Genomic DNA, 48241 nt, shown 5'->3' on the forward strand with positions numbered 1-48241 from the left:
ATCCACAACGGCAAGCCCTTCGACTCCAATTACTTGGTGAAAGGGCTTGCTATTCAAGACGGTATCTGACCCCGGAGTTGCAGCCAAAAAAAAGCCCGCTTGGTAGCGGGCAAAGTCCAAAACTAGGGATCTCCTCCAGAGGAGACAGTTCAAGAATACCCGCCCCCGCCTCCTTGCTCTGTGCGCCAATTCACATAGCGGACATATTTCGTTATCCCCATACCGGTTCGGTGTTCTTCCAGACGTCGAGCTGCCGCACACGCTCGTACCACGCCATGATGTGGGGATACTGCTTGACCGGCAACCGGGCCTGCTCGGTGTACATCAGCGCCGGCGCGACCGCGAAATCAGCCAGGCTGAGCTTGTCGCCGACCAGCCATTCGCGCCCCGCCAGATGGCCGTCCAGCACCTGCGCGAACTGCGCCAGCTGGATCTCGGCGCGGGCGACGACGTCCGCGTCCGGCCCGCCCTGGCCGATCAAGCCCTTCCATATCCGCTCGAACGTCAGGTAGCCGATCGCCGGCGCCCAGTGCTGGCAGGACCACAGCATCCAGCGGTTGATGTCGGCCCGCACCAGGATGTTGTCGGGATACAGCGTCTGGCCCAGGGTGCGGTCGGCCAGGTATTGCATGATGGCGCACGATTCCCACAGGGTGAAGTCGCCGTCCTGCAGGACCGGCAGCTTGCAATTGGGATTGAGCTCGGTCAGCAGGCGCCGGTCGTCCGGGTTCATCAGGTTGACCTCGGTCAGGTCCAGCGGCGTGCCCATGGTCTCGGCGGCCAGCATCACGCGGCGCGAGTTGGAGGAGATCGGGTGGTGGTAGAGTCGCATGGCATGCTCCGATGAGTGGGTGGGTGAGGACTTCATCGTACGGCCACCGCGCGACAGTTTTTGTCAGGAGTCTTCGGGGATCGCGTGTTCCTTGCGCCACGAACGCAACAGGTCGTGGCGGCGCGCGGGGTAGCGCTCGCCCGTGGTGTGCACCTCGGCGATGCGGTCGATGCGGAAGTGGCGGAACGCCATGCGCAGTTCGCACCACGCGGCCAGCATGCGGCTGCCCTCGAAGAACGCCAGCGCGAACGGCCACACCATGCGCTCCGACGCCGCGCCCTTTTCGTCGCGGTAGCCCAGCCGCAGCCGGTGCTGGTAGCGGATCGCTTCGCGCACCGGCCGCACGTGGACGTCGGCGGCCTGGTCGCAGTTCACCCCCATCGGTACCCACAGGCTGGTTTCGGCCATGTCGTCGCGCAAGTCCTTGGGCGTGGCGGTGGCGATCTTGGCCAGCGCGCTGGTGGCGGCGGCGGCCAGTCCCTCGTCGCCCTGGCGGCGCACCCAGCGCGCGCCCAGCACCAGCGCCTCGAGCTCGTCGGGGCCGAACATCAGCGGCGGCAGGAAGCTGCCGGCTTTCAGCATGTAACCGACGCCGGCCTCGCCCTGCAGCGGCGCGCCCAGGCTGGACAGGGTCTGGATGTCGCGGTAGATGGTGCGTTCGGAAACGCCCAGCTGTTCGGCCAGGCGCGCGGCGGTGACGGGACGGCGGTAGCCGCGCATCGCGTCCATCAACAGGAAAAGTCGGCCGGATCGGCTCATGTTGTTAGTCGTGGTCGAGCAGGAAGTTGCGCCGGGGCGCGTCCAGTGCGTGGTTGTCGGTGGCCGTTTCATCCTTGAGCGCGACGCCGGACAATTGCCGTTTGCGCGCTTCGGACAACAGATAGTGAAGCTTGAACGCTGCGTCGTCGTAGGTCAAGCCCGCCGGACGCACATTCGAGATGCAATTGCGGCTGGCGTCGGTCAAGCCGGCCTTCGGCGCCCACGTCAGGTACAGGCCCATGCTGTCCGGCGAGCTCAGGCCGGGCCGTTCGCCGATCAGCACCACCACCGCGCGCGCGCCGAGCAGCTCGCCCACCTCGTCGCCGACCGCCACCCGGCCCTGGCCGACGATGGCCGGCGGCGCCAGCGACCAGCCGTCCTCCGCCAGCCGCGTCATCAGCGTCTTGATGAACGGGACGGCGTTTTGTTCGATGGCCAGCGCCGACAGGCCGTCGGCGATGACGATGGCAAGGTCGTAGTCGCCGGGCTCGGCCGCCCGGCGCCGCAGCAGGACATCGCGCGAGGCGTCGTCGAGCCGGCGGCCCAGGTCGGGCCGTTGCAGATAGATGTCGCGGCCGGCCGCCGCGCTGTGCAGCGGCAGGCAGCGCAGGCCGCAGGCGGCCAGCAGCGCCTCGCCCAGCGCGGCGGGGTCCAGCGCCAGGTGGACGGCGTCGCGGGCGCGCGCGTGCGCCAGCTGGAACGCCAGTTGCGGCGCGGTCGGCTGGCTGACGCCGCTGCGGCCCAGCGCGATGCGCGCAGCCGTGAAGCGCCGCAGCGACTGCCAGGGGTTGGCGGTCACCACGCCGTCGGCGCCGCTTTCCGGTTCCGGCGTCGGCGCCGGCTGGCCGACAATGATGTTGCTCTCGGCATCGTCCATAGTATTCCTGTGCTTGCTTACGTCAAACTGGCCAGCGCGCGCTGGAACGCCACCGGCATGCCGTTGCCCAGGGTGGCGCGTTCATCGTCGGTGAAAATGTGCATCGCCTTCAGCCACGCGTCGAACTCCGGCGCCGTCTTCAAGCCCAGCACGCGGCGAGCGTACAGGGCGTCGTGGAAGGACGTGGTCTGGTAGTTGAGCATGATGTCGTCCGAGCCCGGGATGCCCATGACGAAGGTGCAGCCGGCCGCGCCGAGCAGGGTCAACAGCATGTCCATATCGTCCTGGTCGGCCTCGGCGTGGTTGGTGTAGCAGACGTCGCAGCCCATCGGCAGGCCCAGCAGCTTGGCGCAGAAGTGGTCCTCGAGGCCGGCGCGGATGATCTGCTTGCCGTCGTACAGGTATTCGGGGCCGATGAAGCCGACCACCGAGTTCACCAGCAGCGGCTGGAACTTGCGGGCGACCGCATAGGCGCGCGTTTCGCAGGTTTGCTGGTCGACGCCGTGGTGGGCGTTGGCCGACAGCGCACTGCCCTGCCCCGTTTCGAAATACATGACGTTATTGCCGACCGTGCCGCGTTGCAGCGACAGCGCGGCCTGGCGCGCCTCGGCGAGCAGCGAGATGTCGATGCCGAAGCTGGCATTGGCCGCCTCGGTGCCGGCGATCGACTGGAACACCAGGTCGACCGGCGCGCCGCGCTCGATGGCGGCGATGGTGTTGGTGACGTGGGTGAGCACGCACGATTGGGTCGGGATGCCGTAGCGGGCGATGATCTCGTCGAGCATGGTGACGATCTTGATCACCTGCGGCACGTTGTCGGTGGCCGGGTTGATGCCGATGACGGCGTCGCCGCTGCCGTACAGCAGGCCGTCGAGCACGCTGGCGGCGATGCCGGTGGCGTCGTCGGTCGGGTGGTTGGGCTGCAGGCGCGTGGCCATGCGCCCTTCCAGGCCGATGGTGTTGCGGAAGCGGGTGACGACGCGGCATTTCTTCGCCACCAGGATCAGGTCCTGGACGCGCATGATCTTGCAGACCGCCGCCGCCATCTCCGGCGTGATGCCGGGGGAGACGGCGGCCAGGGCCGCCTCGTCGGCGGCGTCGCCGAGCAGCCAGTTGCGGAAGTCGCCCACGGTCAGGTGGGCGATGCGGGTGAAGGCGGCTTTGTCGTGCTCGTCGATGATCAGGCGCGTGACTTCGTCCTGTTCGTAGGGGATGACCAGTTCGTTCAGGAACAGCGTCAGCGGCAGGTCGGCCAGCGCCATTTGCGCGGCGACGCGCTCTTCGGCGCTGGCGGCGGCCAGCCCGGCGAGGTAGTCGCCGGAGCGGGCCGGCGTGGCTTTCGCCATCAGGTCCTTGAGGTCGCGGAACTGGTAGGTTTTGCTGCCTACCGTGTGCGAGAAGCTGCTCATTCGTGTCTCCGATGCTAATGCCGTTTCTGGCGGCTCGCGCATGGCGGATTACGCTGCGCTAATCCGCCCTACGTGTCTCCGCGTTGGGCTTACTTTACTGTCCTGGTTCCGCGCCAACACGCAATGCATGGCTCCGGATGGGCTTGCGTTACTGTACTCGTTCCACGCAAACACGTAGGGCGGATTAGGCGGAATGCCGTAATCCGCCAATGCATGCGCCGTCGAGACGCAGACTTTCTAGAACGTGCGCGTGGCCGTTACCAGCAACCGCTTTTGCACCACGTTCTTGCCGCTGCCGTCGGCATTGAAGAAGGTCCACAGCGGCGTGCCGTTCTTGCTGGCGTCGCCACTGTTGTACACCGCCGCCGCCGAGAACGCCCATTTGTCCATCGTCTTCGTTACGCCCGCCTTTACGTCATAAAAATTGAACTCGCTCATGTGGCGCACGTTCTGCTTGCCCGCGTGCAGGTTCAACACCAGGCCCGGCGCCAGTTCCGGATTCCAGTTCACTTCGCCATACAGGGTGCCGCGCGTGTCGACCAGCTCGCCCGTGGTGGGCTGGATCGTGAAGCCGAACCAGCGCTTGTTCAGCGACACCCAGCCGTAGGCGTTGAAGGCGCCGATGTTCACGCCCAGCTTGGCCTCCTGCGTATGGTACTTGATGTCCTGGCCGCCCGTCGCGTAATGCGCGCCCGGGAACCAGTACGTGACCAGGCCGGCGTCGATGACGGTGTCGGCGTTCAGGCTGTGGCGGTAGCCGCCGTAGACGTCGATCTCCGATCCGGCGCCGTTGTTATAGGCCGCGTGCGAGACGCCCGAGCCGAACAGGCCGAGGTAGAAGCCGCTCGAGTGCGTGAAGTCCAGCGTGGCCTGGATGGTCGGCTTGGCCTGCGTCTGCGAGATGCCCCTGAACAGGTAGTCGGAGACGACGGTGACGTTGCCGCTCTCGGTCCAGTCGGGCGCGGGGGCTGGCGCCGCCGGCGCCGGATCGGCGGCCATCGCGGCACCGGAGAACAAAGCGATACAACCCAGCGTGATGATAGTTTTAGACATTAAAGTATGCTCCAGAATAAATAAGTTAAACGGGGTCCAGGGCGGCGTGCTGCCGGCGGCTGTCCTTGGTGAGCAGGAAGAACACATAGCCGGCGGCAAGGAAGCCGACGAACAGCGCGAAGATCAGCGGGTTGTAATAGATCATCGTGCCCATGCAGACCAGCGCGCCGGCCAGCGCGATGGCCGGGAACAGCGGGTAGAGCGGCGCGCGGAACGGACGCGTCATGTGCGGCTCGGCGCGGCGCAGCTTGAACAGGCTCAGCATGCTGATGATGTACATCGTGATGGCGCCGAACACCGACATGGTGACGATGTTGGCGGTCAGGGTCAGCCCGCCGATCTTGATCAGCTCGTCGCTGTAGATGGCGGCGATGCCGACCACGCCGCCGGCCAGCACGGCGCGGTGCGGCGTCTTGAAGCGCGGGTGGATCTTGGCGAAGTAATGCGGCAGGTAGGCCTCGCGCGCCAGCGCGTAGATCTGGCGCGAGTAGCCCAGGATGATGCCGTGGAAGGAGGCGATCAGGCCGAACAAGCCAAGCCACACCAGCATGTGCAGCCAGCCGCTGTTTTCGCCGACGATCAGCTTCATCGCCTGCGGCAGCGGGTCGTTGATGTTGGCCAGCTTGGTCCAGTCGCCGGCGCCGCCGGCGAACACCATCACGCCGACCGCCAGCAGCACCAGGGTGATGATGCCGGTGATGTAGGCGATGGGAATCGAGCGCTTGGGGTCCTTGGCCTCCTCGGCCGCCATCGCCACGCCCTCGATCGCCAGGAAGAACCAGATGGCGAACGGGATCGCCGCGAACATGCCCGGCACCGAGGCCAGGCTGAAGCTGTCCGAGCCCGACCAGCCGCCCTTGGTGAAGTTGGCCATCGAGAAGCCCGGCGCGACCACGCCCATGAACACCAGCAGCTCGAAGATCGCCAGCAGGGCCATCAGCAGCTCGAAGGTGGCGGCCACCTGCACGCCGACGATGTTGAGCGTCATGAAAATCAGGTAGGCGCCCACGGCCGCCAGCTTGGGGTCGATCTGCGGATACTGCACGTTGAGGTAGGCGCCGATCGCCAGCGCGATGGCCGGCGGGGCGAACACGAACTCGATCAGGGTGGCGGCGCCGGCCAGGTAGCCGCCGGTGGGGCCGAAGGCGCGCTTGCTGTAGGCGAAGGGGCCGCCCGCGTGCGGGATCGAGGTGGTCAGCTCGGTGAAGCTGAAGATGAAGGTGGTGTACATGGCCGCGACGAACAGCGCGGTGATGGTGAAACCCAGGGTGCCGGCCGAGGCCCAGCCATAGCTCCAGCCGAAGTATTCGCCGGAGATGACCAGCCCGACGGCAATGCCCCATAGCTGGAAGGTGCTCAGCGTCTGCTGCAGCGCGGGCTTGCCGGCCGCTTGTTTTGCGTTCATATTTTTTCCCCTAATTTAGCCGCGTCTGAGCCCGGATGGACGCCTGGTCCGGGCGGGTATGGAAGTTGCTGCGGATTTCAGTATAGAAGCGGGGCCAGGCCCGCCGTTATCGAAAATCGGCAAACTTGAGGCCGCCCTGCCCGGCGGCGACGGGAAATACAACAAGCGACAACAGCGGGGGAAGGGATATGCACCAGACTGCAACACAGTTGTTGCACCATGCGCGCGAGGTACGCACGGTGCTGGCGCACGACGCCGACGCGTTGGCAAGCGAGCTGACCAACTGGCAGCAGCGCTACGACCAGATCAGCTCCGGCCTGTTTCGCGGTGCCCTGACGGAACGTCAGTTACCCCAGCTACAAGTATTCCGCGAACGCCTGAGCCAGTCGGTGCGGCAGTCGTGCCGCGTGTGGCCGGACGCGATCTGGTTCGGCCTGCCCGACCACGCGGCGGCCACGCGCATCAACGGCCGCCAGACCGAAGCCGATTCAATCATGGTGCAGCCGGGCAATGTTGAGTTTGAGTTGGTCACGCCGAGTGACTACAGTATCTACGGCATCGTCGCCAGCCGGCAGTTGCTGACCGATACCGCGCGCGCGCACGGCTGCGAGATCGATTGGCAGCGCGTGCAGTCGGCCGATCTGCTGCAGGTCGACGCCGGCGGTCGCGCGGCGTTCCTGCGCACGCTGGCGCGGCTGCTGCCGGATGAGACGCAACCGGCCGGCGGCGAAGCGGAGCCGCAGTGGCAGCAAGGCGTTCTGCTGGCGTTATTGGATATGCTGGACCACCGCTGCGTGGAACCGGAGGTCGCCGCCAGCCTGCAACGGCGGCGGCGCGTGGTGGCGCTGGCGCGCGAGTATATCCACGCGCACCGCAGCGAGGCGATCACCGTGCCGGAGCTGTGCGAGCAGGTGCACGTGAGCCGCCGCACCTTGCAATACTGTTTCGAGGATGTGCTGGGCATGAGTCCCATGCTGTACCTGCGCATGATGCGGCTGAACGGCGTGCGCCGCCAGTTGAACGACGGCGCGCCGGGCGAGGTGGCGATAGGCGATGTGGCCGACGCCTGGGGGCTGAGTAATTTCAGCCAGTTCTCCAGCGACTACCGCAAGCTGTTCGGACTATGCCCGTCGGCGAGCCTCCGGGCGCGCACCCAGTAAATTTTTCGTAGGCCGGATTAGCGCAGCGTAATCGGCCAATGCGTGCGTTTCGACGGCGAATCGATTGGCCGATTACGGCGTGCCGCCTAATCCGCCCTACGAAGACCGCTTAACTTTTGCATTGGTTCAGATGATACGCAGCGCGCCGGCGGCCGCGCCAAGCGCGATCAGCACCACCGGATTGAGTTTGGTGCGCAGCAGGATCAGCGCCGACAACAAGGTGACGACATCGGCGCGCCAGTCGGTGTTCGATATGCCGGTGAACAGCCACGCGGTGGCGGCCATCAGGCCGATCGACATCGGGCCGAACGCTTCGCCCAGCGCGCGCGACAAGCGCCCGCCCGCGCGGCCGGCGTGCCAGCGGATCGCCGTCAAGGTCAACAAGGTGGACGGCACGATCACCGCGATGGTGGTCATGATGGCGCCGGACCAGCCGCCGATCAGCCATCCCACCAGGGAGATGAACAGCAGGTTGGGACCAGGCGCCGCCTGGGCGATGGCGTAGGCGGCGGAGAACTGCTCGTTGGTCAGCCAGTGCCGGCCTTCGACCACATACTGCCCCACCTGCGGCGCCAGCAGCACCACGCCGCCGCCTACGGCCATCAGCGACATCAGCGCGATATGCAGCGACAGCTCGGCGACCGGCGATGGCTCATTCATGGTTGTCTCCCAGCAGATAGGCGGCGGCGGTGCCCAACGGCGCCAGCACGCAGAACACCAGCGCCAGCTGCCACTTCAACAGCCCAAGGGCGATAAAGGCCAGCACCATCATCAGCAGCTTCAGTTGATCGTGCTTGCGCCGCCAGTGCGCTTTGGCGAACATCGCCAGCGCCATCTTCGCCGCCGTCGCCAGGATCAGGCCCGCCGCGACGGCGGCCATGCCACCGATCGCGCGCCGGATGATCTCCAGATCGCCGAACTGCTGATACACGACACCCAGCCCGATGACGATGAAGAACGGACCGAGTATCAAGCCGCCCACCGCCGCCAGCGCGCCGGCGATGCCTGCATAGCGGTTGCCGACCATCAGGCCGACGTTGCAGACCGTCGGTCCGGGCAGCATCTGGCTCATCGCCATGCACTTGGCGAATTCCTCGGCCGTCAGCCACTTGTGCTGCTCGACCAGGGCGCGGTAGGCGAACGGCATCACGCCGCCGAAGCCCATCAGCGCCAGCCTGGAGAACACGAGGAAAATCGTTGAGGGTGACAATTGGTCTGTGCGCTCGGTCAGCGCGCCTGCCTGGGTGTGCATGGTGTGTACTCCTGGACTCGATGGCGGAATTTTCCTCCTCCGGCAAATATAAGTACAATGAATTTATTTAGACCATTCATTCAATAAATTTATGAAAGCCTTCGATGAAGATTGATATTCTCGGCGTGCAGGCGTTTGTCGCGATCGCGGACTTTGGCGGCTTTCAGAAAGCGGCGGACACGCTGCACGTGACGCAGACGGCGGTGACGCAGCGGCTGCGCAATCTGGAGGATTTCCTCGGCGTGATGCTGGTCGAGCGCACCACGCGCACCATCGCGCTGACCGGCATCGGCAAGGATTTCCTGCCGCAGGCGCGCCGGCTGCTGCTGGAGCTGTCGTCCACGCTGACCGAAATCCGCGAGACCGGCAAGGCGCAGCGCGGCGACATCACGATCGCCAGCGTGCCGACGGCCGGCATCCAATTCCTGCCCGAGATCATCCGCGAGTACTCGGCGCGCTTTCCCGCGAACCGGGTCAAGATACTCGATCACGCATCGGCGCGCGTGGCCGAGGCGGTGCTGAGCCGCGAGGCGGAATTCGGCATCAACCTGTCCGGCAGCACACACCCCGATTTGGTTTCGGTGCCGGTGGTGCAGGACGACTTCGTGCTGCTGTGCCGCGACGACCACGCGCTGGCGAAACGGCGCTCGCTGACGTGGGTGCAGATCCAGCCCTACCCGCTGATCTTCTCCGGCGACGTCAACGGCAACCGCGCGCTGCTGGACAGCTACCTTGGCGACAAGAGCATGAATCTGAGCCTGCAATTCCAGTACGAGGTGCAGCGCAGCTCCACCGCCATCGGGCTGGTGGCGGCCGGCGTGGCGGCCGCCATCGTGCCCAACCTGGCGATCCAGAAAGGCACGTATCCGCGCCTGCGCATCATCAAGCTGAAGGAGCCGACCATCTCACGCCAGCTGGCCCTGATCACCCGTAAGGCCGGTCACCTGTCGCCGGCCGCGCGGGCGTTATACGACATGCTCAAGTCCGCATAGCCAGCGGGTGGGGCGGAGCTGCGCGCTCCACAGGGAGTGGAATACGCTCACCGCCCCGCCGTACCCGGCTTTCCAGCGGCGCTTGCCGCCGCCGGCATAGCCGATTATGATATAAAAATATCAACCCCTGATTGCGCCAACAATGACGACACTGCATGCCGCCGGTTTCCTGCTTCGCCCCTTCACCGCTGCCGATGCCCCTGCCTTCGCCGCCGCCGTCCGGGAATCCTTCTCGACGGTCGGTAAATGGATGCCATGGGCGACCGCCGGCTACACCGAGGAAGAAGCGCTGGCATGGTTCGCGCATTGCGCCGCCTCCCGCGACAACGGCAGCGCACATGAATTCGGCATCTTCCAGGCCGATGGCGTGAGCTTTGTCGGTGGCGCCGGTCTGAATGGCTTCAACACCGTCCACAACTTCTGCAATCTTGGTTACTGGGTACGCGAGTCCGCGCAGCGGCAAGGCGCGGCACTGGCCGCCACCGTCGCCTTGGCCGAACACGCCTTCGGACCGCTGGCACAGTCGCGGGTCGAGATCGTCGTCGCGGCGGAGAACACCGCCAGTTTCGCCCTCGCGCTCAAGGCCAACGCCTTGCATGAAGGCCTGGCGCGCAACCGTCTCAAGCTGGGCGACAGATCCGTCTCCGCCCACGTTTTTTCACTGATCCCCCGACCATAAAAAAACCCTCCCGGCGCGAACGCGGGGAGGGCTTGGGCGGAGCGGCGAAGCTTACACGACCGCGCCATCCGTTTCGTCTTTTTCCTTGACCGGCTTGATCAGGTCTTCACGCTTCACGCCCAGCCACATGGCGATGGCGGCGGCGACGAACACCGACGAGTAGATACCGAAGCAGATACCGATGGTCAGCGCCATGGCGAAGTAGTGCAAGGTCGGACCGCCGAAGAACAGCATCGCCAACACCATCATCTGGGTGCAGCCGTGGGTGATGATGGTCCGCGAAATGGTCGAGGTGATCGCGCTGTCGATCACTTCATGCACGCTGGCCTTGCGCTGCTTGCGGAAGTTCTCGCGGATCCGGTCGAAAATCACCACCGATTCGTTGACCGAGTAGCCGAGCACCGCCAGGATACCCGCCAGCACCGTGAGCGAGAATTCCCACTGGAAGAAGGCGAAGAAGCCGAGGATGATCACCACGTCGTGCAAGTTGGCGATGATCGCCGACACGGCGTACTTCCACTCGAAGCGGATCGCCAGGTAGATCATCACGCCGATGACCACCATCACCAGCGCCTTCAGGCCGTTCTGGGTCAGCTCGTCGCCGACCTGCGGGCCGACGAACTCCACTTTGCGCAGCTCGACCAGCTCGACGTTGTTCGGCCCCGTGCACGCCTGCTTGAACACGTGCTCGCCCTTGGCGTTGATGTTGTCGATCTGGGTCAGACCGCCCTTTTCGGCAGCGCACAAGGCCTCGTAGACCTTTTGCGACGCATCCTTGGCGGTGATGTTCTTCACGACCGGCAGACGCAGCAGCACGTCGTGCGCGGTGCCGAAGCCGGCAGCCTCCGGGTGCTCGTAGCCGATGCCGCGCAGGGTCGAGCGTATCGCCTCGAGGTTGGCCGGTTGCGCGTAACGCAGCTCCATCACGGTGCCGCCGGTGAACTCCACCGACAGGTTCAACGGGCGATAGAACAGGAAGAACACGGCCGCGACAAAGGTCAACGCCGAGATGGCGTTGAAAATGATCGCATGCCGCATGAACGGTATATCTTTTTTAATGCGGAAAAATTCCATGTGATAGCCTCGAATTATTTGGTATCAGGACGCGTCGCGACCTTGCCGCCCGCAGTCGCACCAGCCGCGTTGTCCGGCCGCCAGACGGTGCCGATGGCGATCGATTGCAGCTTCTTCTTGCGGCCGTACCAGAGGTTGACCACGCCGCGCATGATGAACACGGCGGAGAACATCGAGGTCAGGATACCGAGCGTGTGCACCACGGCGAAGCCGCGGATCGGGCCGGAACCGAACACCCACAGCGCGATGCCGACGATCAGGGTGGTGACGTTGGAGTCGATAATCGTCGCCCATGCGTGGTCGAAGCCGGCCGAAATGGCCGACTGCGGCGAGGCGCCGGCGCGCAGTTCCTCACGCACCCGCTCGTTGATCAGCACGTTCGAGTCGATCGCCATGCCGAGCGCCAGCGCGATAGCGGCCATGCCCGGCAGGGTCAAGGTCACGCCCATCAGCGACAGCAGGCCCACCAGCAGCAACAGATTGCACGCCAGCGCGAACACGCTGAACAGGCCGAAGATCATGTAGTAGGCGATCATGAAGACGGCCACGGCGGCAAAGCCGTACATCGTCGAATGGCGGCCCTTGTCCACGTTCTCGGCGCCCAGTTGCGGCCCGATGGTGCGTTCCTCGATCACGTCCATCGGCGCGGCCAGCGCGCCCGAGCGCAGCAACAGCGCCAGCTCGGCCGAGTTCTCGGAGTTGCCCATGCCGGTGATCTGGAAGCTGCTGCCCAGTTCGGCCTGGATGGTGGCGACCGACAACACTTCCGGCTTGCCTTTTTCAAACAGCACGATGGACATCTTCTTGCCGATGCGGTCGCGCGTGGCGTCGCGCATGCGGCGCCCGCCGTCGCCGTTCAGGTCGATGCTGACGGCCGGCTGGCCGTTCTGGTCCTGGCGCGCGGTGGCGCTGGAGATATAGTCGCCGGTCAGGATCACGTCCTTGCTCAGCACGACCGGCACGCCCTTGCCGACGGTGAACAGTTCCGAGTTCAGCGGAATCGACGACGTCAGTTCGGTGCCCGGCGTGATCGATTCGTCGACCATGCGGATTTCCAAGGTGGCGGTGCGGCCGATGACGGCGCGCGCGCGCGCCACGTCCTGCACGCCCGGCAGTTGGACGATGATGCGGTCCGGACCTTGCTGCTGGATGATCGGTTCGGCCACGCCCAGCTCGTTGACGCGCTTGGACAGGGTGGCGATGTTTTGCTTGACGCCTTCGTCGGTGGTCTGCTTGAGCGCCGCCGGTTTCAAGGTCATCACGGTTTTCAGGTCGGCCTCGGCGCCCGCATCGGTGAACGTCACGTCCGGCAGCTGGTCGCCCAGCACGGACTTGGCCTTCTGGCGGGTGGCGTCGTCGCGGAAGTTGATGACGATGGTGTCGCCCACGCGCTCGATGCCGGCGTGGCGCACGTTCTTGTCGCGCAGCAGGCTGCGGGCGGATGCCTGCATGCCCTGCACGCGCTTGGTCAGCACGGCCTTGGTGTCGACCTGCATCAGGAAGTGCACGCCGCCGCGCAAGTCGAGGCCGAGGTACATCGGCGTCGCGTGCAGCGCCTGCATCCATTTCGGGGTGTCCGGCTGCAGGTTGAGCGCGACCAGGTACGACGGATCGGCGGGGTCGGCGTTCAGGCCTTTTTCCAGCACGGCCTTGGCGCGGAACTGGGTGTCGGGGTCGGGGAAGCGCACGCGCACCGAGGCGTAGGTGCCGGTGCCGTCGAAGGTGAGCTCGCTGTGCGGGATTTTTTCCCGGGTCAGCACGTCATCGACCTTGGCGATCATGTCCGACGTCAGCTTGAGCGTCGATTTGCCACTCGTCACCTGCACCGCCGGCGATTCGCCGAAGTAGTTGGGCGCGGAGTACAGCGCACCGAGCAGGATGGCGACGGCAATAAGTATGTATTTCCAGACGGGATAGCGATTCATATTGTTCAACGATCAGGGTTAGGCGTCGGATGCAATACGGCCCGCTTATCGCGCGATAAACGGGCCGGGGCCTGGGCCGGTTACAGCGCCTTGAGCGTGCCTTTCGGCAGCACCATGGTCACGGAGTTCTTCTGCACCACCAGTTCGGCGCCGCTGGAGATCTCCAGCGTGATGTACAGGTCGGAAATCTTCGAGATGCGGCCGAGCACGCCGCCGGCGGTGACCACTTCGTCACCCTTGGCCAGCGCTTCCATCATGGCCTTTTGTTCCTTGGCGCGCTTTTGCTGGGGACGGATCATCAGGAAGTACATCGCCACGAACATCAGAATCAGAAAACCGTACTGGCCCAGGAAGCCGCCGGTCGCGCCGAGGGCGTCGAGTGGATTTTGGGCATACGCATTGGATATAAACACAGGTGACTCCGATAATAGTTTGAAAAAACAGCGCTGTATTCTAGCACTGGCCGGAAGCCGAAAGGACTTCCGGCTATATGGGTGGTTGAATTCTTTTTACAAGACTTGCAACAGTTGTTGAAGCAATTAGATGCCGCGCGCCCGTTCCGCGTGGAATTGCAAGGTCCAGGCGTGGAAGCGGTCGTCATCCAGCGCCTCGCGCATCTGGCGCATGATGTCCAGATAGTAGTGCAGGTTGTGGATGGTGTTCAGGCGCGCGCCCAAGATCTCCTGGGTGCGGTTCAGATGGTGCAGATAGGCGCGCGAGAAGTTGCGGCAGGCGTAGCAGGAGCAGGTGCTGTCCAGCGGCTCCTTGTCATCCTTGTAACGCGCGTTCTTGATCTTGATGTCGCCGAAGCGGGTGAACAGCCAGCCGTTGCGGGCGTTACGGGTGGGCATCACGCAATCGAACATGTCGACGCCGTTCGACACGCCCGCCACCAGGTCCTCCGGCGTGCCCACGCCCATCAGGTAGTGCGGCTTGTTGGCCGGCAGCCTGGGGCCGACGTGCGCCAGGATGCGCATCATGTCCTCCTTCGGCTCGCCAACCGACAGGCCGCCGATGGCCAGGCCCGGGAAGTCGATCTCTTCGAGGCCGGCGAGCGACTCGTCGCGCAGGTTCTCGAACATGCCGCCCTGGACGATGCCGAACAGCGCGTTCGGGTTCTCGCCGCGATGGAACTCGTCATTGGATCGTTGCGCCCAGCGCAAGGACATCCGCATCGACTTTGCCGCCTCGTCAAGGGTGGCCGGGCGGTTGTCGATCTCGTACGGTGTGCATTCGTCGAACTGCATGACGATGTCGGAATTGAGCACGCGCTGGACCTGCATCGACACTTCCGGCGACAGGAACAGCTTGTCGCCATTGATCGGCGAATTGAAATGGACGCCCTCTTCCGTGATCTTGCGCATCGCGCCCAGCGAAAACACCTGGAAGCCGCCGGAATCGGTCAGGATCGGCTTGTCCCACGCCATGAAGTCGTGCAGGCCGCCGAATTTGGAGATGACGTCGTTGCCCGGGCGCAGCCACAGGTGGAAGGTGTTGCCCAGGATGATCTGGGCGTCGATTTCCTTCAACTCCAGCGGCGACATCGCCTTGACCGAACCGTAGGTGCCGACCGGCATGAAGATCGGGGTCTGCACCACGCCGTGGTTGAGTTTGACTTCGCCGCGGCGGGCCTTGGTCAGGCCGCTGCTATCGGTCTTGTGTAGCGTAAATTCCAACATTGAAGATTCCTTATTATGCTCGGGCTTGCGTCGTCAGCAGCATGGCGTCGCCATAGCTGAAAAAGCGATATTCGTTGGCGATCGCGTGGGCGTAGGCCGCGCGGATCGGTTCAAAACCGGCGAAGGCCGACACCAGCATCAGCAGGGTCGACTTGGGCAGGTGGAAATTGGTGATCAGGCGCGTGACCGTCTTGAACCGGTAGCCGGGTGTGATGAACAGCGCGGTGTCGGCGCTGCCGGCCTCCAGCTCGCCGCCCTGCGAGGCCGACTCCAGCGCGCGCAGGCTGGTGGTGCCGACCGCCACCACGTCGCGGCCGGCGGCGCGGGCCGCGCGCACCGCGTCCACGGTCTCCTGCGGCATGGTGTACCACTCGGTGTGCATCTTGTGCTCGGACAACACCTCGGCGCGCACCGGCTGGAAGGTGCCGGCACCCACGTGCAAGGTCACGTAGGCGAACTCGACGCCCTTGGCCTTGAGCTCGGCCAGCAGCTTTTCGTCGAAATGCAAGCCGGCGGTGGGCGCGGCGACGGCGCCGGGCACCTTGTTGAACACGGTCTGGTAACGCGTCTCGTCGAACGAATCGGCGTCGTGCTCGATGTAGGGCGGCAGCGGCAGGCGGCCGTGCGCCTCGATCAGTTCGAATACGTCGGCGTCGAAATGCAAGGTGAAGAACTCGCCGGCGCGCTCGCCGACGGTGACGTCGAAGGCGTCGGCCAGGCGGATCCTGACGCCGGGGCCGGGCGACTTGGAGGCGCGCACCTGGGCCAGCACGGTGCGGTTGTCCAGCACGCGCTCGACCAGCGCCTCGATCTTGCCGCCGCTTTCCTTGACGCCGAAGAAACGCGCCTTGAGCACGCGGGTATCGTTCATCACCAGCAGGTCGCCAGCTTGCAGCAGGCCGACGATGTCGGCGAATTGGCGGTCGACAATGGTCTCGCCGTCCAGATGCAGCAGGCGGGAGGCGCTGCGGTCCGGCAGCGGGAATTGCGCAATACGCTCTTGCGGCAGGTTAAAATCGAAATCGGAAAGCGAGTACATTTTGCGGACTTCTGGAAACTGTTGAAGAAAATCGGCTACGCCACTTAGTGTGGGAGCCTTACAATACCGGCGTTATTGCCATTGATTTGTCACGGGCAACCCTCTATTTTACGCTAGTGCCCGAAAAACGCTCGAATATGCCTCTGCCGCCACCCAACAGCGCGCTAAAAAGCCCGCCCAAGCCCGCCCGGAAGGCCGTCAGCCCGGAAGCCAAGCTGGCCAAACTCGGCCTGCACACGGACATGGATCTGGTGCTGCACCTGCCGATGCGCTACGAGGACGAAACCCAGGTCATCACCATCGAAGAGGCCCGCCTGCACGGCGGCGACACCTCGCAGGTCGAGGGCGTGGTGGTCAAGAACGAAATCACCTACAAGCCGCGCAAGCAACTGCTGGTGCACATCGCCGACGAAACGGGCGACCTGCAACTGCGCTTCATGAACTTCTACGGCAGCCAGGTCAAGCAGCTGGCCGAAGGCACGCGGGTGCGCGCGCGCGGAGAGCTCAAGCACGGCTTCTTCGGCGCCGAGATGGTGCACCCGGCCTATAAGGTCATCAACGAGGGCGCCCCGCTGCCGACGTCCCTGACGCCGGTGTATCCGTCGGGCGAAGGCCTGTCGCAGCCGATCCTGCGGCGCGCCATCGGCGACGCCATGAAACGGGTCGACTGGACCGACACCTTGCCGGCCGAGCTGCGCGCCGAGATGCAGCTGTCGGACTTCGAACCGGCGGTCCGGCTGCTGCACCATCCGCCGCAACAGGTCGACGAGCACGCGCTGGCCGACCGCTCGCATCCCGCGTGGACGCGGGTGAAGTTCGACGAGCTGCTGGCGCAGCAGCTGTCCTTGAAACGCGCACAACGCGCGCGCCGCTCCAAGGGCGCCGCCGCGCTGAAGGTGGTCGGCGCGCTGTCGCAGCGCTTCCAGGCGGCGCTGCCGTTCAAGCTGACCGGCGCGCAGCAGCGCGTGCTCGATGAAATCCGCGCCGACCTGCGCCACCCGTACCCGATGCAGCGGCTGTTGCAGGGCGACGTAGGCAGCGGCAAGACGGTGGTATCCGCGCTGGCCGCCGCGCAAGCGATCGACAGCGGCTTCCAGGCCGCGCTGATGGCGCCCACCGAAATCCTCGCCGACCAGCACTTCCGCAAGATCGCCGCGTGGATGGAGCCCTTGGGCGTCAAGGTCGCGTGGCTGACGGGCAGCTTGAAAAAGAAGGACAAGCTGGCCACGTATGAACTGATCGAATCGGGCGAAGCGCAACTGGTGATCGGCACGCACGCGCTGATCCAGGAAGCGGTCATCTTCGCCAATCTGGGGCTGGTGATCGTCGACGAGCAGCACCGTTTCGGCGTCGGCCAGCGGCTCACCTTGCGCAACAAGGGCAACGAAGGCGCGATCCCGCACCAGTTGATGATGTCGGCCACGCCGATCCCGCGCACCCTGGCGATGACCTACTACGCCGACCTGGAAGTGTCGGTCATCGACGAACTGCCGCCGGGGCGCAGCCCGATCGTCACGCGCGCCATCGACCAGAACCGGCGCGACGAAGTGATCGAACGCGTGCACGCGGCGGCGCTCGAAGGCCGGCAGATTTACTGGGTCTGCCCGCTGATCGAGGAATCGGAAGCGCTGCAACTGCAAACGGCGACCGACACGCACGCGCTGCTGGCCGAAGCGCTGCCGGATCTGAGCGTGGGCCTGGTGCACGGGCGCCTGAAGCCGGCGGAAAAACAGGCGGTGATGGACGCCTTCATCGCCAACGAAATGCAGGTGCTGGTGGCGACGACGGTGATCGAGGTGGGTGTCGACGTACCGAATGCGTCGCTGATGGTGATCGAGCACGCGGAGCGCTTCGGGCTATCGCAGCTGCACCAGCTGCGCGGGCGCGTGGGGCGGGGTTCGGCCGCCAGCGTGTGTTTGCTGCTGTATCAAAGCCCGCTGGGCGGCGTCGCCAAGCAGCGGCTGATGACGATGCGCGAAACCACCGACGGCTTCGAGATCGCCCGGCGCGACCTGGAGATACGCGGGCCGGGCGAATTCCTCGGCGCGCGGCAATCGGGGCAAGCGATGCTGAGGTTCGCGGATCTGGAGACGGACGGCTGGCTGGTGGACCAGGCGCGCGACGTCGCGCACGACCTGCTGCACGCCGACAGCGCCGAAAAAGCCGCCACGGTCGAAGCGCACCTGGCCCGCTGGCTAGGCGGCCGCGAAGAATTCCTCAAAGTCTAATCCGGGGTCAGGTCCACCATTGCTACACGGGCTGGGCTTTAACAAGGCTGTCGGCGGCTCCTGGCGGATTACGCTTCGCTAATCCGCCCTACGTGTTTCCTCATTATTATTGACCTTGGTGGCCATCATGTAATTCGCGGGGGCCACGGCGTGCGGCTCAGCCGTGGAGACACGTAGGGCGGATTAGGCGGAACGCCGTAATCCGCCATGTACGCTCCGCTCAGAAGCACATGTAGAATCGGTTCGCCAGATCGACCACGAACTCCGGCTGCAGGTAGGCCATGAACACCAGCGCCACCACCACAACTCCAGCCGCCCGCAGCGCCCACGTTTTCATCGCTACGCCGCCTTCAATACGCTGCGCACCACCGGCCGCTCGTTGATCGGCAGATTAATCAGCCCCGCCATCACGCCCAGCGCGATCGAGATGCCCCAGACGATGTCATAGCTGCCCTGCTTGGCGAACAGGAATCCGCCCATCCACACGCCAAGGAAGCTGCCCACCTGGTGCGAGAAGAACACCACGCCCGCCAGCATCGACATATGCTTGACGCCGAAAATCCCGGCGATGATCCCGTTCGTCAGCGGCACCGTCGACAGCCAGATCAACCCCATCGCCGCCGCGAACACGTACACCGAAAACGGCGTCAATGGCGCCAGCAGGAACAGCGAGATCACGATCGACCGCGTGAAGTAAATCGACGACAGCAAATACCGCTTCGGCAGCCGTCCACCCAATTTGCCGGCATAGTAGGAGCCGACAATATTGAACAAGCCAATCAGCGCCAGCGCCATCACCGCCACGCTCGGATCGCCGATGCCCTTGTCCTTCAAATAGGCCGGCAAATGCACGCCGATGAACACCACCTGGAAGCCGCAGACAAAGTAACCCGCCACCAGGAACAGGAAGGAGCGGTTGCGAATCGCCTCGCTCATCGCCTCGCGGATGCTTTGCTGCGGACCGTCGCCATGGTCGAGCGCCGGCTCGCGCAGATAGAAGGTCATCGGTATCATCAACAGCAGCACCAGCGCGGCCAGCACATAGAAGGCGTTTTGCCAGCCGATCGCGGAGATCAGCTGCTGCTCGACGGGCATCATCAGGAACTGGCCGAACGAACTGGCGGCGCCGGAGATGCCGAAGGCCCACGAGCGCTTCTCGGCCGGCGCGACACGGCCGATGATGCCGCTGACGGCGCCGAACGCGGTGCAGGAAAGCCCCAGGCCGATCAGCACCCCGGTGCCGATGACGAACATGGTCGGATCGGTCACCACCGCCATCCAGATCAATCCCGCCGCGTAACTGAGCGCGCCCACCAGCACCACGCGCATGGTGCCGAAGCGGTCCGCCGCCATGCCGGCGAACGGGCCGAAGGCGCCCCACATCAAATTCTGCAAGGCCTGCGCCAGCGAATAGGTTTCGCGCGTCCAGCCGTTGGCCTGGGAAATCGGCTGCATCCAGAAGCCGAAGCCGTGGCGCACGCCCATCGCCAGCGTCAGGACGACGCCGGTGGCGATCAACACGGTTTTGAGCGAGGGTGCGCGGCTGGCGACAAACATGGGTTTTCCCGGTTATCGAAACGACATCTGCCGATTTTACCCAGTTCCCGCCAACCGCGCTTGAACTTAACTTATTTGCTACCTCATTCGTCGGCGCCGTAGCGCAGGCCGATCTGCTGGCGGATCGAGTCCAGCGTGCCCATGATGTTGAGCGTTTCCGCGTGCGGCATGACCGGGCTTTCGATCAGCCCTTCGCGGATGCAGCGGCCCACTTCCTGCGCTTCGTGGGTATAGCCGTTGCCGGTGCGGGCGATCGTCATCGTGCGCTCGCTGCGCGCGGCGCCGTCGACCAGGGTGACGGTGATGGTCTCGGTGTTGTGGAAACGGTCGCTCAGGCGCACGAAGCCCTTGGTGCCGGAGATCGTCAGCTCGGTCGGCGTGCGCGAACGCAGGCTGCACGCGCACGCCGACACGCCGCCGCCTTCGTGCGTGAGCGTGAACGCGGTCTGCATGTCGACGCCGGTCGGCGCCATCTCGGCCTGCGCCTTCACGCCGGTGACGGTGCCGAGGAAGAACGACGACATCGACAGCGGATAGATGCCCAGGTCCAGCAGCGCGCCGCCGCCCAGCTCCGGATTGAACAGGCGATGCTCCGGCCCCGCGTCGGACGTGAAGCCGAAATCGGCGGTGACATGCGCCGGCTTGCCGATCTCGCCGCTGTCGACGATGCGCTTGGCCTCGACCACGGCCGGCATGAAGCGCGTCCACATCGCCTCCATGACGAACAGTTTTTTCTCGCGCGCCAGCGCGATGATGTCCTCGGCCTGGCGGCGGTTCATCGTGAACGACTTCTCCACCAGCACCGCCTTGCCGCCGTTGAGGCACATCAGCGCGTTCTCGTGGTGCATCGGGTGCGGCGTGCCGATATAGATGACATCGACCTCGGGATCGTCGGCCAGCGCCTGGTAGCTGCCGTGGAAACGCTCGGCGCCGAACTCCGCGCCGAATTTGGTAGCGCTATCTACGGAGCGCGAACCAATCGCCGCGAGTTTTGCGCCCGGCGTGTCCTGCAATGCGGTGGCGAAGGCCTTGGCGATTTTGCCCGTTCCGAGTATGCCCCAGCGAATTACCTGCGTCATGGCGTGATCTTTCTGCCGCGTCGGCGGCGATAGTGGTTGTGCTGCGGTCAACTGCGGCGTAATGTCGAGATGCTATTTTACTGCGACTGGCCGTTTGGGGCGGAACACCGTTGCGTCGGCGTAGAAGGCGTCGTCCTGGTCCGGCCACCATCCGGGCACGCCCAGCGCCTGCATCGGCGTGAAGTCGGCGGTGCTGAGACCATTGTCGGCCAAGTCCAGCGCCACTTTGCGGTCCAGCCATGCGCGCCGCGCGGCGTGCTCCATCGCGAAGAAATCGTCGCCCGCCACCACCACGCGGGTGTGCGCGGTGATCGCCTTGCGAGGTGCAACCAACTTCTCCATCAGCGCGTGGCCGAACAGCCATACCTGGGCGTCGGGGCCGAAGCTGGCGCGCCGGCCGACGAAAGCGTCGTGCCAGCGATGTTCGCGCAGCGCCTCGGTCAGGCGATGGCCGCTATCGCAATCGCGCACCACCAGCAGCGCCGCGTTTTCGTCGAAGATGGTGGCGCCGTCGCGCGCGGGGCCGCGCGATTTGCCCACGCCGTCCTGCGCGATCTGCCCCGCCTGCAAGGCGTTCAGCCGCACTTTGATCAGCGGGAAGCTAAGCCATACCAGGCCGTTGAAGAAGTCGTGGAGATTGTCGCGCGTGGGCACGCCGCCGGTGGCGCCGATGAAGGCTTCGTACGCGGTGCCATCGGGCAGCGCATCCTGCGGCACGAAGGACAGCGGCAAGCCAAGGTGATTGCGCAGGCCCAGTGCGGCGGCCTGCGCGCTGAAGGCGTCTCTGAAATGGACGTCCGCTGTCAGCTTTCCGGCCGCGTCCCGTACCGATTCATACCAGGGGCGCGACCAGTCGATCGATTCCAGCACTGCTTATACCATTTTCCAGTTGATGGTTTCGCCGGCGTTGAGCGGCACCACCTGCTGGTCCGCCATCGGCAGCGTTTCGGGCAGCGTCCACTGCTCGCGTTTGAGCGTGATGGTGTCGGTGTTGCGCGGCAGGTTGTAGAAGGCCGGGCCGTTGAAGCTGGCGAAGGCTTCCAGCTTGTCCAGCGCGCCGGCGCGCTCGAACGCTTCGGCGTACAGCTCCATCGCATGCAGCGCGGTATAGCAACCGGCGCAGCCGCAAGCGGCCTCCTTGGCACCCTGCGCGTGCGGCGCCGAATCGGTGCCGAGGAAGAAGCGCTCGTCGCCGCTGGTGGCGGCGGTGACCAGCGCCAGGCGATGTTCTTCGCGCTTGAGAACCGGCAGGCAGTAGTAGTGCGGGCGAATGCCGCCCTTGAAGATGTCGTTGCGGTTGTACAGCAGATGATGCGCGGTGATGGTGGCGGCGATCGGGCCTTCGGCTTCGGCCACGTACTGGGCGGCGTGCTTGGTGGTGATATGCTCGAAGACGATATTCAGCGCCGGGAAATCGCGGCGCAGCGGGCGCATGACGCGCTCGATGAAGACGGCCTCGCGGTCGAACAGGTCGATATCCTGGTCGGTGACTTCGCCGTGGACCAGGAACGGCATGCCGACTTCCTGCATCATCTCCAGCGTTTTGTAGCAGTTCGACAGGTCGGTGACGCCGGCGTCGGAATTGGTGGTGGCGCCTGCCGGATACAGTTTGACGGCGTGCACGATGCCGCTTTCCTGCGCGCGCAGGATCTCGTCGGGCGGCGTGTTGTTGGTCAGGTAGAGCGTCATCAGCGGCTCGAACTTCATACCGGAGGGCAGCGCGGCCATGATGCGGCTGCGGTACGCCTCGGCGGCGGCGGTGGTGGTCACCGGCGGCTTCAGGTTGGGCATCACGATGGCACGGGCGAACTGGCGCGCGCTGTGCGGCAGCACGCTGGCCAGCGTGGCGCCGTCGCGCAGGTGCAGGTGCCAGTCGTCTGGACGGGCGATGGTGATGCTGTCGGGAGTGTTTTCGAAGTCGGACATGGCTGCGGGCTTTCTGGCTATCAAAGTGCGGATACCGACATTTTACCTGTTGCCGGCCAGCGCCCAAGAAAGATTGGGGTCAAGCCTGACATTCGGACACGACCCCATCCGCAGCCCACAACAGCTAACGCTAGAAATAACAATTTGCCATCACATTAGCGCCGAGGCCGTGTCCGAATGTCGGACTTGAGCCCGTAGTTCTATGACCCGGTAGCTCTAGAATCGGATCACCGTCTTGCCGGCGCCGTGGCCTTGCTTGTTGCGCTCGATAGCTTCGCTGGCCTGCTCCGCCGTCAACACTTCGTCGATCACCACCGTCAGGTCGCCGGTCGCGACTTTGCCCGCGATTTCGGCCAGTTGGGCGCCGTCAGCACGCATTCGGAACCAGCCGCCGCGCCGTCCCTCCGACAATTGCGCCGCGATGTCCGGAGCCGCCGTGGTGAAGATGCGGCCCTTCGGCGACAGCACTTGCCAGGAGCGGCTCAGGGTCTCGCCGCCGACCAGATCGAGCACCAGGTCGACATTCTTTACCGTCTCCTCGAAGCGGACGGCCTGGTAGTCGATCACTTCGTCGGCGCCAAGGCGGCGCAGCAGATCGGCGTTGCGGCCGCGCGCGGTGACCACCACCCGGGCGCCGGCCTGCTTCGCGAACTGCACGGCGAAGCTGCCGATGGCGCCGGCGCCGCCGTGGATCAGCACCGTTTCGCCCCGCTGAAGTTGTCCCGCCTCGAACAGCGATTGCCAGGCCGTCAGCGATGCGACCGGAATCGCCGCCGCCGTAACGTCGTCGATGGCCGAGGGAATCCGCGCCAGCTTGGCGGCGCCGATCACCACGTGGCCGGCATACGCGCCCAAGGCTCCGAGCGCGCCGTGCACCCGGTCGCCGATGGCGTAGCCTTCAACGCCCGCGCCGACAGCGGCAACCTCGCCGGCCAGCTCGATGCCCAGCGTGGCCGGCAACGGCAATGGGAACGCGTCCTGCACCAAGCCATCACGAATCTTCCAATCGAGGCCGTTGACGCCGGCGGCGGCCACGCGCACCAGCACCTCCCCTTCGCCGGGCTGCGGCATCGACACCTCGTCCCAGCGCAAAACCTCCGGCCCGCCATACGCGTGGATGCTCAGCGCGCGGTTGGCGCGTTCATCGAGCGCCGGATAATCGATATAGCCCAGCGGGCCAGGGACATAGAACAGCGCGGCATTCGGCGTGTTGAGCGGCGCGTTCAACTCAAAGCGGCGCGGCAGATCCGGATTGGCCAGGAAGGTGCTGCCGTAGACAACGGCATCGGCCTCGCCGGCGGCGATGCGCTGCTCGCCGGACTCGCGGCTCTGGCCACCACCCAGCAGGTAGGCGCCACCGAACAACGGCCGCAGCGCGCCGTGATAATCGTAGTTCGCCTTGAACAGGGCCACATGCAGATATGCGAGCTTTAACGGCGCCAGTTCACCCACCAGATAGGTGTAGGTTTCAACCGGATTCTCGTCGGCGATGTCGTTGAAGCCCATCTCGGGCGAGATCTTGATGCCGACGCGGTCCGCGCCCGCCTCCGCGATCATCGCTTGCAGCACCTCCAGGATGAAGCGCGCGCGGTTCGCTACGGATCCGCCGTATTGGTCCGTGCGCACGTTCGTCCCTGATGCCAGGAACTGCTCCGGCAGATAGCCCGATGCCGCATGCAGCTCGACGCCGTCGAAGCCCGCCTCCAGCGCGCGGCGCGTGGCCACGCGGTATTCGTCCACCACCGCCGCCACTTCCGCCGTCTCCAGCGCGCGCGGCGTGACGAAATCGGCCATGCCGGACATCGTGTACGCCTGGCCAGCCGCTTTGATCGCCGACGGCGCCACCGGCAGCGCGCCTTGCGGCAGCATCGAGGGATGCGAGATGCGGCCGGTGTGCATCAACTGCAGGAAGATCCGTCCACCCTGGGCGTGAACCGCGTCGGTGACGCGCTTCCAGGCCTGGACCTGGGCATCGCTGTAAATGCCGGGCGTGGCGACATAGCCCTTGCCCATAGCGCTCGGGAAGGTGCCTTCGGTGATGATCAGGCCCGCGCTGGCGCGCTGGCGGTAGTAAGTGACGGCAAGGTCGGACTGGACGCCGTCGGCGTCGTTGGCGCGCGAGCGGGTCATCGGCGCCATGATGATGCGGTTGCGAAGGTCGTAAGGGCCGATCTTGACTGCGGTGGAGAGCTGGTTCATTGCGATTCCTCGGGAAGTGGATGACAGTGAGGCCATCATCCATTGTTTCTCCCGGTGGATAAATAGCTTAAAATGAAATCACTGATCCATAGATGGAGCAATCGATGACACTGCTGGCGAGTATGGAGTTGTTTGTGGCGGTGGCGAACGCCAAGGGCTTCCGGCGCGCGGCCGAGCAGCTGGACATGCCCAACTCGACGCTCTCGCGCCGCATCTCCGATCTCGAAAAAGAAATCGGCGTGCGCTTGTTCCACCGCTCCACCCGCAAGGTGGAGCTGACGGAAGCGGGCCAGGCGTACTTCCGACGCTGCCAGGGCATCGTCGCCGAAGCACGCATCGCACACGAATCGCTGATGGAACTGGCCGAACGCCCCAGCGGCCTGCTTCGCGTGTCGATGCCGGTCGACCTGGCGATCAGCTACCTGGCGCCGGCGATCAAGCGCTTCGGCGAACTGTATCCGCTGATCGATTTCGAGATGGATCTGACACCGCGCCGCATCGACCTGGTGGCGGATGGTTTCGACTGCGCGATCCGCATCGGCACGCCGCCACCGACGCCGTCCACGTTGATCTCCAGGCAGATCGGACTGCTGCCGCGCTATCTGTTCGCGGCACCGGAGTACCTGCGCGACGCGCCGCCGCTGAACCACCCGCAAGACCTCGCGCATCACCAGTGCGTGATCCAGGCGGCATCGGGAAAGCAATCGCGATGGACGCTCACGTCGGGAAAACAAACCACCACGGTCGACGTCTCCGGCCGCTACTGCGCCAACAACGTCAGCATGTGCCGCACCTTGGCGACACTCGGCGTGGGCATTGCCATCTCGGCGGGCCCGCAGATGCGCGACGACGCCCTGCGCGGCACGCTGCAGCGCGTGCTGCCCGATTGGGACGTCTCGCCCGCCCCGGTCCACGCGATCATCGAGTCGCGCCTGATCCCTTCGCGCGTGCGGCTGTTCATCGACTTCATGCAGACCAGCCTGAAGGACTACGCCGCGCACGCGTGACGCTCACTGCGACGAGACCCACTCCTTGGTATCGGCCAGCATCTTGTCGAGCTGTGCGCGATCGTAGACTTTTCCCCGGCTGACGACGACGCGGATCTGCCGGGTGGCGGCGATGTCGCGCAGCGGGTTCGCATCCAGCACCAGCAGATCGGCCGTCTTGCCGGCGTCGATGGCGCCGTAGCGATCCAGCTTGCCGAGGAAGCGCGGCCCGTTGATCACCGCCGTGCGTAACGCCTGCGCGGGCGTCAGGCCGTACCGCACATACAAGCCGATTTCGTCATGTAGCGCCTGGCCGGGATAGTCGTACGAGTTCAAAAATCCCGCGTCGGTGCCGGCGATGATGCTGACGCCCTCCCGCTCCAGCAGCGGCAGCAGCGCGGCGGATTTCTCAAACGTCGCCTTGCGCAGCGCGATCGCGTCGGCGTCGTCCTGCGCGGCGCGCTGCACACGCCACTCGTACGTCGCGCGCAACCCTTTGCCGATGTACTGCAACGCCGGATCGTGCGCATGATCGTCTTGGTCCAGATAAGCAACCACCCGCGACACCGACAACGTCGGCACCACCGCCGTGCCTTTGGACGCCATGTAGCGGAAGGCGCCGCGCGCGGTCTGCTCGTCGTAGCTTTGCAGGCTCAGTTTCATCGCCTCCTTGCCGGTCAGCGTGCCCGCCGCCACCTTGTCGGTCAGCTCGCGCTCGAGCGGCGTGGCGGCGCGCAGCAGATACGACTGGTGCTCCACCGTTCCCAGGCCGGCGTCGAACATCTGCGATAGCGTCATCTGCACCGGCACGTGGCCAGACGTACGCATGCCGCGCGCTTTGGCTTGCCGCAGCGCTTCCAGATACATTTCCGGCTTGAGCGTGTTCTCGGTGATTTTGACGAAATCGACTTTCTGCGCCTGCAAACCGTCGAGCGCCTTGCCCACCTCTTCCGGCGTGCCGACTTCGATGGTGCCCTTCCACAGCGGCTTGTAGCCTTCCAGCTTGGCGCCGGAGGTAAAGATGGTCGGCCCTTCGAGCTGGCCGGACTTGATCTGGTCGCGCCATGCCAGCACGGTGTCCGGCAGGTCGCCGGAACAATCGCGCACGGTGGTGATGCCGTTGGCCAGATACAGCGGAAGCAGATGCTTGTTCTCGTCGATCAGCGCCGGGCCGCCGCCGAAATGCACATGGGTGTCCCACAACCCCGGCATCAGATATTTACCGGGCAGGCGCATGATCGTCTTCGCGGCGTAACCGGATAGCTGTCGGTCGTCGACCACGGCCAGGATGCTGCCGTCCTTCACCACGACCGATTTGCCCTTGATGGCGGCGCCGTTGGCGACGTCGATCAGCGTGGCCTGCGTGAGCACCAGATCGGCGGCGATTTTATCGGCGGCGTGCGCGCTGGCGAGCAGTCCGAGCGCCAGCAGGGCGCCGGCGATTGTCTTCATGGATGGCATGCGATGTCATTTGTTTGGTTCGAATCGGGCCATACTAACAGAGCCTAGCGCACGATCGCCACGCGCTTGTGCAGCTGCCGCGCGAGCCACGACAACAGGCAGCACAGAACGAAGTAGACCAGCGCCACGAAGGTGTACATCTCCACCAGCCGGCCGTCGCGCTGCGCCACTTTGCTGGCCGCGCCGACGAAGTCCGGCACCGACAGCACATACACCAGCGACACGTCCTGGAACAGAACGATGGTCTGCGTCAGCAGCACCGGCAGCATGTTGCGGAAGGCTTGCGGCAGCACGATGCGGCCCATCGTCTGCCAGTAGCTCAGGCCCAGCGCCTGCGCCGCCAGCACCTGTCCGCGCGGGATCGCCTGTATCCCGCCGCGCATGATCTCGCAGTAGTACGCGGCCTGGAACAAGGTGAACGTGATCAGCGCCGACCAGAACGTGCCGACCTTGACCGGCTCCTGCGCGCCGATCACCCACGCGGCCATGTAAGGCACCAGGAAGTAGAACCAGAAGATCACCAGCACCAGCGGCACCGCGCGTATCAGGTTGACGTAGGCGGCGGCCACCAGCGCCAGCGGCTTGAAGCTGGACATGCGCCCCAGCGCCAGCAAGGTGCCCAGCGCGACGCCGCCGATCATCGACAGCACCGTCAGCTCCAGGGTGAACGCCATGCCGACCTGGAACAGGTAGACCCACGAGTTGGCGATGACGCTGAAGTCGAATTGCGCGAACATCAGCGGCCTCCCAGTGTGCCGGGCAGCGCGAGGCGGTGCTCCAGCCAGCGCATGGCGGCGATCACCACCAGGTTGACCACCACATAAATCAGCGTGGCGGCGGTGAAGGCTTCAAACACCTGGAAGGAAAACTCCTGGATGGCGCGGGCGCTGGCGGTCAGCTCCATCAAGCCTATGGTCAGCGCCACGGAGCTGTTCTTGATGATGTTGAGGAATTCGCTCGTCAGCGGCGGCAGGATCATGCGCACCGCCAGCGGCAGCAGCACGAAGCGGTAGGTCTGCGGCAGGTCAAGGCCCAGCGCCAGCGCGGCCAGGCGCTGACCACCGGCCAGCGCCTCGATACCGGCCGTGACCTGCACCGCCACCCGCGCCGACGTGAAGAAGCCCAGGCACAGCACCGCCGTCACGAAGGGGGCGTTGGGCAGGGACTTGAGCCAGTCGCCGCCGGCCTGCGGCAGCAGCTCCGGCATCACGAAGAACCACAGGAACATCTGCACCAGCAAAGGCACGTTGCGAAATAGCTCGACGTAGCCGGTGCCCACCATCCGCAGCCAGCGGTTGGGCAAGGTGCGCATGGCGCCGACGGCGAAGCCCAGCGCCAGCGCGATCACCCAGCCAGCCAGCGACGTCGCCATCGTCCAGGCCAGCCCGGAAAGCAACGTCTGCCAGTACGTTTGCACGCCGTCCGGCGACATCTCCCAGAAGATGTTCCAGTTCCATTGATAGTTCATCGCAACGCGCCGCGCTTATTTCTTGGCGTCGGTTTTCTGCGCGGCCGGCGCCGGTGCCGCCGCCGTGACGGCGTAAGCCGCTGGATCGGGCGAATCGGTCGGCTTGGCGATGACCGCCTTGAGCGTGGCCGGCATCGGGAAATTGAGGTTGATGCCGCGCGGCGGGATCGCGCTCATAAACCACTTGTCGTAGGTCTTGGAGAATTCCGGCGACTGGTAGAACTGCGTCAGCGCCGCGTCGACCACCGCCTTGAAGGCAGGGTCGCCGCGCCGCATCATGATCGCGTACGGTTCGACCGACAACGCCTCCGGCAGGATGGTGTACTCGGCCGGATTGCGCGCGGTGGCGACCTGGCTGGCCAGCAGGATGTCGTCGTTGGCCTCGGCGGCGGCGCGACCGGTTTCCAGCATCAGGAACGATTCGGGGTGGTCCTTGCCGACGGCGATCGTCATACCGAGTTTGCGCTCGTTGTTCAGCATCGTCATCTGCTTGAGCGTCGTGGTGCCGGCGGTGGCCACGAGGGTCTTGCCCTTCATGTCGGCCAGGCTGCGGATGTTCGACGCCTTCTTGACCAGCAGCCGGTTGGAGATGACGAACATGGTGGGCGCGAACGCCACCTGCTTCTGCCGCTCGGCGTTGTTGGTGGTCGAGCCGCATTCGAGATCGATGGTGCCGTTGGCCATGAGCGGAATGCGGTTGGCGGCCGTGACGGGATTCATCACCACCTTCAGCCCGGACAGGCCCAGGTTCTTCTCGATCGCCGCCACCGCCTTCAGGCACAGGTCGACCGAGTAGCCCTGGTACTGCTGTTTGTCGTCGAGGTAGGAGAAGGGAATGGAGCCGTCGCGCACACCGAGCGTGATGGTGCCGGTGCGCTTGATCTTGGCCAGCGTGCCGCCGGCTTCCTGGGCGGCGGCCGAGCCGGTGGCGAAGACCGCGCTAGCGGCGACGATGGCAAAACGATAGAGCACTCGCGGTAACGACATGATTCCTCCTAAGAAAAATACAATGAACGTCAAAAACGACCTGCCGGCGGGCGCCGGCGCATGCTATCTGTGATGCAGGTGGATCCGAAGCCAAGCTAGTGAATAATCCGCGCCAGGAAATCCCGGGCGCGCTCGGAACGCGGGGCGCCGAAGAATTCATCCTTGGTGCAGTCCTCCAGTATCCGCCCCTTGTCCATGAAGACGACCCGGTTGGCCACCTTCCTGGCGAATCCCATTTCGTGCGTGACCACCATCATCGTCATGCCCTCTTGCGCCAGGCCGACCATCACGTCGAGCACCTCGTTGATCATCTCCGGGTCAAGCGCGGAGGTGGGCTCGTCGAACAGCATCGCGATCGGGTCCATCGACAGCGCCCGGGCGATGGCCACGCGCTGCTGCTGGCCGCCGGACAGCTGGTTCGGATATTTGTCCTGCTGCGACAGCAGGCCGACCCGGTCCAGGTACTGCAGGCCGCGCGCGTTGGCCTCGTCCTCGCTGCGGCCCAGCACCTTGACCTGGCCCAGGGTCAGGTTCTGGCGCACCGACAGATGCGGGAACAGCTCGAAATTTTGGAACACCATGCCGATGCGCGCGCGCAGCTTGGGCAGGTCGGTGCCCTTGGCGCCGACCGAGATGCCGTCGACCACGATTTCGCCCTGTTGAAACGGCTCCAGGCCGTTGACGGTCTTGATCAGGGTCGACTTGCCCGAACCGGACGGCCCGCAAATGACCATCACGTCGCCTTTGGAGACGCTGGTGGTGCATTCGGCCAATACCTGGAACTGGCCATACCATTTGCTCAGATTATTTATCGCTATCATATTTTTGGCAAAGTTAGAGTGCCCGCGACAGGTATGTGGACCTGCGTCCACGCGAACTTGACAGTACCCTTGACCACAAGGATACTGCGGAACTTGCTCAATGTTTCATCAGCTTACAAAGCTGCATTGGCTGGATCATACCTCCACATTGCGGGGAAATGACATTATTTTGTACGAGATTGTGCTTTGGCGGATTTATCCCGCCACAGCCAGCGTCCATAGAGACACTACCATGGAAAACAGAGAACATGCATAAACAAAGTCGTTTGACCACTTACATCCTGATCGCACTGGCGCTAGGTATCCTTACAGGCTACATCGTTCATGCCAACATGGAAAACCCGCTCAGTTTCGCCGATTCGATGTCGCTGATTACGACTTTGTTCCTGCGTCTGATTAAAATGATCATCGCGCCGCTGGTGTTCTCGACCCTGGTCGTCGGCATCGCGCGCATGGGCGACGCCAGCGAAGTGGGCCGCATCGGTCTCAAGACCATGGGCTGGTTCTTCATCGCCTCGGTCATGTCGCTGAGCCTGGGCCTGGTGCTGGTCAACCTGTTCCGCCCGGGCGACGCGCTGCTGGGCCATATGGCCGCCACCGCCTCGTCGAAGGTCGAGCTGGCCACGTCCAGCCTGACGTTGAAGGATTTCGTCACCCATCTGGTGCCGTCGTCGATCATCGACGGCATGGCCAAGAACGAAATCCTACAGATCGTTATCTTCTCGCTGTTCTTCGGCTCGGCCGCGGCCGCCGTCGGCAAGAAGGCCGACATCATGGTCGACGCGCTCGACGGCGTCGCCCACGTGATGCTCAAGGTCACCGGCTATGTGATGAAATTCGCGCCGATCGCCGTGTTCGCCGCCGTCGCCGGCGTCATCGCCAAGAGCGGCCTGGGCGTGCTGTCGACGTACGGCGTGTTCATGGCCGAGTTCTACTTCGGCATCATCCTGCTGTGGGGCTTGCTGATCTTCGCCGGCTTCCTGTTCCTCAAGGGCCGCGTGTTCGGCCTGATGAAGGAATTGCGCGGCCCCGCCCTGCTGGCCTTCTCGACCGCCTCGAGCGAAGCGGCCTATCCAAAAACCTTGGAAGGCCTGGAGCGCTTCGGCGTGCGCAACCGGATCGCCTCGTTCGTGCTGCCGATCGGCTACTCGTTCAATCTGGACGGCTCGATGATGTACTGCACCTTCGCCACCGTGTTCATCGCCCAGGCGTACGGCATCGAAATGTCGCTGGGCCAGCAGATGACGATGATGATGGTGCTGATGCTCACCTCCAAGGGCATGGCCGGTGTGCCGCGCGCCTCGCTGGTGGTGATCGCCGCCACGCTGAGCCAGTTCAACATCCCCGAAGCAGGCATGCTGCTGCTGCTGGGCATCGACCACTTCCTCGACATGGCGCGTTCCGCGACCAACGTCATCGGCAACGGCGTCGCCACGGCGGTGGTCGCCAAGTGGGAGGGCGAGCTGCTCGAACCGGGCCAGGAAGATGAGATGGTAAAAGACGCCGCGTAATACACGCAGCGAAAGAACGAAGGCCACCGTCAGGTGGCCTTTTTTAATCCGGGGTCAGGTCCTAATGCCGCCAAGTTAAGGCGATTTTCGTAGGGCGGATTAGACGGAACGCCGTAATCCGCCATGAGCCGCCGACGGAGCTTGGCGGATTACGCTGCGCTAATCCGCCCTCCGTGATTTAGATGAACGCTTAACTTAGCGGCATTAGGACCTGACCCCGGAGTTGCCTTTACTGGTTGGCGTAGATTTTTACGAGCTCGTGCAGGAAGGTGCGGCCTTCCATCAGCGATTGCACGCCGATGTATTCGTTCAGGCCGTGGATGTTGCCCAGGTCCGGCGTGAGGAAGATGCCGCTGATGCCGTATGTCGGAATGCCGGCGGCGTTCAGGAACTGGCCGTCCGTGGCGCCGGACTGCAGGATCGGCATCACCGGCACGCCCGGCCACATCTTGGCCGTCATGCGCTCGACCGGTTCCAGGATCGCCTTCGTCAATGCCGGCGGTGCCGAGTTCTCGCCACGGATTTCCAGCGTTTCCACCTTCACGGCCGGGTCGTCGATCGCTTTGACCAGGGTTTGACGCACTTCTTCCTGAGTCACGCCGGGGAAGATGCGGCAGTTGATGTTGGCGCGGGCGCGCTGCGGCAGCGCGTTGGTGGCGTGGCCGGCGTCGAGCAAGGTCGCGACGCACGTGGTGTGCAGCATCGCGCCCCAGCTGGAATCGGTCGACGATACCAGCGCGACCGCCTTGGCGTCGCCCGGGTTCTTGACCACCGCCAGCATGGCGTCGGCGACATCCTTGCGGCCGGCCGCCGCCTGGATCTTCGACATGCCGTTCAGGTAGCCACGGCTGCCGTCGGCCAGTTGGATCGGGAACTCGTAACCCTCGACCTTTTTCAGCGCGGACGCCAGGCGGTAGATGGCGTTGTCCTTTTGCGGACGCGAACTGTGGCCGCCGCGATTGGTCACTTCCAGCCGGTAGTTCTGCGCGACCTTCTCGCCCGCCTGCACCGTCATCGAGACGCGCTTGCCGGCGGCATCGAGCTCGCCGCCCGCGCCTTCGTTGAGCGCGTAGCCGGCGTCGATCAGGTCGCGCTTGTTCTTGGTCAGCCACTCGGCGCCGTTGAAGGCGCCGGCGGTCTCCTCGCCGCAGGTCAGCGCCATCTTCAGGGTGTGGCGCGGCTTGAAGCCTTCCTGCTTGAAGCGGATCAAAGAGTTGGCCCAGATGGCCGCCTGCGCCTTGTCGTCGAGCGCACCGCGCGCGTAGAACTTGCCGTCCTCCTCGATCAACGTGAACGGGTCGCGTACCCAGTCCTCGCGCTTGGCCTCGACCACGTCGATGTGCGCCAGCAGCAGGATGGCCTTGGCCTTCGGATCGGTGCCCGGCAGGATGGCGACCAGGCCGCCCTCCTTAGGAAACTTCGGATCGGCGAAGGGATGCAGGTCCGAGTCCGGGAAGCCCGCCGCTTTCAGGAGCGTGGCGATGCGTTCGGCCGCCAGGGTACAGCTGCCCGACGATAAGGTGGTGTTGGTTTCGACCAGCTCTTTGTAGAGGGCGCGGAATTGCTGTTCGGTGGGATCGGCGTAGGCATTCTGCATACACGCCACCAGCGCGGTGACAGCACCCAGGACAAAGCGTGACTTCATGGTCGGTTCCTTATCAACGGTTAAAAAAATGGGACAACCTATTCCGCGCGCACCGCGTCCTCGGGCGACGAGGTCAATTCCTCCTCGGCCTTGGCCTGCTGCCGCTGCCACATCTGCGCGTACAGACCGTCCGCCGCGAGCAGCGATTGGTGCGTACCGCGTTCGACGATGCGGCCGTGGTCGAGCACCAGGATCTGCTGCGCGTCGGCCACCGTCGACAGGCGGTGCGCGATGACCATTGTGGTGCGGCTCTTGGCGATTTCCTTGAGCTGCGCCTGGATCGCTTGCTCGGCCTTCGAGTCCAGCGCGGACGTGGCTTCGTCGAAGATCAGGATGGCGGGGTTCTTCAGCAAGGTGCGCGCTATCGCCACGCGCTGCTTTTCACCACCCGACAATTTCAAGCCTCGTTCGCCGACCATCGTGCCGTAACCGTCCGGCAGGCTTTCGATGAAGTCGTGGATTGATGCCGCCCTCGCCGCCGCAACGATCTGCTCCTTCGTGGCGCCGGGCTTGCCGTAGGCGATGTTGTATTCGATGGTGTCGTTGAACAGCACCGTATCCTGCGGCACGATGCCGATCGCGTGCCGCACCGAGTCCTGCGTCAGCGAGCGCAGGTCCTGGCCATCGATGGTGATGCCGCCGGCGTTGACTTCGTAGAAGCGGAACAACAATCGCGACAAGGTCGACTTGCCCGAACCGCTGTGCCCAACCACCGCCGTCGTGGTGCCCGGCGCGATGGTGAAGTCGACGTCGAACAGGATCTGGCGCTTGGATTCGTAGCTGAAGTCGACGTGGTTGAAGCGCACCTGCGCGCCGTGCGTGACCAGCGGCTGCGCATCCTTGGCGTCGGCGATCTCGCGGTTCTGGTCCAGCAGCGAGAACAGTTTTTCCATGTCGGCCAGGCTTTGCTTGATCTCGCGGTAGATTACGCCGAGGAAGTTGAGCGGAATATAAAGCTGGATCATGAATGCGTTGACCAGCACCAGATCGCCCAAGGTCATGGTGCCGTTGATGACGCCCACCGTGGCGCGCCACAAAATCAACGTGACGGCAATCGCGATGATCATCGACTGCCCGGTGTTCAGCAACGACAGCGATGTCTGCGACTTGACGGCGGCCGACTCGTAGCGCTGCAAGCCTTCGTCGTAGCGTTTGGCCTCGTAGTCCTCATTGCCGAAGTACTTGACGGTTTCGTAGTTGATCAGCGAGTCGATGGCCTTGGTGTTGGCCTTGGAGTCCAGATCGTTCATCGTGCGGCGGAAGTGCGTGCGCCAATTGGTGACGACGACAGTGAACGTGATGTACAACACCAGCGCGACGAAGGTGATCACCGAGAACCAGATATCGTAGTGCAGAACCAGATAGCCCAGCACCAAGGTGATCTCCACCAGGGTGGGCAGGATGTTGAACAGCGTGTACGAGATCAGCGAACCGACCGCGCGCGTGCCGCGTTCGATATCGCGCGTCATGCCGCCGGTCTGGCGGTTCAGGTGGAAGCGCAGCGACAGCGCGTGCAGGTGGCGGAACACTTGCAGCGCGATGGTGCGCACGGCGCGCTGCGTGACGCGCGCGAACAGGAATTCGCGCAGCTCGGTGAACAGGGTGGTCGAGACGCGCAACACGCCGTAGGCCACCAGCGCGGCGACCGGCAGTACCAGCAGCGCCTGCGGATGCGACGGCGTGATCGTCAGCGAATCGATCAGCTTTTTCATCACCACCGGCACGCCGACGTTGGCCAGCTTGGCGCCGACCAGGCAGCCCAGCGCCAGCAGCACGCGCCATTTGTAGACCCACAGGTAGGGAATCAGTGTCTTCAGGGTGGCGCTGTCGCTGCGGGTGGGTGTGGAGGCGGCGGCGGTGCCGACGGGGTCTGGCGGGGAATTCGGGTAACGGCGCATGGCGGATGTCGGCTTTTTATGGTTCAATCCCGGTAATTGTAGCCCCTGAAGAGAATTCACGATGACCACGCCCGAAAATCCAACACCCATCGCCGTCACCACGGTCAACCGCGGCCTGCCCGCCGGCAAAATGCCGGAACTGCGCATGATGCCGTCGCCGTCCGACGCCAACGTGTATGGTGATGTCTTCGGCGGCTGGATCATGTCGCAGGTCGATATCGCCGGCTCGCTGCCGGCCACCCGCCGCGCCAACGGCCGCGTGGCGACCATCGCCGTGAACTCGTTTCTGTTCAAGAATCCGGTGTTCGTGGGCGACCTGCTGTCGTTCTATGCTGATATTGTCAAGGTTGGCAATACGTCCATCACCGTTAACGTCGAGGTGTACGCGGAGCGCAACCGCCTGCAGGCCGACACCGTCAAGGTGACCGAGGCGGTGCTGACCTATGTGGCGACCGATTCTGACCGCAAACCGCGCAAGGTGCCGCCGATCGAAACGCTGATGCACCCGTAATCGGCGGCCGCCCGGGTGGACGCGCAACGCCGCATCTTCCTCGCCGCGCTGGCGGCATCGGCTGGCGCCGGCGCCGGCGCCCTTCCCGCCGCACCGGCGGGCGCCGGAAAAGCCGGCTATCCGTTCGGCCTCGGCGTCGCCTCCGGTTCTCCGCTGCCCAACGCGGTCGTCATCTGGACCCGCATCCTGCACGATCCACTCAACGCGGCGGCGATGCCGTCGGTGGCCTTCGCCGTGCGCTGGGAGGTAGCCGAGGATGAGCGCTTCAGCCGCATCGTCGCCAAGGGCACGGCCGGCGCCGCGCCGCAGCTGGCGCACAGCGTCCATGTCGATGTCACCGGCCTGTCGCCGGCGCGCTGGTACTGGTATCGCTTCATGCTGGGCGATGCCGTCAGCCCGATCGGGCGCACCCGTACCGCGCCCGCCGCCGACACCATGCCGGACCAGCTCAAACTGGCCGTGGCCTCGTGCCAGCACTGGGAGTTCGGCACCTATGCCGCGCACCGCCACATCGCCTCCGCCTCGCCCGATCTGGTGGCCTTCCTGGGCGATTACATCTACGAGTGGGGGCCGTACCAGCTGCGGCACCCGAAGCGCGCCGTACGGTCCTCCGAGTGCTTCACGCTGGCCGATTACCGCAACCGCTACGCCCAGTACAAGAGCGACCGCGATTTGCAGGCCGCGCACCACGTGGCGCCGTGGATCGTCACCTGGGACGACCACGAAGTCGCCAACGACTACGCCGATGACCGCGACGAGCGTCTGAATCCGAAGTTCATGGAGCGGCGCGCGGCGGCGTACCAGGCCTTCTACGAGCATATGCCGGTGCGGCTGGTGCTGCCCAAGCCGGGCGACTTCGCCAACATGCGCATCTACCAGCGCTACGACTGGGGAAGGCTGGCGCGCTTCCACGTGCTGGACGACCGCCAGTACCGCGCCTGGCAGGCTTGCGCGCCGGCGGAACGCGGCGGCTCGTCGTCGGTGGTGCGGCGCCAGTGCGCGGCGCTGGGCGACACGCGACGCACGATGCTGGGCGAGGTGCAGCAGCGCTGGCTGGACGATGGCCTGAAGTCCTCTCGGGCCCGCTGGAACATCCTGGCGCAGCAAACGCTGATGGCGCACAACAGCCAGGTGCCGTTCAAGAGCGAGGGCGACACGCGCATCTGGACCGATGGCTGGGATGGTTATCCGATGGCGCGCCGCCGTCTGCTCGACGGTCTGGCCATCAGCAAGGCGAGCAATCCATTGATTTTGTCCGGCGACGTGCACAGCTTCTTCGCCGCCGAGATCAGCCGCGATCCGGCGCGCGCCAAGTCGGGCGCGAACGCGGTGCTGGCCACGGAATTTTGCGGCACGTCGATCACGTCGCCATCGCGCCCGCAGTCGCGTACCGAGCAGTATGTGGCGATGAACCCGGGCATCAAGTACGGCCGCAGCGACAAGCGCGGCTTCATGCTGCTCAACGTTACGCCGGCGGCGACCACCACGCATTTCGTTGGGCTGAACGATGTGCACGACGCGGCCAGCGGCATCGCGACCGCCGCCAGTTTCGTGGTAGAGAACGGTAAGCCACGATTAAATCGCGGCGGCTGACAATATTGAATCCGAAGAAAAAACACGTAGGGCGGATTAGCGAAGCGTAATCGGCCATGCATGCGCCGCCGTTGACGCACACATGGCCGATTACGGCGTTCCGCCTCTAAAGCCTACCGGCAGGTAGGCTGCCCCTTCGATGGGCCCCCGGGGCGGTTAGCGGGCCTCGCCCGCTAATCCGCCCTACGTGATTCCGCGATCAAAATTTACGCTGGGGTCTTCGGCTTCTCGTCGCGCAGCTGGCGCCGCAGGATCTTGCCGACGTTGGTCTTCGGCAGCTCGTCGCGGAACTCGATGAACTTCGGCTTCTTGTACGCCGTCAGCTCGTGCTTACAATAATCCAGCAACTGCTCGGCCGTCAGGTTCGGATCCTTGCGCACCACGAACAGCTTGACCGCCTCGCCCGAGTTCTGGTCCGGCACGCCGATGCACGCCACCTCCAGCACGCCCGGATGCGCCGCCACCACGCCCTCGACCTCGTTCGGATACACGTTGAAGCCGGACACGATGATCATGTCTTTCTTGCGGTCGACGATACGCGTATAACCGCGCTCGTCCATGATGCCGATATCGCCCGTTTTGAAGAAGCCGTCGGCCGTCATCGTCTTGGCGGTCTCGTCCGCGCGGTTCCAGTAGCCGGCCATCACCTGCGGACCGCGAATCGCGATTTCGCCGGTCTGGCCCAGCGGCACCGGATTGCCGTCGTCGTCGAGGATCTGCACCTCGGTCGACGGAATCGGCAGGCCGATGGTGCCGGTGAATTCCTTGATGTCGACGCGGTTGGCGGTGGCCACCGGCGACGTCTCCGACAAGCCGTAGCCTTCGATGATCGGCGTGCCGGTCACCTTCAGCCACTTGTCGGCCACGGCCTTTTGCACGGCCATGCCGCCGCCGTTGCACACCGAGTAGCTGGAGAAGTCGAGCTTGGAGAACTCCGGATTGTTCAGCAGCGCGTTGTACAAGGTGTTCACGGCGGGGAACACGGCCACGCGGTACTTGGACAGTTCCTTGATGAAGCCGGGGATGTCGCGCGGGTTCGGGACCAGCAGGGTCAACCCGCCCATGCGCATGCCCATCAGGGCGCTGATGGTCAGCGAGTAAATGTGATACAGCGGCAGCGCGGCGACGAACACGATCTGCTCTTTGTGCTCTTTGAACTGCAGCCAGGCCTCGTTCTGCAGCACGTTGGCGATGATGTTACTGTGCAGCAGAATCGCGCCCTTGGAGACACCGGTGGTGCCGCCCGTGTATTGCAGGAAGGCGATATCCTCATGTCCCTGCTTGGCCGGCTGCAAGGTCATGTTGGCCGCCTCGGACAGCATCTTCTTGTACGAAATCGAACCGGGCAGCGAGAACGCCGGCACCAACTTCTTGACCTTGCGCACCACCAGGTTGACGATCGCGCCTTTGAGCGTGCCGAGCATGTCGCCCATGGTGGCGACGATCACGTGCTTGACCTTGGTGTGCGAGATGACCTGCTCCACCGTGGTGGCGAAGTTCTCCAGCACGATGATCGCTTCCGAGCCCGAGTCCACCAGCTGGTGCTGCAACTCGCGCGGCGTGTACAGCGGATTGACGTTGACCACCGTGTAGCCGGCGCGCAGGACGGCGGCCATCGCCACCGGATATTGCAGCACGTTCGGCATCATGATCGCCACGCGCGCGCCCGGCTGCAGGCCCTTGCTTTGCAGCCAGGCGCCCATGCGCAGCGACAGCTTGTCCAGCTCGCCGTAGGTGAGGAATTTATCCATGCACACATAGGCGTTGCGGTCGGCGTATTTGCGGAACGATTCCTCCAGCAGATGCGTGACCGAACGGTATTGCGTCGGATCGATCTCCGTCGGCATGTTTGCGGGGTAGGACTTGAGCCAGATTTTTTCCATCTTATGCAGCCTTTTTCTTATCATTGGTGTGTTCGTCCCGCAGCACGCGCCGCAGGATCTTACCGACATTGGTTTTTGGCAGTTCCTCGCGGAACTCTATGTATTTCGGTTTTTTGTAGCCGGTCAATTGCTCTTTGCAGAAGGCCATCAGCTGGTCGGCGGTCAGGCTCGGGTCCTTGCGCACCACGAACACCTTGACCGCCTCGCCCGCGTGTTCGTCCGGCACGCCAATGCACGCGCATTCCAGCACGCCCGGATGGGACGAGATCACGCCCTCCAGTTCGTTGGGGTAGACGTTGAAGCCGGAGACCAGGATCATATCCTTCTTGCGGTCGACGATCTTGGTGTAGCCGTTCTCGTCCATCACGCCGATGTCGCCCGATTTGAAGAAGCCGTCGGCGGTCATCACCTTGGCCGTCTCGTCCGGACGGTTCCAGTAGCCGGCCATCACCTGCGGGCCGCGAATGGCGATCTCGCCGGGCTGGCCCAGCGGCACCTCGTTGCCGTCGTCGTCGAGGATGGCGATGTCGGTCGACGGCATCGGCAGGCCGATGGTGCCGGTGAAGTCGGCGATGTCGGTGCGGTTGCAGGTGGCCACCGGCGAGGTCTCGGACAAGCCGTAGCCTTCGACGATGGGAACCCCCGTCACTTTGCGCCAGCGGTCGTTGACCGATTGCTGCACCGCCATGCCGCCGCCGTTGCACATCTTTAGCGCCGAGAAATCCAGGTGCACGAAATCGGGATGATTCAGGAGCGCGTTGTACAGCGTGTTGACCGCCGGCAGCATGTGGAAGCGGTACTTGGCTAGTTCCTTGATGAAGCCGCCGATGTCGCGCGGATTCGGGATCAGGAGATTGAGCGCGCCCACGCGCATGCCCCACATGGCGCAGGCCGTCAGCGCGAAGATATGGTACAGCGGCAGCGCCGCCACGATGACGTTCTGCTCGGACAGGCCGCCCATCGCCGGGCGGCCCCACGCTTCCGTTTGCAGCAGGTTGGCGATCACGTTCTTGTGCGTCAGCACGGCGCCCTTGGCCACGCCGGTGGTGCCGCCCGTGTATTGCAGGAAGGCCGGGTCGTCCTGGTTGATCTCGACCGGCGTCAGCTTCATGCCGCCGCCCTGCGACAACGCATCCTTGAAGCGCACCGCGTTCGGCAAGGAGAACGGCGGCACCAGCCGCTTGACGTTGCGCACGACGAAGTTAACCAGCATGCCTTTCGGCCCGCCCAGCATCTCGCCGATGCTGCCGACCAGGATGTGCCGCACTTGTGTGCGGCCCAGCACCTCTTCGAGCGTGTTGGCGAAGTTCTCGAGAATGACGATGGCCTCGCAGCCGGAGTCGTTGAGCTGATGTTCGAGTTCGCGCGGCGTGTACAGAGGATTGATGTTGACCACCGTGTAGCCGGCGCGCAGGATGGCGGCGATGGCGATCGGATACTGCAGCACGTTGGGCATCATGATGCCGACGCGCGCGCCCTTCTTCATGGCGCGGCTTTGCAGCCAGGCGCCGATGCGTCGGGAGTGGGCGTCGACCTCGGCGTAGGTGAGGAACTTGTCCATGCAGACGTAGGCGTTACGGTCCGCGAACTTATGAAAGGACTCCTCCAGCAACTGCACCAGCGAACGGTACTGTGCCGTGTCGACCTCCGTCGGCATGCCCGGCGGATAGGACTTCAACCAGATTTTCTCCATCCTGTGCCTCTCGTCTCATTATCATTATAGTCGCGGCGCACAGTGCCGCTCCAGGGCAGGTGGGATCGTCTGCGCGAACAGCCTGAGCCTGCTTATGATGCGATGCTATCGGGCAGTCAGCCCGGACGCAAGCGCATTTAAGCATAATTAGAACATCGCTTCTAACGGCTATTTATGCTGCATAGCAGCATCAACTACGCCTTCGGCGATGGTAGCTTGCTGCTGCGGTCGTACAAGGCGCTCGGCGTCCAGCATTGCGAGGCGGGTGAGGTGGTCGAGTTGCTGTTGGCGTTGAGCGAAATCAAGCAAAGCCAATTTTTGCGCCGCACCATAAAATCGCACGAACGTTCGCTCCTGCTTCATCAGTTCGCGGAAGGCGGGCAAATAATCGTGGTAAGTTCCCACAGCGCTGAGGTGGGCGTTGGTCAGCGGCTCGGCGAACCAGCGGTCGTAGCCGGCGTAGCCGCCCCAGCTTTCCTTGAGTTTCTGGTAGTCCGATTTCAGGTGGGCGAAGATGCGGGCCTTCTCGGCGCGACGGTGGCGGGTGCTGGTCTTGCTGGCGTAATTATCGGCCAGCATCTGCCGGTGCCTGACCAGCAACGCCAGGAAATCCTGGCGGCGCGCGTTGTTGCGCACGTAGCTCTCGCGCATCTCGGGCGTGCCGTACAGTTCCAGCCAGCGCTGCACGCCGGCCTCCTCGACGGCGGTGGCGAAACTCTCGTTGAACTGGGTGTCGCCCTGCACGTAGACGACCTGGTGCGACAGCTCATGGAACACCATGCGCGCCAGTTCGGCATCGGAATAATTGATGAAGGTCGATAGCAGCGGATCGCTGAACCAGCCCAGGGTGGAGTACGCCGGCACGCCGCCGACCTGGACGTCGTTGCCCTCCTCGCGCAGCTCGTCGGCGTAAGCGGTGGCGTCGGCCTTGCTGTAGTAGCCGCGGTAGCTGACGCAGCCGGCGATCGGGAAGCACCACTGGATCGGCCTCAGCGACAGCTCCGGCGTCGCCACCACGTTCCACAGCACAAACGGACGCGACAGCGCGGCGTAGTTCTTGTAGCTGGCGTTGTTGGGAAGGCCCAGTTCCTGCACCGCGAAGCGGCGGATCAGCAAGGCTTTTTCGAGGCGGGCCTTGAGGCGGGGATCGGTGTTCGGATCACCCAGCCAGTCGTCGATCGGACGGGCGTCCGACCACAGCGCGTACTGGCCCTGCGCGGCCTGTACGTAGTACCGCAGCTGGGCGCAACCGGCCAGCAGCAGTACGGAGCATGCCGTCGCGAGCCAGTACTTGGCCCGCATGGCACGGCGGAGAAAATTGCGCATATGCTACCTTCAAGCAACGACTCTTTCAATCTCTACGAGTGTATCGTAAAAAGTCGGCGCGCGGCCCATGTCGGTGAGGCGTTGGCTGGTGACCTCATTGGCGTTTTTACCATCCCTGGCTAGCTTCTTCCACCACACTGACAAACCGACAACCAGGCCCGGACGGGCCTTGTCCGTGACGCGCGCCTTGGCGATAAAACTGCCTCTGTCATTGTGGATGCGCACCATATCGGCGTCGGAAATACCCCGTTTCGCCGCGTCGTCGGGGTGGATGTCGAGGTGCGGTTCGCCCTCCGCGGAGCGCAAACTCTTGACGTTTACAAATGACGAATTCAAAAAATTTCGCGCCGGCGGAGAGATCATCGCCAGCGGATATTTTTTCGCAAGTTGAGGGTTGCTAGCAACAGATTCATACGGAGGTAGATAAGTCGGCAACGGATCGAGTCCGTCCGCTTCCATCGCGGCGGAATAGAATTCGCATTTGCCGGACGGCGTCGTGAAACCGCCCTGTGCGAACGGGGCCTCCGGCATGTTGAGCTTTTGCCAGCCCTTCAGTTTCAACGACTCCCAATCGAAGTGCACGGCGCGCACGTCCTGGGTGTTGAAGGCGATCGATGCCAGTTCGTCGTCGCTGTCGCGGAAGCATGGATCGTCGAAGCCCATGGCCGCCGCCAGCAGGCGGAAGATCTCGGTGTTGGGCTTGGACTCGCCCAGCGGCGCGATGGCGGCATTGTTGGCCATCATGTACAGGTGGCCGAAGGACGTGTGCGTGTCGACGTGCTCGAGCTGCGTGGTGGCGGGCAGCACGATGTCGGCGTAGTCGACGGTGTCGGTCTGGAAGTGCTCGAGCACGACGGTGAACAGGTCCTCGCGCGCGAAGCCCGCCGCCACCTTCGACGAGTCCGGCGCGATCGCCACCGGGTTGGAGTTGTAGACGATGACGGCCTCCACCGCCGGCCCGAACTCCGGCGAGGCCGGGCGCAGCAGGTCGTCGCCGATGGTGGTCATGTTGATGGTGCGCGGCATGGACTTGAGCAGGTCGGGCCGCTGCAGCGCCACCTTGTTGGACGGGAAGGAGCCGCTCGACGACAGCTGGATGCCGCCGGCCGCGTGGCGCCATGCGCCCACCAGCGCCGGCAGGCAAGCGATGTTGCGCACGGCGGTGCCGCCGCCGCGCACGCGCTGCACGCCGTAGTTGACGCGGATCGCCACCGGCTCGCCGGCCTTGGCCGTGCCGCCGTACAGGCGCGCCAGGTCGACCACCTCGGCGGCGGTGATGCCGCAGGTCTCGGCGACGCGTTCCGGCGTCCATTCGGCGACGCGCGCTTTTAGCTGCTCGAAGCCGAGCGTATGCAGCGCGATGTAGTCATGATCGAGCAAGTCCTCGGCGATCAGCACGTGCATCAGGCCCAGCGCCAGCGCGGCGTCGGTGCCGGGCAGCGGCGCGATGTGCTGGTGGCATTTCTCCGCCGTCAGCGAGCGGTACGGGTCGATGGCGATGAGCTTGGCGCCGTTGCGCTTGGCTTCCTGCGCGCGCGTCCAGAAGTGCAGGTTGGAGGCGATCGGATTGCCTCCCCAGATGATGATCAGTTTGGCGTTCTGGAACTGCTCCATGTCGGTGCCGACCGACGCGCCTATCGTGTACTTGTAGCCGGTCGCGCCGGCGGTGGCGCAGACGGTGCGGTCCAGCAGCGAGGCGCCGAGCTTGTTGAAGAAGCGCGAGGACATCGACTCGCCCTGCAGCAGGCCCATGGTGCCGCAGTAGCTGTACGGCAGGATCGCTTCCGGCGCGCGCGCGGCGATCGGCTTGAGCCGGGCGGCGATGGTGGCCAGCGCCTCGTCCCAGCTGATGCGCTCGAACTTGCCCTCGCCCTTCTTGCCAATCCGGCGCAGCGGGTGCAGCAGGCGCTCGGCGTGGTAGGTGCGCTCGGTGTAGCGCGCCACCTTGGTGCACAGCACACCGGCGGTGGTCGGATGGTCGGGATCGCCCTTGACGGCGGTCGCGACGCCATCCTCCACGGTCACCAGCAGGGCGCAGGTATCGGGACAGTCGTGCGGGCAGACCGCGCGAACTTGTGTGGTTGTCATTGTCAAAAGTCCAAAAAGCGTACACTGAAAGCAGTATCGTAAACCATTACGGGGTGGTGGATACCAAGCTTGGGGCCGCTCTGGATAAACTCGTACGACAAGGGCTACAATGGCTATTCTCACCGCCCACAAGGCAGGCGACCCATTTTGGAGAAGCAAATGAAACTAGTTGATCCCATCATTGCCTTTCAGTCCGAATTGCAAGACATCCGGCGCGACCTGCATGCCCATCCGGAACTCTGCTATGAAGAGCAGCGCACCTCCGACGTGGTGGCGGCCAAGCTGACGGAATGGGGCATCCCCGTGATTCGCGGCCTCGGCCTCACCGGCGTGGTCGGGATCATCAAGAACGGCAGCTCGAACCGCGCGATCGGCCTGCGCGCCGACATGGACGCGCTGCCGATGCAGGAGGTGAACACCTTCCCGCACGCGTCGCGCCATCCAGGCAAGATGCACGCCTGCGGCCACGACGGCCACACCGCCATGCTGCTGGGCGCGGCCAGGCACCTGGCCGAGAACCGCAACTTCGACGGCACCGTGTACGTGGTGTTCCAGCCGGCCGAGGAAGGCGGCGCCGGCGCGAAGCGCATGATCGAGGACGGTCTGTTCGAGCAATGTCCGATGGACGCCATTTACGGCATGCACAACTGGCCTGGAATTCCGTCGGGCCACATGAGTGTGGTCGAGGGGCCGATGATGGCCTCCAGTAACGAGTTTTATCTGACGATCAAGGGCAAGGGCGCGCACGCGGCCCAGCCGCACAAGGGCATCGATCCGGTGATGGTGGCGGTGCAGATCGCTCAGAGCTGGCAGACCATTATCTCCCGGCAGAAAAGTCCGCTGGATACGGCGGTGCTGTCGATTACGCAGATCCACGCCGGCAGCGCCACCAATGTGATTCCGGACGAGGCCAAGATGGTTGGCACGGTGCGCACCTTCACCACGCCGGTGCTGGACATGATCGAAACGCGCATGGGCGAGATCGCGCGGCACACGGCGGCGGCGTTCGGGGCGGAGGTGGAATACAAGTTCCGACGAAATTATCCGCCGTTGGTGAATCATGCGGTCGAGACGCGCTTCGCGGTCGAGGTGATGAAAGAGGTGGTTGGCGCGGATAAGGTTGATGACAACGTCGAGCCGACCATGGGGGCGGAGGATTTCGCGTTCTTCCTGCAGGCTAAGCCTGGGTGCTATATTTTTATCGGGAATGGCGAGGGGGATCACCGCGATGGTGGCCATGGACTGGGGCCGTGCGTGCTGCACAATGGCAGTTATGATTTCAACGACAATCTGTTGCCGGTGGGCGCGAGTTTCTGGGTGCGGCTGGCAGAGAAAAGCTTACCGAGGTAACACGTAGGGGGGATTAGCGAAGCGTAATCGGCCATGCATGCGCCGCCGGCGGCTCACAAATGGCCAATTACGGCGTTCCGCCTAATCCGCCCTACGTATCTCCGTGGTATTTTCCGCGCCAGAGGTGCCAGCAACCGTTACACACGGTCCTTGGCCTTGCCCACCCTTTGCCCAGGATTGAGCTGCTCCAACCCCACCAGCGCCGCCGAATGATCGGCCTGCGGCATCGTCTCCGCCAACACCCGATATCGCTCCGTCACCAACTCCGTCACCGGCAACGTCACCCCCGCCGCTTCCGCCGCCGCCAGGATGTTGCGCTGATCCTTCAGCTGCGTCGTCACCTTGCCGCCGGCGACGAAATTCCGCTCCAGCATCCGCTGGCCATGCACATCCAAAATCTTGCTCTCGGCGAAGCCGCCCCGAATCGCGGCCCGCATCGCCGCCGGATCCGCGCCGGCCGCTTGCGCCAGCAACATCGCCTCGGCCACGATATTGATTGTGGCGCCGACGATCAACTGATTGCACAGCTTGGCCACCTGGCCGCTGCCGGCAGGCCCGACCAGTGTCGGCCGCCCCATCGCCGTCAACACTGGCTCCACCTCGGCGAAGTCCGCAGGATCGCCTCCGGCCATGATCGCCAAGGTACCCGCCGCCGCGCCGCCCACGCCACCGGACACCGGCGCATCGATAAAGCGCCTGCCCTGCGCTTGCAACAGCGCATGAAACGCCTGTGCCTCCGCCTGCTGCGTCGAGCTCATATCCACCCACAACGCATTCGGCGCCAGCGCCGGCAAGGCGTCGCGCAATACTTGCGCCACGATCGGCCCCGCCTCCAGCATCGAGATGACGATGCCCGCGTCGCGCACGACCTCGTCCAGCCGCGCCACCGGCAGCGCGCCGGCGGACGCCAGCGCCTCCGCCTTGGCGAAGGTGCGGTTCCAGACCGTAACGGAATGGCCGGCCGTTAGCAGGCGGCGTACCATCGGGTCTCCCATCAAGCCAATACCGAGAAATGCGATTCGCGTAGACAATTCTGCTCCTGGAATAGTCAAAACAACGGTGCGCCGGAAGAAATTTCGGAACACCGGTACAATCTTGGCAGCCGTATACACACATGAATACAGCACTCAATACAAGGATACTATGTTCGCGAAAACAATGATGGCAGCAGCGGTCGCGCTGTTGATGAGCCAGGCCGCGATGGCCCAACAACTGATCGACTCGGTGTCGGTGGACTACGGCACGGCGTCGAAGCAACGTATGGTGCGCCTGAGCGCCGCCAATGACTGGGATAAAAAATGGTTCCAGTCCAACGGCACGCATCTGAGCGGTTACTGGGAAGGCAGCGTCGGTTACTGGCGCCAGAACCAATACCGCAATGTGCCGGGCTGGGAAAAAGGCCTGTGGGACGTGGGCTTCACCCCGGTGTTCCGCTTCCAGAACGACAACAAGAAGGGCATTTACTACGAAGCCGGCGTCGGTGTTCACCTGTTGTCCAGCCTGTATAGGAACGACGGCAAGGAATTATCGACCGCCTTCCAGTTCGGCGACCACATCGGCATCGGCTATGTGATGCAGAACAATTGGGAAGTTGCCCTCAAGTTGCAGCACTTCTCTAACGCCAGCATCAAAAGCCCGAATGGCGGCGCGAACTTCCTTGAACTCAAAGCGGCGTACCACTTTTAATCAAGTACCTGACCAGATAAGCGCTTCTTCGGAAGCGCTTTTTTTTATGGCCAGTTCCGGAACTTAAACGCAAAAAACCCCCATCGGCACCGAACGCGATCTTGAGCGCGTTCAGGCTGATGGGGGTTTTTCTATATAACTAGCCTGACGATAACCTACTTTCACACTGGTTGCAGCACTATCATCGGCGCAGAGTTGTTTCACGGTCCT

The 48241-nt window shown here is 64.2% G+C and carries 40 protein-coding genes; 10 read left to right on the forward strand and 30 right to left on the reverse strand.

Features of this window, described 5'->3' with window-relative positions; all coding sequences use genetic code 11:
* Window positions 1–211 precede the first annotated feature (211 nt).
* The 6 genes from AC07P1_RS32325 to eat form a co-directional block, all read right to left on the reverse strand.
* Window positions 212–832, reverse strand: coding sequence for a glutathione S-transferase family protein (locus tag AC07P1_RS32325; RefSeq protein ID WP_494699696.1), 621 nt, complete (start codon window positions 830–832; stop codon window positions 212–214).
* 63 nt (window positions 833–895) lie between these two features.
* Window positions 896–1591, reverse strand: a complete 696-nt coding sequence (locus AC07P1_RS32330; protein ID WP_494699697.1) for a helix-turn-helix transcriptional regulator — start codon at window positions 1589–1591, stop codon at window positions 896–898.
* Between the two features lie 4 nt (window positions 1592–1595).
* Window positions 1596–2468: an ethanolamine ammonia-lyase subunit EutC gene (eutC, locus tag AC07P1_RS32335; RefSeq protein WP_494699698.1), complete on the reverse strand. Its 873-nt coding sequence runs from the start codon at window positions 2466–2468 to the stop codon at window positions 1596–1598.
* A gap of 17 nt (window positions 2469–2485) precedes the next feature.
* A complete protein-coding gene (locus AC07P1_RS32340; RefSeq protein ID WP_494699699.1) occupies window positions 2486–3877 on the reverse strand; it encodes an ethanolamine ammonia-lyase subunit EutB in 1392 nt (463 codons plus the stop codon).
* 237 nt (window positions 3878–4114) lie between these two features.
* Complete coding sequence (locus AC07P1_RS32345; protein WP_494699700.1) at window positions 4115–4930, reverse strand: TorF family putative porin; 816 nt, start codon at window positions 4928–4930, stop codon at window positions 4115–4117.
* A 25-nt stretch (window positions 4931–4955) separates the two neighbouring features.
* Window positions 4956–6335, reverse strand: coding sequence for an ethanolamine permease (eat, locus tag AC07P1_RS32350; protein ID WP_494699701.1), 1380 nt, complete (start codon window positions 6333–6335; stop codon window positions 4956–4958).
* A gap of 188 nt (window positions 6336–6523) precedes the next feature.
* On the opposite strand from eat, the gene AC07P1_RS32355 reads away from it, so the two are divergent.
* Window positions 6524–7495, forward strand: coding sequence for a helix-turn-helix domain-containing protein (locus AC07P1_RS32355; protein ID WP_494699702.1), 972 nt, complete (start codon window positions 6524–6526; stop codon window positions 7493–7495).
* 126 nt (window positions 7496–7621) lie between these two features.
* Here the strand turns inward: AC07P1_RS32355 and AC07P1_RS32360 are convergent, their stop codons facing one another.
* Window positions 7622–8155 (reverse strand): chromate transporter, encoded by a 534-nt coding sequence (locus AC07P1_RS32360; RefSeq protein WP_494699703.1) that lies wholly within the window; start codon window positions 8153–8155, stop codon window positions 7622–7624.
* Window positions 8148–8747, reverse strand: coding sequence for a chromate transporter (locus AC07P1_RS32365; protein ID WP_494699704.1), 600 nt, complete (start codon window positions 8745–8747; stop codon window positions 8148–8150). The genes AC07P1_RS32360 and AC07P1_RS32365 overlap by 8 nt, the downstream gene beginning before the upstream one ends.
* Before the next feature lie 104 nt (window positions 8748–8851).
* Here AC07P1_RS32365 and AC07P1_RS32370 point away from each other — a divergent pair, with 104 nt between their 5' ends.
* On the forward strand, window positions 8852–9739 hold the full coding sequence (locus tag AC07P1_RS32370; protein ID WP_494699705.1) for a LysR family transcriptional regulator: 888 nt from the start codon (window positions 8852–8854) through the stop codon (window positions 9737–9739).
* 142 nt (window positions 9740–9881) lie between these two features.
* Window positions 9882–10418, forward strand: coding sequence for a GNAT family N-acetyltransferase (locus tag AC07P1_RS32375; RefSeq protein ID WP_494699706.1), 537 nt, complete (start codon window positions 9882–9884; stop codon window positions 10416–10418).
* Between the two features lie 51 nt (window positions 10419–10469).
* Here AC07P1_RS32375 and secF read toward each other — a convergent pair whose 3' ends face one another.
* The 5 genes from secF to queA form a co-directional block, all read right to left on the reverse strand.
* A complete protein-coding gene (secF, locus tag AC07P1_RS32380; RefSeq protein WP_494699707.1) occupies window positions 10470–11492 on the reverse strand; it encodes a protein translocase subunit SecF in 1023 nt (340 codons plus the stop codon).
* Between the two features lie 14 nt (window positions 11493–11506).
* Complete coding sequence (secD, locus tag AC07P1_RS32385) at window positions 11507–13417, reverse strand: protein translocase subunit SecD (RefSeq protein WP_494699708.1); 1911 nt, start codon at window positions 13415–13417, stop codon at window positions 11507–11509.
* Between the two features lie 80 nt (window positions 13418–13497).
* Complete coding sequence (yajC, locus tag AC07P1_RS32390) at window positions 13498–13830, reverse strand: preprotein translocase subunit YajC (RefSeq protein ID WP_090324870.1); 333 nt, start codon at window positions 13828–13830, stop codon at window positions 13498–13500.
* 126 nt (window positions 13831–13956) lie between these two features.
* On the reverse strand, window positions 13957–15096 hold the full coding sequence (gene tgt, locus AC07P1_RS32395) for a tRNA guanosine(34) transglycosylase Tgt (protein ID WP_471703731.1): 1140 nt from the start codon (window positions 15094–15096) through the stop codon (window positions 13957–13959).
* 13 nt (window positions 15097–15109) lie between these two features.
* Window positions 15110–16135, reverse strand: a complete 1026-nt coding sequence (gene queA / locus AC07P1_RS32400) for a tRNA preQ1(34) S-adenosylmethionine ribosyltransferase-isomerase QueA (RefSeq protein ID WP_494699709.1) — start codon at window positions 16133–16135, stop codon at window positions 15110–15112.
* 137 nt (window positions 16136–16272) lie between these two features.
* Here queA and recG point away from each other — a divergent pair, with 137 nt between their 5' ends.
* Window positions 16273–18363 (forward strand): ATP-dependent DNA helicase RecG, encoded by a 2091-nt coding sequence (gene recG / locus AC07P1_RS32405; protein ID WP_494699710.1) that lies wholly within the window; start codon window positions 16273–16275, stop codon window positions 18361–18363.
* Window positions 18364–18702: 339 nt separating this feature from the next.
* Here the strand turns inward: recG and AC07P1_RS32410 are convergent, their stop codons facing one another.
* The 5 genes from AC07P1_RS32410 to AC07P1_RS32430 all read right to left on the reverse strand — a co-directional run bounded on the left by AC07P1_RS32410 (window position 18703) and on the right by AC07P1_RS32430 (window position 25124).
* Window positions 18703–19920, reverse strand: a complete 1218-nt coding sequence (locus AC07P1_RS32410; RefSeq protein ID WP_494699711.1) for an MFS transporter — start codon at window positions 19918–19920, stop codon at window positions 18703–18705.
* An 83-nt stretch (window positions 19921–20003) separates the two neighbouring features.
* Window positions 20004–20999 (reverse strand): Gfo/Idh/MocA family protein, encoded by a 996-nt coding sequence (locus tag AC07P1_RS32415; protein ID WP_494699712.1) that lies wholly within the window; start codon window positions 20997–20999, stop codon window positions 20004–20006.
* A 72-nt stretch (window positions 21000–21071) separates the two neighbouring features.
* Window positions 21072–21869, reverse strand: coding sequence for a DUF3025 domain-containing protein (locus AC07P1_RS32420; RefSeq protein ID WP_494699713.1), 798 nt, complete (start codon window positions 21867–21869; stop codon window positions 21072–21074).
* Between the two features lie 3 nt (window positions 21870–21872).
* Complete coding sequence (pyrC, locus tag AC07P1_RS32425; protein ID WP_494699714.1) at window positions 21873–22925, reverse strand: dihydroorotase; 1053 nt, start codon at window positions 22923–22925, stop codon at window positions 21873–21875.
* 216 nt (window positions 22926–23141) lie between these two features.
* The gene (locus tag AC07P1_RS32430) at window positions 23142–25124 is read right to left on the reverse strand and encodes an oxidoreductase (RefSeq protein WP_494699715.1); all 1983 of its coding nucleotides are present in this window, start codon (window positions 25122–25124) and stop codon (window positions 23142–23144) included.
* Between the two features lie 104 nt (window positions 25125–25228).
* On the opposite strand from AC07P1_RS32430, the gene AC07P1_RS32435 reads away from it, so the two are divergent.
* Window positions 25229–26131 carry a LysR family transcriptional regulator gene (locus tag AC07P1_RS32435; protein ID WP_494699716.1) on the forward strand — a complete coding sequence of 301 codons (903 nt, stop codon included), beginning with the start codon at window positions 25229–25231 and terminating at the stop codon, window positions 26129–26131.
* Between the two features lie 3 nt (window positions 26132–26134).
* Here AC07P1_RS32435 and AC07P1_RS32440 read toward each other — a convergent pair whose 3' ends face one another.
* The 5 genes from AC07P1_RS32440 to AC07P1_RS32460 all read right to left on the reverse strand — a co-directional run bounded on the left by AC07P1_RS32440 (window position 26135) and on the right by AC07P1_RS32460 (window position 30847).
* Entirely contained in the window at window positions 26135–27562 is a 1428-nt protein-coding gene (locus tag AC07P1_RS32440; RefSeq protein WP_494699717.1) for an amidohydrolase family protein, read from the reverse strand.
* A gap of 53 nt (window positions 27563–27615) precedes the next feature.
* The gene (locus AC07P1_RS32445; protein ID WP_494699718.1) at window positions 27616–28308 is read right to left on the reverse strand and encodes an amino acid ABC transporter permease; all 693 of its coding nucleotides are present in this window, start codon (window positions 28306–28308) and stop codon (window positions 27616–27618) included.
* The gene (locus tag AC07P1_RS32450) at window positions 28308–29039 is read right to left on the reverse strand and encodes an amino acid ABC transporter permease (protein ID WP_494699719.1); all 732 of its coding nucleotides are present in this window, start codon (window positions 29037–29039) and stop codon (window positions 28308–28310) included. The genes AC07P1_RS32445 and AC07P1_RS32450 overlap by 1 nt, the downstream gene beginning before the upstream one ends.
* Before the next feature lie 15 nt (window positions 29040–29054).
* A complete protein-coding gene (locus tag AC07P1_RS32455) occupies window positions 29055–30026 on the reverse strand; it encodes an amino acid ABC transporter substrate-binding protein (protein WP_494699720.1) in 972 nt (323 codons plus the stop codon).
* A gap of 95 nt (window positions 30027–30121) precedes the next feature.
* On the reverse strand, window positions 30122–30847 hold the full coding sequence (locus AC07P1_RS32460) for an amino acid ABC transporter ATP-binding protein (RefSeq protein WP_315222059.1): 726 nt from the start codon (window positions 30845–30847) through the stop codon (window positions 30122–30124).
* A 248-nt stretch (window positions 30848–31095) separates the two neighbouring features.
* Between AC07P1_RS32460 and AC07P1_RS32465 the strand changes: the two genes are divergently transcribed.
* Complete coding sequence (locus AC07P1_RS32465; RefSeq protein WP_494699721.1) at window positions 31096–32358, forward strand: dicarboxylate/amino acid:cation symporter; 1263 nt, start codon at window positions 31096–31098, stop codon at window positions 32356–32358.
* A 229-nt stretch (window positions 32359–32587) separates the two neighbouring features.
* Here the strand turns inward: AC07P1_RS32465 and AC07P1_RS32470 are convergent, their stop codons facing one another.
* Window positions 32588–34003: a M20/M25/M40 family metallo-hydrolase gene (locus AC07P1_RS32470; protein WP_494699722.1), complete on the reverse strand. Its 1416-nt coding sequence runs from the start codon at window positions 34001–34003 to the stop codon at window positions 32588–32590.
* 38 nt (window positions 34004–34041) lie between these two features.
* Complete coding sequence (locus tag AC07P1_RS32475; RefSeq protein ID WP_494699723.1) at window positions 34042–35901, reverse strand: ABCB family ABC transporter ATP-binding protein/permease; 1860 nt, start codon at window positions 35899–35901, stop codon at window positions 34042–34044.
* 61 nt (window positions 35902–35962) lie between these two features.
* Here AC07P1_RS32475 and AC07P1_RS32480 point away from each other — a divergent pair, with 61 nt between their 5' ends.
* Both AC07P1_RS32480 and AC07P1_RS32485 read left to right on the forward strand, forming a co-directional pair.
* On the forward strand, window positions 35963–36412 hold the full coding sequence (locus tag AC07P1_RS32480; protein WP_090324820.1) for an acyl-CoA thioesterase: 450 nt from the start codon (window positions 35963–35965) through the stop codon (window positions 36410–36412).
* 15 nt (window positions 36413–36427) lie between these two features.
* Window positions 36428–38005 (forward strand): alkaline phosphatase D family protein, encoded by a 1578-nt coding sequence (locus tag AC07P1_RS32485; protein WP_494699724.1) that lies wholly within the window; start codon window positions 36428–36430, stop codon window positions 38003–38005.
* 206 nt (window positions 38006–38211) lie between these two features.
* On the opposite strand, the gene AC07P1_RS32490 is transcribed toward AC07P1_RS32485, so the two are convergent.
* The 4 genes from AC07P1_RS32490 to AC07P1_RS32505 form a co-directional block, all read right to left on the reverse strand.
* Window positions 38212–39888, reverse strand: coding sequence for a long-chain-fatty-acid--CoA ligase (locus AC07P1_RS32490; RefSeq protein ID WP_494699725.1), 1677 nt, complete (start codon window positions 39886–39888; stop codon window positions 38212–38214).
* 1 nt (window position 39889) lies between these two features.
* Window positions 39890–41581: a long-chain-fatty-acid--CoA ligase gene (locus tag AC07P1_RS32495; protein ID WP_494699726.1), complete on the reverse strand. Its 1692-nt coding sequence runs from the start codon at window positions 41579–41581 to the stop codon at window positions 39890–39892.
* Between the two features lie 168 nt (window positions 41582–41749).
* Window positions 41750–42907: an aminopeptidase gene (locus tag AC07P1_RS32500; protein WP_494699727.1), complete on the reverse strand. Its 1158-nt coding sequence runs from the start codon at window positions 42905–42907 to the stop codon at window positions 41750–41752.
* Window positions 42908–42916: 9 nt separating this feature from the next.
* Window positions 42917–44995 carry a molybdopterin-containing oxidoreductase family protein gene (locus AC07P1_RS32505; protein ID WP_494699728.1) on the reverse strand — a complete coding sequence of 693 codons (2079 nt, stop codon included), beginning with the start codon at window positions 44993–44995 and terminating at the stop codon, window positions 42917–42919.
* A 159-nt stretch (window positions 44996–45154) separates the two neighbouring features.
* On the opposite strand from AC07P1_RS32505, the gene AC07P1_RS32510 reads away from it, so the two are divergent.
* Window positions 45155–46345: a M20 aminoacylase family protein gene (locus tag AC07P1_RS32510; RefSeq protein WP_494699729.1), complete on the forward strand. Its 1191-nt coding sequence runs from the start codon at window positions 45155–45157 to the stop codon at window positions 46343–46345.
* A 137-nt stretch (window positions 46346–46482) separates the two neighbouring features.
* Here AC07P1_RS32510 and AC07P1_RS32515 read toward each other — a convergent pair whose 3' ends face one another.
* A complete protein-coding gene (locus AC07P1_RS32515; RefSeq protein ID WP_494699730.1) occupies window positions 46483–47376 on the reverse strand; it encodes an NAD(P)-dependent oxidoreductase in 894 nt (297 codons plus the stop codon).
* A 112-nt stretch (window positions 47377–47488) separates the two neighbouring features.
* Here AC07P1_RS32515 and AC07P1_RS32520 point away from each other — a divergent pair, with 112 nt between their 5' ends.
* The gene (locus AC07P1_RS32520; RefSeq protein ID WP_494699731.1) at window positions 47489–48031 is read left to right on the forward strand and encodes an acyloxyacyl hydrolase; all 543 of its coding nucleotides are present in this window, start codon (window positions 47489–47491) and stop codon (window positions 48029–48031) included.
* Window positions 48032–48241 lie beyond the last annotated feature (210 nt).

Source organism: Duganella sp. GW821-FHT07F09, assembly GCF_059418705.1.

What these genes read in the sequence shown, in the direction of transcription:
- AC07P1_RS32325 (WP_494699696.1), bottom strand. Translation starts at nt 832, where the DNA reads ATGCGACTCTACCACCACCCGATCTCCTCCAACTCGCGCCGCGTGATG.
- AC07P1_RS32330 (WP_494699697.1), bottom strand. Translation starts at nt 1,591, where the DNA reads ATGAGCCGATCCGGCCGACTTTTCCTGTTGATGGACGCGATGCGCGGC.
- eutC (WP_494699698.1), bottom strand. Translation starts at nt 2,468, where the DNA reads ATGGACGATGCCGAGAGCAACATCATTGTCGGCCAGCCGGCGCCGACG.
- AC07P1_RS32340 (WP_494699699.1), bottom strand. Translation starts at nt 3,877, where the DNA reads ATGAGCAGCTTCTCGCACACGGTAGGCAGCAAAACCTACCAGTTCCGC.
- AC07P1_RS32345 (WP_494699700.1), bottom strand. Translation starts at nt 4,930, where the DNA reads ATGTCTAAAACTATCATCACGCTGGGTTGTATCGCTTTGTTCTCCGGT.
- eat (WP_494699701.1), bottom strand. Translation starts at nt 6,335, where the DNA reads ATGAACGCAAAACAAGCGGCCGGCAAGCCCGCGCTGCAGCAGACGCTG.
- AC07P1_RS32355 (WP_494699702.1), top strand. Translation starts at nt 6,524, where the DNA reads ATGCACCAGACTGCAACACAGTTGTTGCACCATGCGCGCGAGGTACGC.
- AC07P1_RS32360 (WP_494699703.1), bottom strand. Translation starts at nt 8,155, where the DNA reads ATGAATGAGCCATCGCCGGTCGCCGAGCTGTCGCTGCATATCGCGCTG.
- AC07P1_RS32365 (WP_494699704.1), bottom strand. Translation starts at nt 8,747, where the DNA reads ATGCACACCCAGGCAGGCGCGCTGACCGAGCGCACAGACCAATTGTCA.
- AC07P1_RS32370 (WP_494699705.1), top strand. Translation starts at nt 8,852, where the DNA reads ATGAAGATTGATATTCTCGGCGTGCAGGCGTTTGTCGCGATCGCGGAC.
- AC07P1_RS32375 (WP_494699706.1), top strand. Translation starts at nt 9,882, where the DNA reads ATGACGACACTGCATGCCGCCGGTTTCCTGCTTCGCCCCTTCACCGCT.
- secF (WP_494699707.1), bottom strand. Translation starts at nt 11,492, where the DNA reads ATGGAATTTTTCCGCATTAAAAAAGATATACCGTTCATGCGGCATGCG.
- secD (WP_494699708.1), bottom strand. Translation starts at nt 13,417, where the DNA reads ATGAATCGCTATCCCGTCTGGAAATACATACTTATTGCCGTCGCCATC.
- tgt (WP_471703731.1), bottom strand. Translation starts at nt 15,096, where the DNA reads ATGTTGGAATTTACGCTACACAAGACCGATAGCAGCGGCCTGACCAAG.
- queA (WP_494699709.1), bottom strand. Translation starts at nt 16,135, where the DNA reads ATGTACTCGCTTTCCGATTTCGATTTTAACCTGCCGCAAGAGCGTATT.
- recG (WP_494699710.1), top strand. Translation starts at nt 16,273, where the DNA reads ATGCCTCTGCCGCCACCCAACAGCGCGCTAAAAAGCCCGCCCAAGCCC.
- AC07P1_RS32410 (WP_494699711.1), bottom strand. Translation starts at nt 19,920, where the DNA reads ATGTTTGTCGCCAGCCGCGCACCCTCGCTCAAAACCGTGTTGATCGCC.
- AC07P1_RS32415 (WP_494699712.1), bottom strand. Translation starts at nt 20,999, where the DNA reads ATGACGCAGGTAATTCGCTGGGGCATACTCGGAACGGGCAAAATCGCC.
- pyrC (WP_494699714.1), bottom strand. Translation starts at nt 22,925, where the DNA reads ATGTCCGACTTCGAAAACACTCCCGACAGCATCACCATCGCCCGTCCA.
- AC07P1_RS32430 (WP_494699715.1), bottom strand. Translation starts at nt 25,124, where the DNA reads ATGAACCAGCTCTCCACCGCAGTCAAGATCGGCCCTTACGACCTTCGC.
- AC07P1_RS32435 (WP_494699716.1), top strand. Translation starts at nt 25,229, where the DNA reads ATGACACTGCTGGCGAGTATGGAGTTGTTTGTGGCGGTGGCGAACGCC.
- AC07P1_RS32440 (WP_494699717.1), bottom strand. Translation starts at nt 27,562, where the DNA reads ATGAAGACAATCGCCGGCGCCCTGCTGGCGCTCGGACTGCTCGCCAGC.
- AC07P1_RS32445 (WP_494699718.1), bottom strand. Translation starts at nt 28,308, where the DNA reads ATGTTCGCGCAATTCGACTTCAGCGTCATCGCCAACTCGTGGGTCTAC.
- AC07P1_RS32450 (WP_494699719.1), bottom strand. Translation starts at nt 29,039, where the DNA reads ATGAACTATCAATGGAACTGGAACATCTTCTGGGAGATGTCGCCGGAC.
- AC07P1_RS32455 (WP_494699720.1), bottom strand. Translation starts at nt 30,026, where the DNA reads ATGTCGTTACCGCGAGTGCTCTATCGTTTTGCCATCGTCGCCGCTAGC.
- AC07P1_RS32460 (WP_315222059.1), bottom strand. Translation starts at nt 30,847, where the DNA reads ATGATAGCGATAAATAATCTGAGCAAATGGTATGGCCAGTTCCAGGTA.
- AC07P1_RS32465 (WP_494699721.1), top strand. Translation starts at nt 31,096, where the DNA reads ATGCATAAACAAAGTCGTTTGACCACTTACATCCTGATCGCACTGGCG.
- AC07P1_RS32470 (WP_494699722.1), bottom strand. Translation starts at nt 34,003, where the DNA reads ATGAAGTCACGCTTTGTCCTGGGTGCTGTCACCGCGCTGGTGGCGTGT.
- AC07P1_RS32475 (WP_494699723.1), bottom strand. Translation starts at nt 35,901, where the DNA reads ATGCGCCGTTACCCGAATTCCCCGCCAGACCCCGTCGGCACCGCCGCC.
- AC07P1_RS32480 (WP_090324820.1), top strand. Translation starts at nt 35,963, where the DNA reads ATGACCACGCCCGAAAATCCAACACCCATCGCCGTCACCACGGTCAAC.
- AC07P1_RS32490 (WP_494699725.1), bottom strand. Translation starts at nt 39,888, where the DNA reads ATGGAAAAAATCTGGCTCAAGTCCTACCCCGCAAACATGCCGACGGAG.
- AC07P1_RS32495 (WP_494699726.1), bottom strand. Translation starts at nt 41,581, where the DNA reads ATGGAGAAAATCTGGTTGAAGTCCTATCCGCCGGGCATGCCGACGGAG.
- AC07P1_RS32500 (WP_494699727.1), bottom strand. Translation starts at nt 42,907, where the DNA reads ATGCGCAATTTTCTCCGCCGTGCCATGCGGGCCAAGTACTGGCTCGCG.
- AC07P1_RS32505 (WP_494699728.1), bottom strand. Translation starts at nt 44,995, where the DNA reads ATGACAACCACACAAGTTCGCGCGGTCTGCCCGCACGACTGTCCCGAT.
- AC07P1_RS32510 (WP_494699729.1), top strand. Translation starts at nt 45,155, where the DNA reads ATGAAACTAGTTGATCCCATCATTGCCTTTCAGTCCGAATTGCAAGAC.
- AC07P1_RS32520 (WP_494699731.1), top strand. Translation starts at nt 47,489, where the DNA reads ATGTTCGCGAAAACAATGATGGCAGCAGCGGTCGCGCTGTTGATGAGC.